This window comes from Moheibacter stercoris (assembly GCF_040545805.1).
Taxonomy (GTDB): domain Bacteria; phylum Bacteroidota; class Bacteroidia; order Flavobacteriales; family Weeksellaceae; genus Moheibacter; species Moheibacter stercoris.
Window position 1 is genome coordinate 1 of record NZ_JBEPMO010000001.1, and the last position, 57671, is coordinate 57671.

General features: G+C 34.7%; 55 protein-coding genes and 1 tRNA gene (1 of these 56 running past the window's edge). 33 read left to right on the forward strand and 23 right to left on the reverse strand.

Annotated features, from left to right (window positions below; translation table 11 throughout):
• Positions 1–150: 150 nt before the first annotated feature.
• Positions 151–223 (reverse strand) — tRNA-Gly (locus tag ABID46_RS00005).
• 292 nt (positions 224–515) lie between these two features.
• Here ABID46_RS00005 and ABID46_RS00010 point away from each other — a divergent pair.
• The 3 genes from ABID46_RS00010 to ABID46_RS00020 are packed head-to-tail and all read left to right on the forward strand — an operon-like array spanning position 516 to position 2833.
• The gene (locus ABID46_RS00010) at positions 516–1868 is read left to right on the forward strand and encodes a hydroxymethylglutaryl-CoA reductase, degradative (protein WP_354505321.1); all 1353 of its coding nucleotides are present in this window, start codon (positions 516–518) and stop codon (positions 1866–1868) included.
• A 57-nt stretch (positions 1869–1925) separates the two neighbouring features.
• Positions 1926–2354 (forward strand): pyrimidine dimer DNA glycosylase/endonuclease V, encoded by a 429-nt coding sequence (locus tag ABID46_RS00015; protein ID WP_354505324.1) that lies wholly within the window; start codon positions 1926–1928, stop codon positions 2352–2354.
• On the forward strand, positions 2339–2833 hold the full coding sequence (locus ABID46_RS00020) for a YkgJ family cysteine cluster protein (RefSeq protein ID WP_354505327.1): 495 nt from the start codon (positions 2339–2341) through the stop codon (positions 2831–2833). The genes ABID46_RS00015 and ABID46_RS00020 overlap by 16 nt, the downstream gene beginning before the upstream one ends.
• A gap of 67 nt (positions 2834–2900) precedes the next feature.
• Here ABID46_RS00020 and ABID46_RS00025 read toward each other — a convergent pair whose 3' ends face one another.
• The 4 genes from ABID46_RS00025 to ABID46_RS00040 all read right to left on the reverse strand — a co-directional run bounded on the left by ABID46_RS00025 (position 2901) and on the right by ABID46_RS00040 (position 5917).
• Positions 2901–3956 carry an outer membrane beta-barrel protein gene (locus ABID46_RS00025; RefSeq protein ID WP_354505330.1) on the reverse strand — a complete coding sequence of 352 codons (1056 nt, stop codon included), beginning with the start codon at positions 3954–3956 and terminating at the stop codon, positions 2901–2903.
• 27 nt (positions 3957–3983) lie between these two features.
• Positions 3984–4637, reverse strand: coding sequence for a hypothetical protein (locus tag ABID46_RS00030; protein ID WP_354505333.1), 654 nt, complete (start codon positions 4635–4637; stop codon positions 3984–3986).
• Positions 4627–5187 (reverse strand): RNA polymerase sigma factor, encoded by a 561-nt coding sequence (locus ABID46_RS00035; RefSeq protein WP_354505336.1) that lies wholly within the window; start codon positions 5185–5187, stop codon positions 4627–4629. The genes ABID46_RS00030 and ABID46_RS00035 overlap by 11 nt, the downstream gene beginning before the upstream one ends.
• Positions 5188–5320: 133 nt before the next feature.
• Positions 5321–5917, reverse strand: coding sequence for a hypothetical protein (locus tag ABID46_RS00040; RefSeq protein WP_354505339.1), 597 nt, complete (start codon positions 5915–5917; stop codon positions 5321–5323).
• Between the two features lie 136 nt (positions 5918–6053).
• Here ABID46_RS00040 and bshC point away from each other — a divergent pair, with 136 nt between their 5' ends.
• The 16 genes from bshC (at position 6054) to ABID46_RS00120 (ending at position 19548) form a co-directional block, all read left to right on the forward strand.
• Complete coding sequence (gene bshC, locus ABID46_RS00045) at positions 6054–7658, forward strand: bacillithiol biosynthesis cysteine-adding enzyme BshC (RefSeq protein WP_354505341.1); 1605 nt, start codon at positions 6054–6056, stop codon at positions 7656–7658.
• Positions 7659–7696: 38 nt separating this feature from the next.
• Positions 7697–9640, forward strand: a complete 1944-nt coding sequence (locus tag ABID46_RS00050) for an amino acid ABC transporter substrate-binding protein (RefSeq protein ID WP_354505344.1) — start codon at positions 7697–7699, stop codon at positions 9638–9640.
• A gap of 287 nt (positions 9641–9927) precedes the next feature.
• Positions 9928–10314 carry a type VI secretion system tube protein TssD gene (gene tssD / locus ABID46_RS00055; protein WP_354505347.1) on the forward strand — a complete coding sequence of 129 codons (387 nt, stop codon included), beginning with the start codon at positions 9928–9930 and terminating at the stop codon, positions 10312–10314.
• A gap of 57 nt (positions 10315–10371) precedes the next feature.
• Positions 10372–10758, forward strand: a complete 387-nt coding sequence (tssD, locus tag ABID46_RS00060; RefSeq protein ID WP_354505350.1) for a type VI secretion system tube protein TssD — start codon at positions 10372–10374, stop codon at positions 10756–10758.
• Between the two features lie 121 nt (positions 10759–10879).
• Entirely contained in the window at positions 10880–11275 is a 396-nt protein-coding gene (gene tssD / locus ABID46_RS00065) for a type VI secretion system tube protein TssD (protein ID WP_354505353.1), read from the forward strand.
• A gap of 15 nt (positions 11276–11290) precedes the next feature.
• Complete coding sequence (locus tag ABID46_RS00070; RefSeq protein WP_354505356.1) at positions 11291–12253, forward strand: polymorphic toxin type 23 domain-containing protein; 963 nt, start codon at positions 11291–11293, stop codon at positions 12251–12253.
• Between the two features lie 2 nt (positions 12254–12255).
• A complete protein-coding gene (locus tag ABID46_RS00075; protein ID WP_354505359.1) occupies positions 12256–12822 on the forward strand; it encodes a hypothetical protein in 567 nt (188 codons plus the stop codon).
• Positions 12823–12838: 16 nt separating this feature from the next.
• The gene (locus ABID46_RS00080; protein WP_354505362.1) at positions 12839–14662 is read left to right on the forward strand and encodes a type VI secretion system Vgr family protein; all 1824 of its coding nucleotides are present in this window, start codon (positions 12839–12841) and stop codon (positions 14660–14662) included.
• A gap of 11 nt (positions 14663–14673) precedes the next feature.
• Positions 14674–14967 (forward strand): hypothetical protein, encoded by a 294-nt coding sequence (locus tag ABID46_RS00085; RefSeq protein WP_354505365.1) that lies wholly within the window; start codon positions 14674–14676, stop codon positions 14965–14967.
• A gap of 434 nt (positions 14968–15401) precedes the next feature.
• Positions 15402–15857, forward strand: coding sequence for an N-acetylmuramoyl-L-alanine amidase (locus ABID46_RS00090; protein ID WP_354506382.1), 456 nt, complete (start codon positions 15402–15404; stop codon positions 15855–15857).
• Positions 15858–15860: 3 nt separating this feature from the next.
• Complete coding sequence (locus ABID46_RS00095; protein WP_354505368.1) at positions 15861–16697, forward strand: hypothetical protein; 837 nt, start codon at positions 15861–15863, stop codon at positions 16695–16697.
• A 178-nt stretch (positions 16698–16875) separates the two neighbouring features.
• Positions 16876–17175 carry a hypothetical protein gene (locus tag ABID46_RS00100; protein ID WP_354505371.1) on the forward strand — a complete coding sequence of 100 codons (300 nt, stop codon included), beginning with the start codon at positions 16876–16878 and terminating at the stop codon, positions 17173–17175.
• 14 nt (positions 17176–17189) lie between these two features.
• Positions 17190–18524, forward strand: coding sequence for a hypothetical protein (locus tag ABID46_RS00105; RefSeq protein WP_354505374.1), 1335 nt, complete (start codon positions 17190–17192; stop codon positions 18522–18524).
• The gene (locus ABID46_RS00110) at positions 18505–18681 is read left to right on the forward strand and encodes a hypothetical protein (protein ID WP_354505377.1); all 177 of its coding nucleotides are present in this window, start codon (positions 18505–18507) and stop codon (positions 18679–18681) included. The genes ABID46_RS00105 and ABID46_RS00110 overlap by 20 nt, the downstream gene beginning before the upstream one ends.
• A gap of 40 nt (positions 18682–18721) precedes the next feature.
• Positions 18722–19231: a hypothetical protein gene (locus ABID46_RS00115; protein WP_354505380.1), complete on the forward strand. Its 510-nt coding sequence runs from the start codon at positions 18722–18724 to the stop codon at positions 19229–19231.
• Between the two features lie 119 nt (positions 19232–19350).
• Positions 19351–19548, forward strand: a complete 198-nt coding sequence (locus ABID46_RS00120; protein WP_354505383.1) for a hypothetical protein — start codon at positions 19351–19353, stop codon at positions 19546–19548.
• A gap of 632 nt (positions 19549–20180) precedes the next feature.
• On the opposite strand, the gene ABID46_RS00125 is transcribed toward ABID46_RS00120, so the two are convergent.
• The 17 genes from ABID46_RS00125 to ABID46_RS00205 all read right to left on the reverse strand — a co-directional run bounded on the left by ABID46_RS00125 (position 20181) and on the right by ABID46_RS00205 (position 40417).
• Complete coding sequence (locus tag ABID46_RS00125) at positions 20181–20531, reverse strand: hypothetical protein (RefSeq protein WP_354505385.1); 351 nt, start codon at positions 20529–20531, stop codon at positions 20181–20183.
• 486 nt (positions 20532–21017) lie between these two features.
• Positions 21018–22112, reverse strand: a complete 1095-nt coding sequence (locus ABID46_RS00130) for an SH3 domain-containing protein (RefSeq protein ID WP_354505388.1) — start codon at positions 22110–22112, stop codon at positions 21018–21020.
• Between the two features lie 10 nt (positions 22113–22122).
• On the reverse strand, positions 22123–24132 hold the full coding sequence (locus tag ABID46_RS00135; protein WP_354505391.1) for a glycoside hydrolase family 19 protein: 2010 nt from the start codon (positions 24130–24132) through the stop codon (positions 22123–22125).
• Positions 24133–24283: 151 nt separating this feature from the next.
• On the reverse strand, positions 24284–25390 hold the full coding sequence (locus ABID46_RS00140; RefSeq protein ID WP_354505394.1) for a hypothetical protein: 1107 nt from the start codon (positions 25388–25390) through the stop codon (positions 24284–24286).
• A complete protein-coding gene (locus ABID46_RS00145) occupies positions 25384–29760 on the reverse strand; it encodes a PAAR-like protein (protein ID WP_354505397.1) in 4377 nt (1458 codons plus the stop codon). The genes ABID46_RS00140 and ABID46_RS00145 overlap by 7 nt, the downstream gene beginning before the upstream one ends.
• Before the next feature lie 114 nt (positions 29761–29874).
• The gene (locus ABID46_RS00150) at positions 29875–30726 is read right to left on the reverse strand and encodes a hypothetical protein (protein WP_354505400.1); all 852 of its coding nucleotides are present in this window, start codon (positions 30724–30726) and stop codon (positions 29875–29877) included.
• Positions 30726–32579, reverse strand: a complete 1854-nt coding sequence (locus tag ABID46_RS00155) for a type VI secretion system baseplate subunit TssF (RefSeq protein WP_354505403.1) — start codon at positions 32577–32579, stop codon at positions 30726–30728. The genes ABID46_RS00150 and ABID46_RS00155 overlap by 1 nt, the downstream gene beginning before the upstream one ends.
• 9 nt (positions 32580–32588) lie before the next feature.
• Positions 32589–33023 carry a GPW/gp25 family protein gene (locus tag ABID46_RS00160; RefSeq protein WP_354505405.1) on the reverse strand — a complete coding sequence of 145 codons (435 nt, stop codon included), beginning with the start codon at positions 33021–33023 and terminating at the stop codon, positions 32589–32591.
• Positions 33023–33745 (reverse strand): hypothetical protein, encoded by a 723-nt coding sequence (locus ABID46_RS00165; RefSeq protein ID WP_354505408.1) that lies wholly within the window; start codon positions 33743–33745, stop codon positions 33023–33025. The genes ABID46_RS00160 and ABID46_RS00165 overlap by 1 nt, the downstream gene beginning before the upstream one ends.
• 10 nt (positions 33746–33755) lie before the next feature.
• Entirely contained in the window at positions 33756–34310 is a 555-nt protein-coding gene (locus ABID46_RS00170) for a hypothetical protein (protein ID WP_354505411.1), read from the reverse strand.
• A gap of 10 nt (positions 34311–34320) precedes the next feature.
• Positions 34321–35682 carry a DUF5458 family protein gene (locus ABID46_RS00175; RefSeq protein ID WP_354505414.1) on the reverse strand — a complete coding sequence of 454 codons (1362 nt, stop codon included), beginning with the start codon at positions 35680–35682 and terminating at the stop codon, positions 34321–34323.
• 31 nt (positions 35683–35713) lie between these two features.
• A complete protein-coding gene (locus tag ABID46_RS00180) occupies positions 35714–36163 on the reverse strand; it encodes a hypothetical protein (protein ID WP_354505417.1) in 450 nt (149 codons plus the stop codon).
• A 15-nt stretch (positions 36164–36178) separates the two neighbouring features.
• Positions 36179–36694: a type VI secretion system TssO gene (gene tssO, locus ABID46_RS00185; protein ID WP_354505420.1), complete on the reverse strand. Its 516-nt coding sequence runs from the start codon at positions 36692–36694 to the stop codon at positions 36179–36181.
• A gap of 27 nt (positions 36695–36721) precedes the next feature.
• Positions 36722–37897 (reverse strand): hypothetical protein, encoded by a 1176-nt coding sequence (locus tag ABID46_RS00190; RefSeq protein WP_354505423.1) that lies wholly within the window; start codon positions 37895–37897, stop codon positions 36722–36724.
• A 21-nt stretch (positions 37898–37918) separates the two neighbouring features.
• Positions 37919–38851 carry a TssN family type VI secretion system protein gene (locus ABID46_RS00195; protein ID WP_354505426.1) on the reverse strand — a complete coding sequence of 311 codons (933 nt, stop codon included), beginning with the start codon at positions 38849–38851 and terminating at the stop codon, positions 37919–37921.
• Between the two features lie 2 nt (positions 38852–38853).
• Positions 38854–39792 (reverse strand): type VI secretion system baseplate subunit TssG, encoded by a 939-nt coding sequence (locus ABID46_RS00200; RefSeq protein WP_354505429.1) that lies wholly within the window; start codon positions 39790–39792, stop codon positions 38854–38856.
• Positions 39779–40417 (reverse strand): C40 family peptidase, encoded by a 639-nt coding sequence (locus ABID46_RS00205; RefSeq protein WP_354505432.1) that lies wholly within the window; start codon positions 40415–40417, stop codon positions 39779–39781. Before ABID46_RS00205 ends, ABID46_RS00200 begins: the two co-directional genes overlap by 14 nt.
• Before the next feature lie 160 nt (positions 40418–40577).
• Here ABID46_RS00205 and ABID46_RS00210 point away from each other — a divergent pair, with 160 nt between their 5' ends.
• The 14 genes from ABID46_RS00210 (at position 40578) to ABID46_RS00275 (ending at position 57298) form a co-directional block, all read left to right on the forward strand.
• Positions 40578–41657 (forward strand): PKD domain-containing protein, encoded by a 1080-nt coding sequence (locus tag ABID46_RS00210; protein WP_354505435.1) that lies wholly within the window; start codon positions 40578–40580, stop codon positions 41655–41657.
• A gap of 32 nt (positions 41658–41689) precedes the next feature.
• A complete protein-coding gene (locus ABID46_RS00215; RefSeq protein WP_354505438.1) occupies positions 41690–42754 on the forward strand; it encodes a PKD domain-containing protein in 1065 nt (354 codons plus the stop codon).
• A 27-nt stretch (positions 42755–42781) separates the two neighbouring features.
• Positions 42782–45220, forward strand: coding sequence for an ATP-dependent Clp protease ATP-binding subunit (locus ABID46_RS00220; protein WP_354505441.1), 2439 nt, complete (start codon positions 42782–42784; stop codon positions 45218–45220).
• A gap of 221 nt (positions 45221–45441) precedes the next feature.
• On the forward strand, positions 45442–45828 hold the full coding sequence (tssD, locus tag ABID46_RS00225) for a type VI secretion system tube protein TssD (RefSeq protein ID WP_354505444.1): 387 nt from the start codon (positions 45442–45444) through the stop codon (positions 45826–45828).
• Between the two features lie 57 nt (positions 45829–45885).
• Positions 45886–46272, forward strand: a complete 387-nt coding sequence (gene tssD, locus ABID46_RS00230; protein WP_354505350.1) for a type VI secretion system tube protein TssD — start codon at positions 45886–45888, stop codon at positions 46270–46272.
• 120 nt (positions 46273–46392) lie between these two features.
• A complete protein-coding gene (tssD, locus tag ABID46_RS00235) occupies positions 46393–46788 on the forward strand; it encodes a type VI secretion system tube protein TssD (protein ID WP_354505353.1) in 396 nt (131 codons plus the stop codon).
• A gap of 29 nt (positions 46789–46817) precedes the next feature.
• Positions 46818–48635, forward strand: a complete 1818-nt coding sequence (locus tag ABID46_RS00240; RefSeq protein WP_354505447.1) for a type VI secretion system Vgr family protein — start codon at positions 46818–46820, stop codon at positions 48633–48635.
• 11 nt (positions 48636–48646) lie between these two features.
• On the forward strand, positions 48647–49945 hold the full coding sequence (locus ABID46_RS00245) for a hypothetical protein (RefSeq protein ID WP_354505450.1): 1299 nt from the start codon (positions 48647–48649) through the stop codon (positions 49943–49945).
• 70 nt (positions 49946–50015) lie between these two features.
• Positions 50016–50375 carry a hypothetical protein gene (locus tag ABID46_RS00250; RefSeq protein ID WP_354505453.1) on the forward strand — a complete coding sequence of 120 codons (360 nt, stop codon included), beginning with the start codon at positions 50016–50018 and terminating at the stop codon, positions 50373–50375.
• Between the two features lies 1 nt (position 50376).
• On the forward strand, positions 50377–51396 hold the full coding sequence (locus tag ABID46_RS00255) for a LysM peptidoglycan-binding domain-containing protein (RefSeq protein WP_354505456.1): 1020 nt from the start codon (positions 50377–50379) through the stop codon (positions 51394–51396).
• Positions 51397–51425: 29 nt separating this feature from the next.
• The gene (locus tag ABID46_RS00260) at positions 51426–52226 is read left to right on the forward strand and encodes a PAAR-like protein (protein WP_354505459.1); all 801 of its coding nucleotides are present in this window, start codon (positions 51426–51428) and stop codon (positions 52224–52226) included.
• An 11-nt stretch (positions 52227–52237) separates the two neighbouring features.
• Positions 52238–55462: a peptidoglycan DD-metalloendopeptidase family protein gene (locus ABID46_RS00265; RefSeq protein ID WP_354505462.1), complete on the forward strand. Its 3225-nt coding sequence runs from the start codon at positions 52238–52240 to the stop codon at positions 55460–55462.
• A 6-nt stretch (positions 55463–55468) separates the two neighbouring features.
• The gene (locus ABID46_RS00270) at positions 55469–56593 is read left to right on the forward strand and encodes a hypothetical protein (RefSeq protein WP_354505465.1); all 1125 of its coding nucleotides are present in this window, start codon (positions 55469–55471) and stop codon (positions 56591–56593) included.
• Between the two features lie 24 nt (positions 56594–56617).
• Positions 56618–57298, forward strand: coding sequence for a hypothetical protein (locus tag ABID46_RS00275; RefSeq protein ID WP_354505468.1), 681 nt, complete (start codon positions 56618–56620; stop codon positions 57296–57298).
• 4 nt (positions 57299–57302) lie between these two features.
• Here ABID46_RS00275 and ABID46_RS00280 read toward each other — a convergent pair whose 3' ends face one another.
• A protein-coding gene (locus tag ABID46_RS00280; protein WP_354505471.1) for a DUF8818 domain-containing protein crosses the window boundary here: on the reverse strand, positions 57303–57671 show its end. It continues 3090 nt past the right edge of the window; only the last 369 of its 3459 coding nucleotides appear in the window; its start codon lies beyond the right edge, outside the window — the gene reads right to left on this strand; it ends in the stop codon at positions 57303–57305.

Genomic DNA, 57671 nt, shown 5'->3' on the forward strand with positions numbered 1-57671 from the left:
AAACCAGCCAAAATTCCAGTTTTTTTTACCGTTTAGAAAAAATGATCAGTTTTTAAGCTAGAAAAATGAAATTTTAATATCCAAGAAGCAAAAAAAAAAATATTAAGCATAAAAAAGAGACTGTCTTTTGAGACAGCCTCTTTTCTTTTGAGCGGGAGACGGGACTCGAACCCGCAACATTCAGCTTGGAAGGCTGAAGCTCTACCAATTGAGCTACTCCCGCGGTCGTATTGTTTGATAATTCAGCTTGGAATCCGCCGCGGCGGACTACGAATTGAACTACTTCCGCGATTTTATCAATTTTGTGGTTCAGCTTGGATCCGACGTGGCGGACTACCAATTGAGCTACTCCCGCAATTGATGGTGCAAATATAAAGGGGAAAATCGCTTTCTTCAAAATTCTTGACGCTTTTTTTTTCAAAAAATTTACAATTGTCTTTTTAACAGAATTTAACGTTCGCAATCCGACCTTCACAATAAGTTTATAAGTAACTTTGTATTTCAAATTCTAAACTATGAATCATACACCCGTTGAAGGTTTTTCTAAAATGTCAAAAGAAGGAAAAATCGAATGGTTGGTCAACGAATATTTAAATGGCTCTGAACAAGCTATTCAAACCCTAAAACAATATTGGAATGAGGATTTAGAACTTCAACGTTTGCACGATGAGTTCTCAGAAAACACCCTTTCCAATTTTTATATGCCTTTTGGATTCGCCCCAAATTTTTTAATCGATGGCGAATTGATGTGCATCCCGATGGCGATTGAAGAAAGTTCAGTCGTTGCGGCAGCTTCCAAAGCTGCAAAATTTTGGATTGATCGCGGCGGATTTAAAACTCAAGTTTTGTCCAAAGTCAAATTGGGTCATGTTCATTTTATGTTTGAAGGAGACAAAGAAAAATTGGATCGATTCTTTCTAGAAACCCTTTTAGCAAAATTATTCAAGGACACAGATCCGATCACCAAAAACATGCAAGCGCGTGGTGGAGGGATTTTAAATTTAAAATTGGTCGATAAAACATCGGAAATCGAGAATTATTACCAAATTCATGCAGAATTTGACACCGTTGATTCCATGGGTGCCAACTTTATCAACTCTTGTTTGGAGCAATTTGCTCAGACTTTGAAAAGAGAAGTGTATGAGTCAGATGTATTTACCAATGAAGAAAAAGAATCGCTTCAAATTGTGATGTGTATTCTGTCTAACTTCACTCCTGAATGCATTGTAAGAGCAGAAGTTTCTTGCAAGGTTGAGGATTTAGCAGAAGGAAATGTTTCCTCAGAAGAATTTATCGAAAAATTTACGCGTGCGGTTCGCATTGCCGAAGTGGAACCTTATCGTGCTACGACTCATAACAAAGGAATCATGAACGGTGTCGACGCCGTTGTAATTGCTACAGGAAATGATTTCCGTGCGGTTGAGGCTTGTGCACATGCCTATGCATCCAAAGATGGTCGTTATAGTTCTTTGACTCATTGCGAAGTAAAAGAGGGTGTGTTCCGTTTTTGGTTAGATTTACCAATTGCTTTGGGAACCGTTGGAGGTTTAACTTCTTTGCATCCACTTGTGAAATTGGCTTTGCAAGTTTTAGGAAGTCCCAATGCAGAAAAATTGATGGGAATTGTCGCAGTAGCTGGTTTGGCGCAAAATTTCGCAGCCTTGCGTTCTTTGGTGACCACTGGGATTCAACAAGGGCATATGAAAATGCATTTGATGAACATCTTGAACCAATTGGAAGCAACCGATGAAGAGCGAGCTTATTTTGTCAATTATTTCAAAGACAAGACTGTTTCACATCATGCCGTAATTGATGAATTCTGTCGATTGAGAGGTGTAAATTCTGTAGAAGAATTGAAAAAGAATTAATTCAAATCATACAATCCAAAGTCTTTCAGCTTTCTAGTTGAAAGACTTTTTTATTCCATGCGCATCTGGTCCTTACATCCGAAATATTTAGACACCAAAGGTTTGGTAGCACTTTGGCGTGAAACTCTTTTGGCAAAACATGTTTTGGAAGGTAAAACCAAAGGGTATACCAATCACCCGCAATTGATCCGATTCAAAAAGGTTGAAAATCCGCAAGCAGCCATCCATCAATATTTAGCTGAAATTTTGGAGGAAGCAAAAATTCGCGGATATACGTTCGATTCGAACAAAATCAATTTCGACTTCACTCCTATTCAAATTCCTGTCACAACTGGTCAATTGGAATATGAACGAGAACATTTGGCCAAAAAATTATCGATCCGCGATCCAGAAAAACTCCGAACTTTGCCAGAAACGAAATTGCTGGAAACAGTTTCTATATTTTATGTTGTTGAAGGGGAAATTGAATCATGGGAGATCATTTAATCGAAGAAAATTACCGTAAGGCCAAAGCCAAAGAAGCGGAACACAAGAAATTTTTAGGCAAAATTAAACAGAAACCGCCCAAGAATTTCGACCAAACCATGCAAGAAATTCACGATGAAGTTTTTGAGCGTGTGGATTGTCTATCATGTGCCAATTGTTGCAAAACTACAGGTCCACTTTTCACCCAAAAAGATATTGAGCGTTTGGCTGAGTTATTTCGAATAAAACCTTCTCAATTCATCGAGAAATATTTACGCATCGACGAAGACAATGATTATGTTTTGCAGTCTGTTCCATGTCCTTTTTTAGGAGCCGACAATTATTGCTCGGTGTACGAACATCGTCCGAAAGCTTGCCGTGAATATCCGCATACTGACCGCAAAAAATTCTATCAAATCAATCATTTGACGCTCAAAAATACGCTGATTTGTCCAGCTGCTTTTGAAGTTGTAGAGCAAATGCAAAAAACCTTCAAATAAAAATCTTCCTCGATTCCCAAGAGAACGGAGGAAGATTCGATTTGATAATGCATGAGGATCAAAAGGTCTAAAATCCTATGTTCAATCCGAATTGAAGCATTTTACGGTCGTCAAAAACATCGTCTTTAAAGAAAGAACTCAATTCTTGTCTCACATAAAAATTCCACCCCATGACGCTTAAGGTAAGTTGAGCACCATAAGCGAAATTGTTCAATTCGTAGTTGGATTTTTTGTCGCGGAAATCCAATTCGCCTCCATCGACAATGTTGTTGGTAGAAATTCTAAATCCACCATAGACATTTGCGCCAATGGCAAATCCGCCATCTGGATTGCGATAAGATTGTTCATTTTTGGTTTTCAATCCGTTAAAACTATATTTCAATCCAACGGGAACCATGATATAGGTAGAACGCAGTTTACTTTTGTCTAAATTTTGGGAATGTTGGACTAAATCAACCACACCATCATCATTTCGATTGATGTAATAATTGTCATCAAAACGAACGGTTCTCCACGAAAAATAAGCTCCGGTTTGAAACACCAAAGGACTTGTTTCAGAAAACTGTTTGTGGTATAGTAAACCTAAATCAATTCCGCTTGAATACCCCAAATGATCATTTAACTTTTCATTGTCTCCTTTCGGGAAATCAATCATTCCATAAGCCAAATATCCCGTTACTTCATTTTGGGCTTTGTATTTCCAATCGGAAGATTTTTTGATTTGTTCCTCTTTCAACGCCTCAATATCTGTATTGAGAATCGCATACTGAACTTGGTTTTTGGTAATTTCATCCAAATCAAAATTCAAATTTTCGATGTTGGTATTGATGGTTTCTGCAAAACGCAAGGAAATCGCTGCTTTTTGATTTTCTGCTTCCGTTTTGGTTATCGTTCCCTTGAACAATTGCTCATCTACAGCTGAAACTTCTTCTTGCATCGCCAATTTCCCATCGATGACAATTTGTCGAATTTGAACCGCATATTCTTCCACTTTTTCCTTTACAAAAGGACTTACTTGTTCTTCTACTTCTTCATTGGAATTGAAATCCCATGAAAATTTCTGTGCATTTGCGTGGTATCCTACAAGGCATAGCATTCCTAAGACGATGTATTTCTTCATCATATTCTATCGTTTTAATTGTTAGTTGAATTATTTATTGAAATCAATCAAAACCAGTCTAGAATTGGATTTTGATTGTTTGACTGCTTCGTTATTTTCGATGGAGTACAAAAGCATTTCAGGATCGACGAAATTGGCTTTTTTCTTCTCTTCTAGTTGTAGTTCTTCTTGATGTGCAAGTTCTGTTTGTGGCTCTGGTGAGATTTCTGTTATACTTGCTTTTTCCGAATCAAATTCTGGATTTTTTTCAGGATTTGAGACAATTTCCGTTTCAACAGATTCTAGATTTTTATGAGTACTTGATGGAACGTTCTCTGTATTTTTTGTTTCAATTTGTTTCTGTTGATGAACCGATGAATCAGCCAATAAATCTTCCTGAACTGGAATTGAACTTGTATTTTCCTGTTCTTGAACTGTTTGCAGAATCTCCTTGTTTTTGGTTTGTGTAGCAACAGATGGTGATTCTTTTGTTGAGAATGAATTCCAACCCCAATACAAACCTATAAAAAGTACAACTGAAGCAGCAATTGACATGGGGAACCAAACCTTCATTTTGCGAGTTTTGGAAGTCGAAACCTCTGGTTGAGCCATCATTTCTTGCAAACGTTCCCAAGCATTGTCCGAAACTGGGAGTTCACGATCTTCCAATTGATTTTTAACTATATGTTCGAATTTAGATTTCATTTGATCTGGTTTTTTGGTGAAGAACAATTTCTTTTAATTTGTTTTTGGCTCGTAACAATTGCGATTTTGAATTGGATTCAGAAATGGATAAAATTTCTGCTATTTCCTTGTGGGAATAGTCTTCCAAAACGAAAAGATTGAAAACCATCCGATACGAATCTGGCAATTGATCCAAAACTTCCTGAGCATCAAATCCGAAATCTATTTCCGTTTCATCATCGAGGGAATTGTTGGATTCAAATTCATCTACATAGACCATACTTTTGTTAAGTTTGATGAAATCCAAACATTCGTTGACCATAACTCTACGCATCCAACCTTCAAAACTTCCTTCTGATTTGAAACCATCGATATTTCGGAAAACTTTCACAAAACCTTTGAGCATACAGTCTTCGGCATGGTGAAAATCGGTCACATAGGATCTGCATACACTTAGCATTTTGCGGGAACATTGATCAAATAGTTCCTTTTGCGCTAAGGGATTTTGTTTGCGTAAATCTCTTACCAAATTTTCCAAGTTCTGCTTTTTATGAATCGATATAATTTTCAAAATTAAGCCTTCTACTTACTAAGACGATGGAAGTTGAAAAAAAGTTGCAGCCAACCAGATTTTTTTCTTAAAATAATTCGTAGCCATAAAAAAAACCCGCATAAATGCGGGCTTTTAAGCTGATTCAGATTGATTAATCGTTTAAATCTTCCTCGATATCTTTGTATTTATCTTCTGCCTTTTGGGTTACTTCATCAACCGTTTCATCCAATTTCGCGACATTTTCCGACACAACTTCTTTTACTTCTTCGACTTTTTCGTCCACTGCCTCTGCTAGATTTTCTGCTGCAACTTGGGTGTCTTCTACGATTTCGTCCGCTTTTTCCTCGATGGCATCAGATGTTTCTGCTGCAGTTTCTTTTGCCTCTTCAACCGTTTCCTCGATCGCAACCTCTGCTTCCTCGGCTTTTTCACTCACCACGTCTTTGGCTTCTTCCCATTTTTCCTTGGCTTTGTCCGAAATGTCTTCAGCTGTTTCCTTGGTTTCTTCCCAAGCATTTTCTGCCGAATCTTTTACATCTTCCCAAGCATCTTGTGCTTTTTCTTTGGCTTCAGCGGCCACTTCTTTGGCTTCATCCCAAACATTTGACGCTTTTTCCTTCAAGGTTGAAGCAGCTTCTCTGGCTTCATCTGCTAGTTTATTTCCTGTATCACGTAAGTCGTTTTTCACTTCAGATGCTTTTTCAGATGAGCCTCCGAATAGATTTTTCAAGAACGAACCTAATCCCATAGTTTTAATTTTTAATAGATTAATAAATAACTAATTTAATCGAAATGAAACAATTAACCAAACCTAAATTCTTTTAACGTCTTGGAATTTCGAAGAATTTTAGATTTTAATTACCTTCGTACAAATTCTTAGGAAATTGGATTCTCAAAAGACAACAAAGTTTGATGCAAAAGAATATGGTAAGTTTTCGCCTCTGATGCGGGATTACTTATCGCAGGATTCCAAAGTCAAAGAGTTTTACAATCTATTTCCCAATGAGGAGAATTTAGTTCAACAAGCAAAAGAAAAATTAAATGTTTATCAGAATAGAGAACTTCTTCACTCCTCTTTGACAAACCAATTATCGGGTTTAAAATTATCGGAAAAACAAAAGCAAAATTTGGATTTTCTTCAATTGTCCAATACGGTAACCATCACCACAGGACATCAATTGAATTTGCTTACAGGACCGCTGTATTTCTTTTACAAAATCCTTCAAACCATCAAATCTTGTGAGCATTTAAATCAACAACATCCAGAAATTCATTTTGTTCCCATTTTTTGGATGGCGACAGAAGATCATGATTTTGAAGAAATCAATCATTTTTTCTATCAAAACCAAAAATTTCAATGGAACCGACCATCTGAAGGAGCGGTTGGACGAATGAATTTGGATGGAATTCAGGAAGTTTTCGAAGTGTTTGGCCAATGTTTACCCGATTCAAAAAATGCAAAAGAATTACAAGAACTCATATCCGATTCCTATTTGAATTCATCCAGTTTAACCGAAGCTACGCGTAAATTGGTGCAAGCTCTTTTTGCAGATTATGGTTTGTTGATGATTGATGGAGACGATTCAGCCTTGAAAAAATGCATGATTTCAAGTTTTGAAGAGGATTTGACTCAACATACAGCCTTTCAAAAGATCAATGAAACCATTGAGAAATTTCAAGAATTGGGATATGATGCGCAAGTAAATCCAAGAGAAATTAATTTATTTTATGTTGAGAAATCTTCTCAACGTGAACGAATCGTTCTAGAAGAAAACAAGTACAAAGTTCTTAACGCTAATTTGGAATTTAGTCAAGAGGAAATTTTGAGCGAATTGAGAAATCATCCTGAAAACTTCAGTCCCAATGTGGTTTTAAGACCATTGTATCAAGAAACCATTTTACCCAATATTGCCTATATCGGTGGAACTGGCGAAATGGCATATTGGTTGGAATTGAAATCATTTTTTGATTCACAAAACATCCCTTTTCCAATATTATTAGTCCGAAATTCAGTATTGCTTTTATCTGAAAAACAAAAAAGGAAATTGGAAAATCTGAACATTTCTTATCAGGATTTATTTTTGCCTTTGTACCAATTGGTCAATCAAAATATTGAACAAAATTCAGAAGTTTCCATTGATTTCGAATCCTATCAAGAAACTTTGGAAAAGATGTTTTTGGAACTTGAAGAAAAAGCTACTCAAACCGATCTTAGTTTTTCCAAAATGGTAAAAGCCCAACAAAAAAAGCAATTGGCGGGATTGGAAAAAATGAAAAATCGCTTGACAAAAGCCGAAAAAAGAAAACAAGCGGAACGAGTAGAACGTATTGAAATCTTGTATGCTGAACTTTTCCCGAATGGAAATTTACAAGAACGAATTTCCAACTTTTCGGAATTTTATGTCGAGTATGGCGTTGAATTTGTAAATGAAATCTACCAAACGATTGAACCGATTGATTTTCGGTTTTCGATAAAAACATTACCTTAACAGAAAGAATTGTATTTTTGCCTTTAAATTTCGAACCGATGAATAAGACCATTTGGGTATTAATTTTCGCTATTTTAGGAGGACTTTCGTTCGCCCAAGAAAAAAAACACACCGTTCAAGCCAAAGAAACTGTGTATGGAATTTCCAAGGAATATGGAATTTCACAAGACGACTTAAAAAAAGCCAATCCCTTTTTAAATGATCGCGGATTGAATATTGGAGATGTATTGATCATTCCTTCAAAAAACGGATCGGATGGTCAAATTAAAACGACTGTCACGCCCGTAAATTCAACGGAAGTAGGAGAAGTAATCATCCCAAAAGAAGATGATAATTTCATTTACTACCAAGTGAAGCCCAAACAAACGATGTATTCATTGACCAAAGAATTTGGTTTAACTGAATCGGCTTTGAAAAGCTTAAATCCACAATTGGAACAAGGTTTAAAAGCTGGCGATATCATCAGAATCCCAAAGAAACAAACGGAAACCAAAACAGAAGTTATGGTACCTGACGGAATGCATTTGGTGCAACGTGGTGAAACCATTTTTTCGTTGGTAAAACAATTTGGGGTGACGGAAGATGAATTTTACATTGCCAATCCAGCCGTTCAAACCAATGGTTTGAAAGTGGGAGATTTCATTCATATTCCGAAAAAAGGTTCGAACAAAGCAACAATTCAAGATGGATTTATTGAGCACAAAGTTTCGGCTGGTGAAACCATTTATTCCATCACCAAATTATACAAAGTTTCTTTTGCAGATATTTTAAAATTAAATCCTCAATTAAGTGAAGGTTTAAAAGTAGGGATGACGTTGAGAATTCCCTTACAAGATGATGCAAACATTGTAAAGGCGCCTGGGAAAATCAAACGAATTGACGACAACAAAATCAATTTAGCAATTCTTTTCCCTTTTCATTTAGACAATCCATCGGGAAGTAAAACCGAAAAAGATATCTCAACCGATTTATTGATTGGTGCAAAAATGGCTTTGGATTCCTTGGCTCGTCAAGGCAAGAAAATTGAGTTGACTGTAATGGACACAGAGAACAAAGCGACTGTTTTGGAATCTTTGTTAACTACAACCGATTTTTCAAAATTTGATGCGGTAATAGGTCCTTTGTTTGCGTCTAATTTCAAATCATTTGCATCCATGATGACAGGATCTGGAATTCCAGTCGTTTCACCATTGAGTAATGCAGACGATTTAAAAGAATATGAAAATGTGATCATTTCGACTCCACCTGATTCTTCTTTGGCAGATGCCATTGTGGAGGAAATTAAATCGAATTACAAAGGAGAAAATATTCAGATTTTAACCGATGATCGCGATGAAAAATTGGCCAATTATTTTTCAGATGAATTGAAAAAGAAATTGAACAATCCTAGTATCACCATTACCAAAGATGTCAACAAATTGGTTCAAAAATCCGAAACTTTGGATGAAAAATTGAGCGATGGAACAACAGTTAAAAAAGAATATTTCACGCCCACTATTACTGTTTTAGTATCTGGAAATAACGCATTGGGTGAGAATTATGTGAAAAAATTAAAAACCTTCAATGCTGAAAACTTGTCGGCGTATGGCGTTAAATTCACCAATTCCTACGACATCTACAACGACAAAAACAAAAACAACATAGCGTCCTTGAAAAGGATTGGGTTTGTATTCAGCACCGTCCATTTGATCAATGTATATGGAGCTGGAGAACGCAATACCTTGGAAAAATTCATGGATATTTATTGTTTAACGCCCAACGAATACCAACAAACAGGATTCAACGTTGTCTATGATTTGGTCGATCGTATGAATTCAAAAGGTGATGTATTGAATGCTTTGGGAGCTGAGAAAACAAGACTTTCTTCTAAATTCCAATATGAAAAAGAAGGAAAAGCCTATGTGAACAAATCGGTACGAATTGTACGTTTATTTGTTCAACAAGACGAATCACCTGATGATGATGGTTCGATAAAAGATTAAGGTTTAAATCAAACAATATAGAATGCAGACTTTAGGGTCTGCATTTTTTTTACGAAATAGTAAAAAAATTAGGTAGTTAGAAATATCCGTTTCAAACATTTATCTAGTCTGATTGTCAAGTCTATTTTCGTTTAAAAACCCGCAAAACCACCCCCACAACTACTTGACTAATAATTTTTTAACATTCTTTTTCTGGGATTTCTCATTCAGTTTTTCTATCTTCACAAAAGATATTATTTATTATTTACTAGGTATTTTTATTTATTAACCTTAAAACTTTTACTAACATGTCATTTAAAGCAAAATTCAAAGTTGCTGGTAAGGAACGTAATATTCTTCACGTTCATTACGGACTCAAACAAGAGACTGACGCAACAGGTCGCCCATCGACCATTTCTAGAGGTGGGAAAATCGAAATTACAGTGGAAGGTACAGGTGAAACCGATCTTTTTGAATGGATGACCAATTCATTTGAAAGAAAAGATGGGTCTATCGTCTACCTTAAACGCGACTCCGAAGCTACTCTAAAAGAAGTGAAATTCGAAGAAGCTTACATTGTCAATTACAAAGAGAATTTCAACTCGGAAGGTGACAATCCTTTGACCGAAACCTTTGTAATTTCTGCCCGTGCCATTGAATTGGGTACTGGAAAACACGTAAACGAATGGGTATAATTTTTTTATCATTTCGTTTATCATTAATCTAATTTTAACTTTTTAAATCTAATTATTATGTCATTTAAAGCAAAACTGGTTGTTGCCGGTAAAGAATATAACGTCCTTAACATTAACTATGGTTTGTTCCAAGAAACAGACGCGACGGGACGTCCATCTACGGTTACACGTGGTGGAAAAATCGAAGTCATGATCGAAGGAACGGGTAATACCGAACTTTTCGAGTGGATGACCAATTCCTTCGAAAGAAAAGATGGTAGCGTGAAGTTCTTCAAACGCGATTCGGAAGCGACTTTGAAAGAATTGAAATTCACAGAAGGATATTTGGTTAAACACAAAGAAAACTTTGATGCTTCTGGTCGTAATCCCCTAACGGAAACTTTTACTATTTCTGCTCGTAAGATTGAAATGGGAACAGGTGTTTATGAAAACGAATGGGTGTAAAACCTATTCTTAATCAGAAAATACCTACATAATAAATCAAATGCCGTTAGAAGCTGTTTTTCGCATCCCTTTTAGCGGCATTTTTGCTTAAAAAAACACTTACTTAAAACCCTAAAAACATATGTCTTTCTTAGCCAAATTAGAAATAGACGGAGAATCTTACAATGTCCTAGAATGCAATCTTTCTTTGCATCAGTCCATTGACAACAGCGGAAAACCTTCTGCTGAACCCCAAGGAGGAATTGTCAATCTGGTCATTGAGTCTACCGCTAGCCCCGATTTCTTTCGTTGGATGATTTCCAATACCGAAACAAAAGATGGTGAAGTTATCTTTTTTAGACGCGACGCCATTTCAAAAATGCGTGACCTTAAGTTTGAAAAAGCTTATTGCATCGGATACAATGAAACGTTTTTAAATGCCAATAGTATCCCTATGCAGATTCAATTAGTGCTTTCTGCCAAAAATATTTCTATGAATGGTGTCTCTTTCAAACGAAATTGGCCCGTGGAAATTTAAATTATAATAAAAGATATGAACGAATTAGATTATAATATATTTATTGGATTGAGCTTGCATTTTGGTGGAGGAAAACCTGCACATTGGAGCGGAACTGCTGGAGTTGGCATGAGTTATAAAATCCAAAAAAATGATGGTTTTGGAGCCCAATTCAACGCAAATGCTGCAGTCAATTTTTACAACGGAGGTTTTGGTGCGCTTTCTTCTGGAAACAAACTGCATATTGATCAGGTTTACTCCGCTGGGGTAACCTTGGGTAGCGGTCGTGGTGAGCCTATGACGATTTATCCATTGCATTTGGATTCAGGTTCAGGAATGGTTGATCATTTTAAATATTCGGGAAGTATTGGAACCAATATCATTCGAAACAATAGTGGCCGTAACCAACAAGTTGGATTTACACAATTAAGAGCTTTCAGTGGAAGCTTCAGCTTTTACAATGATTTTGGCGGATTTCAGAAAATCGGAATTGCTGACGGATATGACCGTTGGTGGACAGGTGGCGGAAATTTAACCATCGGATCTCGAAATAGTGAATTTCAACTTGTCATTGGTAGTGATGTTTTCACAGCTGACACGAATAGTCAAATCCGATATGGAGATAATCAAAATGACGAAACAAAAGCCTATATTTTTGATCAATTGGAAGAAAATAATCCACGTCCTGGAGGAATTTTCAACAAGGAAACCTATTCATACTCTCCAAATTTTGCAGGTGAACTAAACCAGGACTATTTGACAAGGTATCGAAAAGGAACAATTTTTAATCAAAATGCCCATTCATTTGATTTGAATCAAGGTAGAACTTCTTTTCGTTTAAATACTCCTTATGGTCAATTTGGAGCCAATCGAATGGGACAATCCAGTATGATCAGTCAAGATTTAATTCATCGAATGATTAATTTTCATTTGATTCCTTCCACTCGACCGAACAGTTGGGAATTTCAATTTAAAAATCAACCAAATTTTGGAAATTAAGGATGAAATGGTCTCAAATCATATCACTTATTGGGCTTGGAGGATTGGCGTCTTGTCATGCTCCATTATTACTAACAGAACTTAGTCCTGAAACAAAACCTTTAGAAAAGTACAAATTATATAATCCTAATTTCGAATTGGCTGAAACATCTGCATTGCGTATTGATGGTTTCTATTTCAGTAAAGGAGAAGAAAGAAAAGTTCCTTTTAGTCTAAAACAATATCAAGAGGCAAAAAAAAACAACAATCCACCAGCTGGATTTGAATTATCAGAATTATCCATTACAAAAGATACCATTCTTATTGTTTACAACATCTATACGTTACAATTTTTTAAAAATGGAACTTATTCAAGCCGTGTGTATACAAATAAAACCATAGAAGAAATATACATTGACAAAAAGCAATTAAATGAAACAATCGGCAACAGTGTTTATAAACTAGATGAAAATCAAATTAATTATGAATTTTATTCTAAAATGTCAGGATTCAACTATGCCCAAGGAAAAGTAACTCAAGACAGTGTTACTTTCGGAAATAGTGATCCCTACCAATTTACACAATTCTAACCTAAAAACCTAAAATATGTCCATCTCAACCCTAACCAGTATCACGATTGACAACCAACCCCTATTAAAATTCAATCGCTTGGTGATTGAACAAAAAGTAAACGGTCACCATAAATTTTCGATTGTTCACCACGTCTCCTACGATTTACTTTCTTCAGCTTTGGAGAAAGCCAAATCTTATGTCGGAGCAAAAGTCTTGATCACCATCAAACCCGTTCAATTTGGAACTGGAAATGAACTTCAGTTTCGGGGAATTGTCTCCGAAGTCAAACTCATCCGTGCCAATGGTTCAGCCGGTGGAATTCTCATCAATGGCTTCTCTCCTACTTTCCAAATGGAAGGATTGCCCGACACGATGTCTTTTAACGATCAATCGGTCAAGGAAATTGCCGAACAAATCATTTCCCGATATCCGTCTGACCGACTGGAACCACAAATTGAAATCGAGAATGACGAGGTTAATCCTTTTGTAGTTCAATACAAGGAAAGTGATTTTCAGTTTCTTTCTCGAATTGCTCAGAAAAAAGGATTATGGTTTTACTACAACGGACGTGAATTGGTTTTAGGTAAACCCAAATCGAAAAACATTACACTCAAATACGGAGAAAATCTTTCCTCTTTCAATCTGGAAATGCGCACCAAACCCGTGAACTTTAGTTTTATGGGTTATGACCCATCGGCTGCTAGCAATGGTTCGGTGAGCTCTGGTTCCGTGAATTATTCGTCTAATTCTTTGGGCGAATTCTTGTACGAACATTCCAAAAAGTTTTATCCGGCCGAAGCTCAAATGCTGTACAACAACCCGATCAATAAAGGTTCGGTCGACGAGCATTTGAACAAACGTACCGAAACCCAACTCTTAAGTCAAAGTTCCGATTTGCTGACCTTGACTGGAAATTCCGATCATCCAGCCATTCGTGTCGGTGATGTCGTAGAAGTAGTCGATCCAGGATTTTCGGTAAACTCGTTGGATGTATTGAAAATTCAGGAACAGAATTATGGAAAATACCTGATTACCGATATCATTCATATCTGCGACGAAGCAGGAAACTATTCGAACGAATTTCAAGGAATTACTGCCGATAGTACACTTCCACCCTATGGAAATGTACACAACATTCCCATAGCAGAAACCCAACCCGCTGTAGTAGTCGATAACAATGACCCCGCAGGAATTGGGCGTGTTCAAGTCCAATTTCCTTGGCAACAGAGAAATAATTCCATTTCGCCTTGGATTCGCTTGATTCAACCACATTCGGGTGGTGGAAAAGGATTTTATTTCGTTCCAGAAATCGGTGAAGAAGTATTGGTCGGATTCGAAAGTGGAAATGCCGAAAAACCCTATGTGATGGGAACGCAGTATAATGGAGCGGAATCAAGTGGGTATCATACATCGGGCAATGATAAAAAAGTCATTCATACGCGTTCAGGAACCAAAGTGATTTTGAATGATGCCGAAGGATCTGTCTTTATCGAAGACCCGAGCGGAAATACATGGCTCATGGACGGACAGGGAAATATCAATGTCAATGCGCCGAATGATATTTCCATCAATGCAGGAAAGAACATCAGTATTTCTGCCGGTCAAAATATCATGACTACGGCAGGAGAAAATTTAACCGAAACTGCGGGTATAAATATAGTACAATCGGCAACGGCAGATTACTCTTTAATGGCAACGAATATTTTGGAGATTGCAAGTGAAGGAAGAACGTCCAATGCGCAAAACATTAAAGAACAGGCTCTGGGAATAGAAATGCAATCGACGAAGGAAGATGTCAATGTTTTGGCAAAAAATGTCGCCAATACAAAAAGTGGTGAATACGGAACCGGACATTAATTATAGTAAGTATGGCATCAGAAGGAGGAAATATAATTAGAATAATTGGCGGGAAATCTGAATGGATTTCAGAAAAAGATTTCAATATCATTGCAACTGAGGGAGATGTGAGTCTTTCGTCACCAACCAAAGTAAACATTGAAGGTTTACAAGGTGGACAGAAGTTTGGGGTATATGATTATATAAAAGACCCCTTTATAGGAAATGCTTTTATACCTATTGTCCTAATTGACGATTCAACAAATAATGATTATGAAGTTATAAAGCAAAAAGAACAATGGGATGAAAATTTAGATGAAGAATAAAAAAGCCGAAAATAAATAATATAAAGTTTAAGGTTTCTGATAAAAAGAAAATAAAAATTAAATTTCAATTATAAAAAGGAAATAGAAAAGCGAATGATAGTGACGGTGGAAATATAAGTGTAAGTTTATTTGACAAAAACAAAAAACTTATAACAAAAAACTTACTCATTAAAGATATCAAACACAGAGAAAGTTTTGAATTTGAATGGGATACGACAAAAGGAATATCTCAAATTCAATTTTATGCGGATGATAATGATAAATACTTCGATGGTGGAGTTTCCAATGTTCGTTGTGGTGTTTATAAATTATATATTGAGGAAGATAAAGAATGTGAATGCTTAAAATTTAAATTAAATGATGGATTTATTTCTGACCCAGAAATAGAGATTTTAAAAAAAGGAAGCACTCCACTCATAGATAAAGATGTTAAAATAATTGTATTGCATAGAACGCATTACAATTTAAAAAATGATGTTAAAAATTTAATAATAAATAATAAATACCCGGTACATTTTTGGGTTAATGGTGATGGGAAAATTTATCAACAAACTAGTTTAAATAATCAATCATATCATATAGGAGTTGCGCAAAAATCACATACAAAAAGTAATAAATGGGGAAATAACAATTCAATTTCTATAGAAGTCAATGGAGAATATTTTGATAAAAATGGAAAAAGAGCTAATCAAGAAGTGGTTGGTGGATATTGGGAAAAGCCTACTGAACATCAGTCAAAATCTGTAGCTTGTTTGGTGTGTTTCTTAATGAAACACTACAATCTTCCAATTGAAAAAGTTCAAGTACATGAAGATTTATGTGTAAAAACAAAAGGGGAAGGTAGAACAGTGTATGATGCTATGTTGCCCTATTTAAAATTAAAAAAATGATTTATGAAATTATTTTCAAAATACTTTTTATTTATATTTCTATTATTTATTAATTGGATAACTCTTTCTTGTAAAGAGAACCAGTTAAATTCTAGTAATAATTTTATATCTCAAAGATCCGAATTAACAATTTACGACACCATTGAATTCCCAAATATCTATCACATACCATCCTTACAAGAGTTAACATTAAAATCGTCAATTTTAAGTAAGGAAGCATTTGGAATTCATGAGGATGAAATCAGATTTATCACAGGAGATATTATAATTTTATCAATAGAAAAAAAATTAATTTACATTGAGTTACTTGCGAAAACAACCGAAGATAATTCTAATTATATTCAATTGATATCACAAAATTTAAATGATAATAAATTTGAAATTATAAAGAAGTGGGAAATAAACAATTCAAATGGCGAAATAGTAAATTTAAAGGATTTCTTTCATGAAAATTTCGAGAAAATTTCACTTATTTTAAAGAATGAAAATTCAATATTTCTCTCAAAGAATTTAGAATTTAAGGATTATAGTCAGATTCAAAATATTATTTTAACTGAGAAGTTTGAAGAACATAAAGACGAAATGAATGATTTGAAAATCATAAGTCAACTAATTATTAAGTCAAATCAACCACAACCCCTTAATTTAAGTGAATTATCTCAAAATCAAATCTGTCCAAATTGTGATAGCCTACTTATATATAAATCTGATTTCTTAGGAGAGTTAATTTCTACGGAAAAAGAATTAAGAATATTAATAATCGGCATTCTTGAACATATTAACCACTCTCCAAGCGCATTACAAATTAGATTAATTAATTTAAATTCAATTAAAAAATAATTCCTCAACAAATTTATTATATCGAATCTCCAAAAACAACATCAAAGCGATTCATACCCGAAGCGGTCATATTCTGAAGTTCACAGAAGATGAAAGCATTATCATCACCGATAAATCAGGTAATGAAATCCACCTCGATACAACGGGAAGTAATATCAACATTACAGCACCAGAGACGATGACTTTAAACGCTAAAAATATGTTTTTAAATGTGGGTGAGAATCTCACAACTACTGTCGGCATGAATAATACTGAAAGTGTAGGAATGGTCAAAACTACTTCTGTTGCTGGAGATGCCAATTTGATGGTTACAGGAAAACTCATGGAAATTATTGATGGGGATGTTCACAGCGAGTCAAAACAAAACAGACAAGAAATAGCGCAGGAAGATATGCAATTCCAATCATCTAAAAATATTGATAATCATTCTCAAACTATTGTTACGAATAATAGTGGTGAGTATGGTATAGGTCATTAACTTAAAAAATCATTATGAGTAAGATAAGAATAGTAGGCGGAAAGTATACGAAGATAACCGGAGGAACTCATGAGATTTATGGAAAAAGAATTGACTATATAGCTCAACAAAAGGTAAGGAATGATGGTGTACAAGGAGGGGTTCACAATACGAATAATCCAAAGTCTCCTCCTGTAAAAGAAAATACATTTCTGATAGAAGGGAAATGGACTGATACACAAGACAAAGAAATTACACGCACACGAGTAGGTAATACTGTTCGATTTCATATACAAACCAAAGGAATTCCCGAAGGTGGAAAAGTAGCTATACAAATGAAAGATTATGACGGAACCGTATATCTCATGTATGGTTTTCTTCCAGTAAAACTGTATGATGAAATAGGCATCGTAACCACAAACAAAGAAACTGGAGCGAGTACCCCATTTACACATTTGACGGTGGATAAAGAAGGAAAAGCTGTCCTAACTTTAAACCTGGATGAAAATTTGCATCCGATGATTGCAGATGACACAGGGGCATTTATAGAATTATATGTAACTTGTAGATATCTGAATGAAAAAATAGATTTACCTACGAGTAAAAATAAATATCTAGAAGTAGGATTTTCTGAGAAAACTCTTTTTATAAAACCAGCCGTAAAAGAGGGAAATTACCCATTACCGGAAATATATTCACATAAGGGGGAAATCATTTCTTATATAATTAACCAGAAAGAAAAAAACATAGGATCACAATTTGGCATTCTCAAAATAAAAACTACAGAACATTTTAGTAAAATGAGTGATGTCGATGCTGTTAAAAAAACAATTTACACAGAAGGAATCGACATTAGTACCGGAAAAACAGAATTTAAACATTTTCATATTGAAGAAATTCAAAATCTTTACTATTCCAAAATAGAAATACAAGAAGGAAATATATTTGTAGATGAAGAACTCAGAAAAGTAAACAAAATTGACAAAGACACTTACTTAGCCTATGAGACTAAAAATAAAATTATACGCATAGGACAAGATGCATCTAAACTTATTGACAACTATATGTTGTTATCTGATATGAAAGAAATGATTCCTGCTTTGAGTTCAAATGATCAGTTCAACAAACCCTCATTATCAAGTTTTATGTTTTTTCTGCCCCCAGCGATAAGTGTAGGTTTTACTGTTTTAGAATATATAGCCACAGATATGCTCAGAGATTTTGATGAATGGTATGAGGAAGCAAAACAACTCATGTTAGAAAATGCTAAAATGAGCGGACTCACACAAGTTAGAAATTTATTGCATATGCGAAAAAATACTGATTTTAAAGATTATAGATTATTACAAGATGTGCCACATTACCATTGAAAAACTTTTAAAGGGAGAAATAAAAACATATTTTGAATTAGATAAAATTAATTTGGAAGATGATTTAAAATTACAAGAAGATTTTTATTCAGAAAAGGAAATTAATCAAACTAGATATTCTATTCTTATAAAAGAACAATATGACAATCAAAGATAGGATTATATATTTTTAGTCGAAAGCTAATAATTCAATAATTATGAAATATTCATTCTATATTTTACTTTTTTATTTAGTAAGTTGTAAAGGACAAGACATAGTTAATTTTATTGAAGTTAAAAGTGATAACTATAGTCAAATTGAAATACAAAAACAAAAAAACAACTCGGATAGTTTAGCTGTTATTTTCAGTATTCCTAAATCTTATTTAATTTCCACAAATAAGAATATTAAACCAATTCATTTGACTTACTATAAAGATTTAAATAATAATGAAAAAAGTGGACATATTGAGAAAAATGATAGTATCAATATAAAAGATACTATAGATGTAAACATTAAATATTTATATCTAATAAATTTTAAAGATTTCAATGAATTAACAAATCAAAAGTTTAGTAATGAAAATTCATTTTATAAAATAATAAATAACAAAAAACTATATGATTTATTAAAAGAGTATAAAAATGACGAAATAGTTTTTAAATACTATTATTTAGATAATCCCCAAGAAATTCAGGTGCTTTCCGCCTCTGTAAATTTAGAATAATAATAATAATAATAATAGATAATGACATTTTTCTTCTACAATATATAGCCACAAATATGCTCAGGGAGTTTGATGAGTTGTTTTAAGAATCTTTACAACATCTGCTAGAAAACAATTAAATGAGTGGACTCACACAAGTTAGAAATTTATTGCATATGCGAAAAAATACTGATTTTAAAGATTATAGGTTTATCGAGGATATAGCAATGTCAGTTATAAATGATTTATTGAGAGGTAAAATTATCACTTTAAGAAAACTAGAAGAAGAAAAATTCAAGATATTAGAATATAACTATGTAAATATAATTGTTTTTTAATTTATAAATGGATAAAAGACGAAAATAAAGATGATGAAATAGCTTTAGTAGAAACAATAATAATTCAAGATTAATGAGAGCTTTTATGAAAATTCTAATATGCCTTCTATTTTTTTCTTGTTCCAAACAAGTGAAAATACAAAGGATTTACGATAATAATTACGACACATCTAAAGTTGTTTTTCCTTATTCAATTGACAATAATAAATTAGATAGTATATATATATATTCCCCAATATCATTTAACCTGATAAATAGTTTAAATTCAAATATGAAATTCGAGTCCTTTACTCAAAATAAAAATCAGACTCATAATGATTTTATTGTAAATAATAAATTTTATAGGACATCTGATATTAAAATCCATGAAATTAATTTTTCTCCAAAATCAGAGAATAAGATTATTATTTATCTAAAATATAAAATAGCTTTTTCAAATTTAGATCTCAGCAATCAAAATAAAATTAAAGCTATTTTTCAATCTCGGCAAAAGGATTCAATTGTTATTAAGAACAATAGCTATGTAGATAAAGAATTAGTTAAATTAAAAAATGATGATTTTTTGATATTAAATTTAAAAACAAACAGTAGTTCACAATTTTACATTTATTGCTTTATTAATAATTCTTTTATTAAACTAAATGAAACGCAGATAATAAATACACCAAACTTACATTCAATTTGTAATAATTAACACGGATAAAAATAGAAATGATGATGTTGCTGTCTATTTCACCATTTTTTAAGCGTGCATTTTCTTTTGGGTATTTGACTTTATCTCCATCTGCTTCTTCTATTTCGACTTGCCAAAAGGATACTTTTGTCCAATCTGCTTTTTTGATTTCGTTCTTTAAAGTTGTGGTGTTGATTGTCCATTCAGCTGTTTCATCTTTTACCGTGACTTGTGTGTTTTGTGGAAATTTGTCCAGTCCGTTCCCGAATTTATTTCGTATCAAAATCAGCTTTAGTTTCGTCCCATTCAAATTCCTTGTTTGTACCTTGACTTTTATGGGATCTCCGTACTTTATCACTTCATACGCATCTTTGCCGTTGGGTTTGAGGAAGCGGACGCTTGTGATGTCCTTTTTACTGTCTATGTAGGTAAACTTTCCTTTTTCCAGCTCACTATGGCTTACCGTGGTTGCCGGATAAACTGTATCCTTACCGCCCCGATTCTTTCTGGAAACATCTGCATACTGTATGCTTCCTTCTTTGAACTCTGCTGCGAAGAATAGTGAATATTTACCCCGCTCAAAGTATAGTTTATCTAATTCCCCTTTGATTCCGTCTGTAGTAAATTTTGCCTTGGCAATTCCACTTTCATTAAATTCTACCTCCCCCAGATTCTTGATATAGTTACCTCCCGTTTTGTCTTTTTTCCAGAAGTTGCAAATGAAGTTTTTATTTTTTTATTTCAAAGAGCCTCGGCTTAAATTGTTTGCGTTTTTATCAACAAGTATGAAACTCTATTATTCTAAAGATTTTAATCTACTTTTATGCACGTACCCCGTGTTACCTTCTTTTGTTTTTACAAGCCACCATTCACCATTTTTTTGTTGTACTTCTATTTTTTCTCCAGACTTAATTTTTTGAATGATATTTGAGCTTGAAGATGTTGAGCTTCTAAGATTTGTAAACCCGTCAGGATCTTCTATAAAATAAGATTCGCTTTCTAAGAAATTCTCTATATAATACTTTAATAATGGGTAATTAAATGCATTATTATTTCTTAAATCAGTTAAGAATTCAGGGAATTTACTTAAAACATAGTCAACTCCTCCATAAACTGAAGAGCCCAATTGCTTCTCGGAATATTCTAATTGATATTCTAAAAGAAATGCTGCGTTTTCACTCCTATTTCCCTCATAAATATAGCCACTATCTTCTTTTTCATTTAAAATTTTTTCTGCAAGGCTAAAATACATAAATTCAGAAGAAGAAAATTTTTCATAATATTTTTTAATCAAGTCCTTTCTCAATTCATATTTACCAAATACGCCTGTAGCCCCAATAAAAACAGTTTCAGCAAAGAACATCTTTTCATCCCTTGTAAAGTCTGTTCCAATTTCATTTAATACAAAATCTACAAGCTTTTCATCTTTCGTATACCCAAAATCAATCAATAAATAATATAGATATCCTGATTTTTTATTTTTTAGATTTATAAAAGCATTATTATCATCATAGAAAATATATTTATTTAAATTTTTTAGAGAAATGGAATCCTCTTCAGGGTCTAACCAGCTAATATATCTTTGAGTCAAATTAACCTCAGGATGTCCTTCCGATTCACTTATATACCCAAATTTAGGTATTAAAATTTTGATGTCTTTGTTTCTCTGTGGTGCTTGACCAGAATATTTTTGTTGACTCACACTATAAGAATTGATATCAACTCCAAAAACATTTAATATTTTTTTTTCAAATGTGATTTTATCCGGCTTAATCCAATCTGTTGAAATTGAATCTGTCATAATGTTTTTATTAAAAATTTTATTTTCATCATTAACTTTTTTACAATGTGTCAATGAAATAAAGACAGCAATTAATATTAATTTATACATTCTGTAAATTTTATTCAATTACACCCAACCAGTTTCCACTTACCTTTGAAATATTTCGTTCTTCAACAATTAATCGAACCGGTTTTTCATCGGAGTTGTTGTCAAAATCAGGCATGTTATTTATCAAAGTTTGTACAATCGTATTGATAGGTTGATTTTTTTTTCTGTTACCATAATTTGAAGTATGTGATGTAATGCACCCTTCCGCACCTGAAGGCCATCCCCCATGTATAGCTATACCACCTCTCCATCCATCAATTCCATTAATGCTAGACTCCCCAACGCCTTCTTTATCGGCAATATAAATGTGGTACTTTTGAGCTCTTGACCCTTTGTTTAGATAATACTCACCTGGAGGGCACTCATTACTTGACCCATATCTTTTTTGAGATCTTGTACTACTATTTGCAGCATCTCTTGCAAAGAATTCTTCATAATCAGGAGAAGGGAGTTTATTATTATTTTTATCCTTTTTATAAGTATTAAGGGTTAAGTTTTTATAAACTTTGAGTTTATAAACAACCCACTGTTTATTTTTCCCATCTTTTACATCACCATATTTAAAAGCTGTTCCTGAAATAACCACAACAGTTCCCTTTTCATCATAGGTTGACGATTTCCCTGGAGAACAAGAATTTACTTGCAAAACTTCTACAGCCTTTTTAAAGTATCTCATTCGTTCTTCTAGACCTTCCAGTTTATCATTTATTTTCTTTGTAACTTGTTTTACTGCTTCATCACTTACTTTTGTTGCTAGAGAACTTAAATTATTCTTTCCCCAATATGCAAGCGCAGAGATGATAGCATCTTTAGGATTAGTTTTTAACTTATATGGATTATTGTCACCTAACCAGTTTACATCAATTCCAAAATTATTTTTTACATAAGTTTGTAATTTATCATAATTGTCTTTCCAAGTTATTTGTTTAAAGCCTTTTCCACTATATCTCCAACCATCTGTGCTGCTATGACCTGAGGTTTTCCCTATTGGATGTGAAGGTCCGTAAATTGCATTTGCAACTTCAGGCCAGTTGTCTTTATTGAGAGATAAATCGGATAACCTTTTTGCTTCCTTTTGCTGGTTCTCTATACTTCCAAATTCTTTGAAGTAAGATTTAAATAAACCACGCATGCGTTCTGAGTTAGTATATTTAAATCTTTCCTGAAGTTCAAAAAATTTAGATTCTTGACTAATTTGAGCTAAAAAATGAGCCTTTGTAACACAAGTATTGATTCCTACTTTTTTTCTAAATTCATTTAGAATAGGTAAAGCAGCTTTAATCATTGTGTCATCTTTAATCAAACAATTTCCTTTAGCATCTACACATATTTTTTTGATTTGATCTAGTGTAATATTCTCCTCACATCTTGGACACTTTCCGTCTGTATGTGTATGTTGCTTCACCTCCAACGGCACCCCAACCACCAATGGCGCATTGGTTTTTGCAAGTTCACTTATAACAGCATTGTCACTTAATTTTAAGGATTGATAAGTCATTAATTTAGTCCAATCAATTTCACCATTTTTTAAGCGTGCATTTTCTTTTGGGTATTTGACTTTGTCTCCATCTGATTCTTCCAGTTCCACTTGCCAAAACGCTACTTTTGTCCAGTCTTCCTTTTTGATTTGGTTCTTTAAAGTTGTGGTGTTGATTGTCCATTCAGCTTTTTCATCTTTTACCGTGACTTGTGTGTTTTGTGGAAATTTGTCCAGTCCGTTCCCGAATTTATTTCGAAGGATTGTCAATTTCAATTTTGTCCCTTCCAAATTCCTTGTTTGTACCTTGACTTTTATGGGATCTCCGTACTTTATCACTTCATACGCATCTTTGCCATTGGACTTCAGGAAACGTACGCTGGTGATGTCTTTTTTATTGTCTATATAGGTGAATTTCGCTTTCTCTAGTTGTTTATAATGAACTGTTTGGGAAGGATAGATGGTATCTTTACCTCCTCTTTTCTTACGGGAAATATCTGCAAATTGAATCGCTCCATCTTTGAATTCAGCAGCAAAATACATTTCGTAATTCCCTCTTTCTAGATTTAACTTATTAAGTTCGGTTTGGATTTCATTGGTCGAAAATTTCGCTTTGGCAATACCTTTTCCATCAAAACTGATTTCGCCCTAATCTTTGATATCCTATATTATATAACTCACCAAATAAAACTAATTAGTTTTCAATTAAATCAGGCGGACCGAATTTATCAAATTGTTCTGCATAATGAACCATTTCTTTTAAGTGAGGTAAATTATAATAATTTTCCTGTTCGAATTGATTTACCATTTTGTTCCATAATTGTTCATTATACGCTAGGTAACAAAATCCTAAAATATTGCCCCACATTCCATCATTCCAATTTTCAGGTGATTTAGTCCATAATTTTTTAAATAATGGATCGGTAGTATTTGATGCATAAGCTATAATTTTGATCAATTCTTCTTCTGTCCAAGTACTCTCGTTATTGAAATATTTTATTATTTCATGGGTTACATATTTTTCTAATGCCAAAACGTATTGATTTTGTTTTGCAGAAGTATTTTGTTGAATGTATTTTAAATATTCTTTATTGATTTGTAAAATGCCATTAGCATCTTTTGTAAATATGATGTATTTAGCAACATACTCAGGATCCCCAATACTACCAGCACTGTTAGGTATTTTATTTTCATCTTTTTCTATAAGATAGTTATAATAATCTTTGTAACTTTTTTTTACGTTTAATTTTTCTGAGTTTATAAATTCATGACTTTCAAATAGATTTCCTGTTTTGTTAATTTCAGAGATAAAAAGATTATTATTATTAATCTCAACTTCAAATTTCAAATTTGTATTTTCTGTAACTTTTTGTTCAATGAACGAATAACTGAATTCACCAAGGTTATATAAAATATTATTATAATATAAAATAACTTTATAATCTCTTTGTGTGAAATTATCTAATTCTATTAAATATAATACGGTAGAATTTTTTCTAAATTTTAATAAATTTAATTCTCCTAAATCCAAATCAAAATCTATTATTTCATATAAATTTAGTTCTTCGTTATTTTTAAGACCTAAAATTGTATGTCTATCATAATCTATAGTAATTAAAGAATTTTCGTAATAAAAGATATTTATACCATTTTCACTTTTTCTTTCATTATAATTTACAAATTCAAGTATTTCATTTACTTGAGAGTTTTCACTTTTGTTATTTATTTTTTTTGCAACTGTATCTTTACAAGAAAGTAGAGTAACAATAAATAATATATTTATACAAAATCTTATTACCATATATTTCCTTTATTTTTTATTTCTAATTGTATTTTTTTATCATTTTCTGTCATTTCATTTTCTGTTTTGAAGTTAAAATAAACCATTGGGTTACATTTACCATTTATTCCTGATTGACTACCAACATTGTTGATCTCGAAATGTAAATGTGGATTATAAGTAGAAAAATTAACTCCATTTTTTCCTGAAACTCCAGTATATCCAATAACATCATTATACTTCACAATATCACCATCTTTATATTCTCCAATTTTACTTAGATGCATAAAAACTAAAAACACATCTTTATTAGAATCAAATCCTTTGCTAATAATTTCACCTTTATTTTTATAAATGGGATCATAATCTCTTTTTAAGCTATTGAATGTTTCCTTATCTGTAACTTTTACAACAATGGTCCTTCCCGCTAAAGATGTAGAAGTATAAACCCTTTGAATAACTCCATTAAAGCAAGCATATATAGGTGTACCTGGTTCAGCAAGTAAATCAACTCCTGCATGATTACTAACATTATCTCTTATATTTTCACCAAATGAACCATGCCAAGGTTTTTCATATCCTCCTTCAGAATATAAACATAGCATTGGATTATCTATAGGAAATCTCCATTTACCATTATCTTCTTTTGAAGATTTTAATTTATTACATTCATCAACTCTAAAAATATGTTTTGTCTTTTGAAAATGTTTATGTCTTTCTTCTCTTGACGTTGTATATTTATTTAATTTATCAATAATTTTATTCAGTACATCATTATCAGATTCTATTCCTGTCTGATCAGCTATAATATGCATACCTTTATGTACCCATTCTACCATACCTGTAAGTACAGCTTCTTCTGCTAACATTTTACCATCTGCCCTACTTATGGCTCTATTAGGGCTGTCAAACCTTTTGTAGACTTCTACTCCAGAATTTGGAACTAATCTGTCAATTTTTTCTTGAATATCTTTATAATTACTTCTACCTGTAATTTGCAATAATCCACGTCCTCTAAAATTCCATCCGTCATTTCCTGAATTTTTAAAATTTTTACCTGTTGTGTGTTGAGAACCATAGGCAAAATTGGCTAATATTATTTGGTTAGCTTCAGAAACTGCAGGCGTAGAAGCTACATTTTGTCTACCATAAGTTTCGGCGATTCTTTTACCTTCTTCTGTTTCAAAGGCTTTTAAGGGAACTTTAACTAAATTGTATTTATAGTAATTAAATGACTCTCCTATAACTCCAGGTTCTAAAGTTGACCCCGCTTCTTCTCTCGATTGAGCGAAGAAATGTGCTTTTCGAGCACAGGTATCTAATCCTAATTTATTTCTATGTTTGTTTAGTGCTTTTGTTATTTCTTTAATCAAATTTTCATCGGTTGCTCCACCATAAACTTTTTTTATTTGTTCTTCCGTTATTTCCTCCTCACACCTAGGACATTTTCCATCTTCGTGTGTATGTTGTGTCGGCTCCAACGGCACCCCAACCACCAATGGTGCATTGGTTTTTGCAAGTTCACTTATAACAGCATTGTCACTTAATTTTAAGGATTGATAAGTCATTAATTTAGTCCAATCAATTTCACCATTTTTTAAGCGTGCATTTTCTTTTGGATAGTTGACTTTATCTCCATATGCTTCTTCTATTTCGACTTGCCAAAACGCTACTTTTGTCCAGTCTTCTTTTTTGATTTCGTTCTTTAAAGTTGTGGTGTTGATTGTCCATTCAGCTTTTTCATCTTTTACCGTGACTTGTGTGTTTTGTGGAAATTTGTCCAGTCCGTTCCCGAATTTATTTCGAAGGATTGTCAATTTCAATTTTGTCCCTTCCAAATTCCTTGTTTGGACTTTCAGTGTAATGGATTCTCCGTACTTTATCACTTCATACGCATCTTTGCCGTTGGGTTTCAGGAAGCGGACGCTTGTGATGTCCTTTTTACTGTCTATGTAGGTAAACTTTCCTTTTTCCAGCTCACTATGGCTTACCGTGGTTGCCGGATAAACTGTATCCTTACCGCCCCGATTCTTTCTGGAAACATCTGCATACTGTATGCTTCCTTCTTTGAACTCTGCTGCGAAGAATAGTGAATATTTACCCCGCTCAAAGTATAGTTTATCTAATTCCCCTTTGATTCCGTCTGTAGTAAATTTTGCCTTGGCAATTCCTTTCTCATCAAACTCTACCTCTCCCAAATCTTTGATATAGTCAGATCCCATTTTGTCATTTTCCAGCAGGTGCAAATGTATTTTTTCTCCTGCTAAAATTGGGCTCGTTTCTACTATTGCATAAAGTTCTTCTCCCCAACCTGCATCACTTTTGAAATCCAAATCTCTATCTGTAATACACCACCTTTTGATCTCGGCAAGATTGGCGCCGACCATTAACATGGCAACACTGTCTCCCATATTTGCCGTAATACCCGGAAGCGGAGCCAAAATGGTTTTTATTGCCCGTATCTGTACTTTGTTTCCGATGGCTTCTTTGATTTCGAAATGACCTGGTAATTCTGATTTCCATGTCAGTTTGTCTCCTTTATCGGGATCAAAAGGCATCAGGGTTTCCACTTCCACCGTGTACCATTTGCCCACAATCCAGTTTACGGTATTTCCGCCTTTTATGGTTTTGACTTTGTTTCGGGATATCGTCACTTTGTAACTGTCATCTCCCTTTCCGTCTGCAGCATTCATAAAGGCTTCCACTACTTTGGTTCCTTCTTCGTTGAATGTATGTGTCAGGGTTTTACCCGTAGTGGGAGAAGTGACATTGCCTACTTTCCATTTGATTTTACTGTAGTCCGGGTCATCGTCCAACGGTGAGAACCGCATTTTACTGACGGTAAAGGTGATGGTGCTTCCCGGGCGGTAAACCGCCTGTGCAGGGCTTGCCTGTATGGCATCTACCACATTGGGTTTGGCTTCAAAGGTTTTAGAGTCGCTTTTTATTTCTCCTAAATCATTGGTGTAACGAATCCAGACGTTGTATTTGATGGCGTTTTCCGGCGTGAATACCAATCCTGTTTCGGAGGAGAACTGGCTATCTACTATGTTTCCGGCATTGTCTTTCACGCCCATTTCCACTCGTTGCAGTTCCTCCTGTGAAGGGGTAAATTTAAAATCGGGCTGGAAATTGACCGGAAATCCTTTGCGTATCAACCCACCGGAAACATTGTCCCCTGCCGCTTTTATACCTTTCAATTCGTTGATCACTACATTTACGTCTATGGCGCAACGGTTGTCTCTTTTTGTTTCTTCATTTCCGTAAGCATACACCCTGAAATTTCCAAGCGAGTCAAAATCCCTTTGAAGTGTTGAACCAAATTCTTCGTATTTCATCAGTACGGTATCATTCCAGTCGGGGCTTTCGTTTCCGCTGTGCAGCACTTCCCACGAAGTAAGACTTTTGTTTGCCTTGGTGGGATTGTACCAGTCCTTTACTTCAAATTGTACTTGTTCGCCTAATTTTACGGTAAGTTCGGCAACTCCGTCCGCCCGATTGTCTAATTTCTCATTTTTGCCGATGGGTTTGGACTTTGTACTGCTGCTGTTTTCAGCTTTTGATTCTGCTGTCTTAGCCTTTATACTTTTTACTTTAGGGGTTTCAAGTTCAGGTTTTGCGGCAATCGGGGAAATTGCCCAAAGCTCTTCTTCCTCCACATTTCCAAAGTGTGCATTGGTTACTTTTTGGGTTTGCCCGTGTTGAAATACAGTAATCTTACCAAGAAAAGAACATTGCAATTCGGACAATTCTGTTAAAACTGCCTTCTCCTCTACCTGAATTTTAGAATAGGTCTTCTGCCATTTCCCTGCTGGAGTATAGCTACAAGGCAAATAATTCGGCCCATTGGGTTGTTTTAAACATTGCGATCCAAATGGCTGAGCCTGTTTCTGAAAAAAAACATCTTCTTCGGTCACAATTAAATGTTCAGCTGTATCTCCATTGGCGTGTTGAAGTTTGTGACTATCCACTTTAAACTGCACCGGAACCATATTGGGCGGAACACTTTGATCACAAACGCAATATCCTTTTTGAATGACCACATATTTCTGATCGTGCTCAGAGGCTTGTCCTTTGCTTGGCTCATCCTGTTGTTCCTCTGTTTGCTCTTCAGAGCTTTGATTTTCTTGTGTTGATTCTTTTGCCGTTTCATCTGCTTGTGTAGCTTCATACGAATCCACGTCCGATGTTTCTTCTTTAGGGGGAATGAGGATATAGGTTAACTGACCATTATTGGTGAAATTATCAGTCGTTCCGATTAAATCTTTTAAAGGCGCATTTTGATTGTGGAAATTGCGAATTTCCGATTCTGAAAATCCGTATTTCTGGGAAATGGAGCTTAGGGTTTCTCCATTTTGTATGACGTGACGAGTTGGGACATTCACATCCATAGTAAGTTTAGTTTAAGTAAGTATATAGCTAATAATTAGCAAAAAATAGGTTCAATACTCTCAAATTTAAACTATTTTATTAGAAAAAGGAATATTTTTTCAAATTTTAACAGCCTAATTTTCAATATGTAAAAACTGATAAGAAATAGATTCTTGATAAATCCTTGATCCATTATTTTCTAAAAAGATTTCTATGTTTTGTGAGGTAAACGGATAAAGATTTGTCTTTCTTTTATAAACCAATTTGCCTTGAATATTTGGTTCAGAAGAAATTCCAAAATATTCTTGTAACTGCTTCAATGAATTTTGGTTCCAAATTAGTTTTCCCTCAAAAAGTGAATCCATTGTATTATCCTTTTTAGTATAAATCAAATCTCCTTTGAAATCAAGAAATCCTTTCGTTAGAATTGGAAATGAAAATTCGTCTTTCTCGATTTTATCCATAATTCCATAAAAACGATGAACCGGCAAAAAAAGTCCAAACAAAGTTGAGTCTTGCATCATTTGATGAAGAAATTTTTCTTCTGTCTCCAAATAATTTTCCATAGACTCCATCAGATTTTCCAATCCAGGACCTTCGTGTACTTTTTGAATTTCAAGTTTTCCTTTCGTATAATTCGATTTAATTTCGTCAAAATTGCTAACCCCAACCCATCGACCAAATGGATCAATTTTCATTGTTATAGGATAAAGGCTACGCTGAAGTTTTTCGGTCAATTTTGCAATCAATAAATCGGGCGGATTTCCATTGATGCGAAAATTTTTTCTGGTAACTTCCACCAAATGATGCATTTCGTGAAATCCATTGTGTTTCAAATGATAATCAAAATCAAATTGAAATTCTTTCTTCGTTTCTGGAGTTTGAATGGACAATTTTCGAGAAACCAAAAATACTTTGACCATTTGCCATTTTTGCATCGCAAACGTCAATTTGCCTAATTTGATATGATTCCAATCAAAACTCATCAAATTTCCATTCCCTCAAAATACAATCGATACGGATAAACATTAGAAGAAGCATGCATTAATTTCTGCTTGTAGCTTTCACACAAATATTCCCATTCGGACTCCAATAATTCTTGGTCATTTTGGACATTTTTGCTGATGTAAACATCTATTGTTCGCGTGAAACCCGATTTTTGAGCGACTTCTTTTTTTGTTCCTCTTTTCACTTCCACTTGCGAAATTAAATTTCGGAAATGGTCCAAAGTAAAAGCTTTGATATCGGCTATTGTAACAATTCTACCGTGTGACAAAAGGGAAGATCGATAGGAATTAATTTTTTCCTGAATCGACAATCTCGTTCGTCCACCCACCGAAGAGGTAACCAAATAGGCCGAATTGGGAATGAAATCAGTTCCCGAAGGTGGCAAAACTTTGGTTCCAGGTTTCAATCCATTGGCATCTTCTCCACAAGTGGACCAGAAGTGGACATACAAAGTATCATTACCCGTTCCAGTTTTATCCTTGGGTTTCACAATCACATAAGGTGAACTCGATTTGATGAATAATTTCTCTTTGGTTTGTTGCTCCAAAATCGCAATCAATTGGTTGACTTCTTCAATTGTTTTCTTGATGAAATCTCCACCGATAACCGAAAAAGAAGCACTTTCATCCTTTAATAATTCCAAGAGATATTGAATCAATTCCGAAGCATTTCGTTCATCAAAACGCATCACACCATTGCTTCGCAAAGTTGCATTTCCAGACTCCAAACTTTCTCTTGAGAAATCTTTGATATGATAGGAATAACCTTCTGAATCTCTGATTTTATCAACATCCAGAAAATGATCTGAAGAAATCATAGGAATGTAATTGATAAAAGGATCTGCAGCTTGATTGGCCGTTAATAGCTTTTTGTTGATAACCGGATAACAATTCAAAGAAAAGTTAGCCGTTTCCAAGACTTCGTTTCGCATGGCTTCAGGAAATTCCACACGCAACCAAACAACATCTTTTAAATTATTGAGTTTATCGGATCCAAAGACTCGAATTAATTCCTCTGGAACCTGAAAATCTTCTGGATGAACAACGATATCTTGGGTGAAATGCAAAAAACGATCGTGGTAATTTCGATTGACTTCACGGTAAATTTGTTCAATTCGATTGTAATTTTTGGTGATAATCGAATCAATGTCCAATTGGGAAGTTGGCACATTGAATCCGATTTCAAAAGGAATTTGCTTTTCGCCTAAATAAAATTTGGCTTGCTTCAAATAATGATAGAAGAATTCCTTTTGGTGATTTTCTTTGATGTCTGTATAAAACATCAACTTCTTCAAGGTTGTTCCTGGATTAATTTGACTCAAACCCAACCACAAATGCGCATTTTGAACTCTATTTTCTGATTTGTGGTAAATCTCTTTATAGGATGAACGAGGGATGGAATACATAAGATTGTCCAATGCCAAATGACTAATTTCGGCTGAGGACAAAATGAATTCTGCCGTTGGTCCAAAAAAGATTTCTTTGGTTATAGAATTCTGCGGATTGTAAACGTTGGGAATATTTTTCTTGCAATACAATTGGTTTTTCAACCTCAACTTGAAATTATTTTCAGATGGAGTCGAATGAATAATCGCCATCGAAGGAATAGAACCTGCATTGGAAGCAGGACTCATCACTTCGAGCATACGTTCGATGATTCTGGATTCCGAACCGTGAATTTCTGCAGAAAGCTTTTCCAATTCAGACGAAATCGCGTCCAATAACAAACCCACTAAGGGATCAAAGGACGTTTCAAATTCACTATCCGTATAACCCCATAATCTCGCTGCTCTTTTTAAAACTCTATCTTTAATTCTTTCCTTTGACTGCATATGTTTTGCTTAGGCATAAGACAAGGGTCCTATGAAAAAATGACTATAAAATTTGAATGGTCGATTGGTCAATCGGACCGAACCATTGATGATTACATTGACTTTTCGTTTGATCCGTTTCCCACGATTGTAGGAAATAGAATGTGTATCATCAATGTTTATGGTGACTTCCTGAACTTCCAATCGAGTTTCATATTTCATCACCGCTTCTTTGATTTCTTTTTTAATATTTTCTTTTAAAATCTTGGGTTGAACCAATAAATCAAATTCTGAATCCCAGATTTTACACCCAAAAATTTCGTTGAATTTCACTTCTCCAAATGAAGTTGTAATGATCAAATTGATGTGTTGCGCAATGGAATTTTCAATATTGGTTTTTTGCAATTCCTTCTTCGAAATCAACTCTTCAAACAAAATGGGTGATGAATAATAAGCGCCTTTCATTAGATATAAATTAGAGAGGTTACACCTTTTTCAGATAGTTCTACTTCTTTGATTTTCTTTTCACGTTTGAGTACGTTTACAATAACTTTTGGCGTGATTTTGATGAATTTTTCTCGGTACAAAATATCTCCAATAAAGGTTTTGCCATCTTGCGAATCGAGTACACAAAAAAATTGATTGGGTTCTTCCGTTTCAAATAAAGATTGAGGAACTTTTCCCGCTACCAAATAGCCAGTTTCACCATCAACTTTTTTAAGCGGATAAGACAAATAATCCTCTTTCAGCGTCCGATAACGACTCACTTCGTAGGTTTCCATTTTTTCGAACTTCGGTTCAAATGTTACCGCCGGTAACACATATTGTTTCTTTTTGAAAAATTGGATTCCAAACAAGGAAAAACCACCTACTGATTCTTTTTCACGGAGTTCTTTTAACAACAATCGATCTCGTGTGACGGTGTACAAACTTTCCTCATTGGTTTTATCATCGGTCAATTTCATTTTGTAAGTAGGCAGATCAATGGAAAATTTCTTTCCCACATCGTTGAATAGATCAATGGTCGTTGAGCCAACAACTTCATCTGAAATCGTGATGGTAATTGTATAGGATTCATTGAACATTTTGGTTTCACCCATATGTTCACGTTGTCCTTTTCCTGCGTACATAGGCGAACCTTCACTATCGGTTATGGATAATGAAAGGCCCAATTCTGGCAAGGGCATATTGTTCTTTTTAGAATTTATACGACTCTAAACACATCAAATCTTCTGCAAACTTTTGGGAAGATTCCGCATCGAAATGAAATTCGTAGTCCTTTTGAAAACTCATCAACATAAAACTTGAAATTTTATGATTGGCTAAATTTTCAATATCCTTTTTACTTAATTCAACGACCATTTCACCATTGCAATTGACTTTGAACTTATTTTTAAAGAAAAAAGAAATTCCATTTTCTGTCAAAATCTCCAAGGTTTCGGTGTTTTTGATGCAGGCATTGAATCGAAATAATTTGATGTATAAAAAGACCTTTGAACCTTTTCTTTTTCCTAATTGCAAGGCAACGAAATCATCTTTGGCGTTAAAAGCTCGCGCATAATAAGGTTGAGCAACGGCAAAACTTTTCTTGGATAATGCGTTATAAGCTTTGTCCTCCACGTGCACTCGTTGACAAGAATTCACCTCTACAGGTTTGGCTTCAGCTGAAGAATAAGTAATTTCTTCTTGCCCCAAAGCCAAACCCGAAAGGAAGAACAATACAAAATAGAAACATATAGCTGTCCTGTCCATCGTTTCAGTTTTATTTTTGTTCGTATTCTGTATCCCAATCTGTTCCTTCGTCTCCTTTTTGACCTTCCATTTTGATCATAAAATTTTTCGCTGGGAAATATGGTTTCATATGGATGTCTAAATAAATTCGGTCTTTTTGAATCGGATCTTGTTCAAATTTTCTGATTTCGAAGTTTTCAATCAATTTGTCTGGACCTGTAATGCTATCCAAAAATTGAACGATTTGGGTCATAATTTCTTTTCTTGTTTTGGCTGTGAAATTTTCAAATGCACGACGATTCAAGAAATCCATCAATACTTTGGTTACATAGTCAAAAACACGTACAACCGAGTAAGTTTGCAATCCTAAATTGTCTCCGTTGAACAAAGTTTTGGCAGAAAACGCCATCACCTTTTCGTATTCTTTCACCATTGGGATCAATCCCATATTCTCCAAATTGGCAATTTCACTTTTCTTCAAATCAAATTTTACTCCTCCCACTTCGTTGATGCCACCAAACTTCTTACCGGCAGTTACTTGCGACATTAAGGTGTTGTAAATTTTACCCGCCAAAGCAGCTGATGGTGGAACATATAAATCTTCCTCTTCTCCTACTTCATCAAATTTCCCACGTCCCACTAACCAGTTGCAGGTCATCAAAACATTGGAACGGTAAATATCTCCACCGGTTAATCCAGAGCTATCAAACATTTCCATCACATCATCTGGCTCATCTAAATGCGCAAAATCGGTTACCAACATTACTTTGTTGTTGTGTGCAATTTTTGCCCATTTTTCAATGACTACATTGTTTCCTAAATAACCTGGAATCACCAATAATCCATAGTTGTTCTTCAAGTCTAAACGGTCATAATTGTTGACCAATTCTTGGTGGATGGCATCAATGAAACGTGTATTGTCCAAATCTTGTAATTGTTCCAATTCGGCATTGATGATGGTGACGTTTTTGACTTTGTCTTGTTCGGTATTTTTATAGAATAAAGCGACTGTACGATAGGCTTCCTCCAACAAACGAGTTTCTTCGATTGCAGTAGCCAAATTTTTGGTCAAAGTTTCTTCTGCTACTTTGCGTTTGTCTTCACTTTGCGCAACCATATCCGTCAAATTATCGGATTGCAAAACAGAAGCCCACATTTCCAAGGTTTTCAAAAGTGTTTCTCTTTCTCCTTGTTTTGCGGCTTCATTCAAGAATATTTTTCTTCGTGCTTTACGCTCAGGATTCATATTCTGAACCCCTTCAATAGATGTTTCCAATAAATCAAAACCACCATATTTGGCAAGTTTCTCTGCACTTTCCTTCTGTTTACTTGCTTCTCTTACTCCTTGACTAGAGGCTGCAACATTTTGTGCTTGTAATTGCTCTTTTGACATAATTTAGGAATTTTTAATTAGGGGGTTTCTATTATTTACTTGTGTTAAGTTCTGCAATTAGATCTTGAATGGTTTCCAATAAAGCTGTCTTCGCATCTGGATCGTCCAAAGCTGCTTTTAAAATCTTGTTGGATTTCAATTGCTTGATGATCTTTTGGTATTGGTCCTTTTCGGTTTCCAAATTGGATAAGAATTTACTTTGATTGGTAATTCCTTTGACACCAAAATCGCCTAAGTTGGAAAATTTTAAATCTTCTGTTTTCATCGCTCCTTCTGCATTTTCAAAATTTACCTTTACAGAAGGTTTGAAGTGCTCAAATACTTGCTCAATGGTGTTCAATCCTTGAACCAATTCTGGTCTGATTGGGGTATCACCTGTTAATTTTTGAGCGATTAATGTTCTGTTTTGAGGGATTTCTAGGATCGCTTCATTAGCATCCAATTTTACTTCGTTACCTCCAATGCCATAATTTGACGCCATAATTTAATAAGTTTTTTAGTTTGCTTTGTTGATTTGTCGACAGACCTCTAGGTCTCTTTTTATTGTTTCAATCTCCTTTTTGTAAATATCAATTTGCGCAAGGAGTTTATCCAATTCTTCACGGCTTCCGCCCATCATTTGTATGGTTTTTTTGGCATCAATCAATTGACGATTGGTCACCAAAATATTGTCGTACATATTGTCTCTTACTAGACTATCTTTCAAAGGAATCGATTGTTGCATTCCCAATAAAATGGAAATAGCCTTTTGCTGATTGTAGTAGAAATCTTGCCCCGGTGCATTCAAAGAATCTATGGTTGATTTTAAGGTTTCCATTTCACCGGCAAATTTTTCTTGAAAATTGAATTCGTTTCGCATGACAATATTGTCTTTGCGCAACTCTTCATTTTCCTTCCAAGGCAAATAATAGTTAAAATAAACAGCAAATAAAATGATGAGTACTGTGGTGATGAATACACCTAGAAATACCAAGAAAGAAACGGTTCTTTCTCGTTTGTTTAATACTTCCATAATGTCTAGTAAGTTTTGTTAGTTTGTTTAGTCTTCTAAAAATGATTTGCGGCTTTTCGGTTTGGAATCCATGATACCGATTTCGGTTTCTTGTCTTTCCTTGACAAATATGCCTGTTTCTTTTTTTCTTCCAATATAATCCAATCTGCTTAAAGCAGCAAATATTTCATCGATAGTTCGTATAAAATTGATGTTTTTTTCAATCAAATTATACATATCTATATGATCGTAGTCGGTGTTGATCAAATGACTGAACAACAAATCAAAATCTCCTTGTTGTATACTGCACCATTCCGAAAAATAATTCAATAATTCTTCTTTCCCAGTTCCTGATTTTGCTTCGATATAATTTTTCATGATCCTTCCCAAACCGATCACTTTGTCCAACATCATAGCAGGCGGTTCATAAGGCGAAATTTGCCTCGCACTATTGATGGTTTGCGCTAAATAATCAGTCATTTTATTGCACAAATCCAGAATCATCAAAGACAATAAATTGTTCTGATTTTTGGTGTGAATTTTCTGAATAATCTGAACCGTATGAATTTCCAATTGGCCCAAAAATTTCATAATGAATTGGTGCAATTCCAATAATTTCGGATGACTTTCCACCGTCGTACAAGCGGGAATATAAGTTTCATCCATATAGGTTTCTACCGAATTACAGACAATTTTGCCAATCGTTAATTGGGTTTTACCATAACCCGATTTGTTTCTGGTTTCTGGAACGATACTCAAATGATATTCTGGAACCAAATAGGGATATCTTGGTGGATTTTCTTCTGGATCTGGATCGCCAAATGGAATTTGATGATGAGGATTGACCGTTAGGTTGACCAAAAGTATTTTCTCTTGTCCATTTCTCAATTCATCTTCATCTAACTTCAAATTGTATTCCGCTTCCAGATGGAGTGCGTGCGCAATCAAAGGACTAACATTGATGCGTTCTCCTCCCAACGTAATGGCCTGACATTCCTCTAACTGAACTTTGATCATCTTGTGGTTGTCCACAAAGAAATTCAGCTTTAGCGGATTGCCTTGTTGCCGATTGGAAATCAATCCAAAATTTATTTCCGTCAAATGTACTTGCCCAATGGAAGTAGCCATTTGTTGAGAATAATTCTGGATCGCAAGGAAATGGTTTTTATTAATTTTCATACCGTCGATCCAATTCACCGGTAGAAATTGTTGTTTATCTGTCATTGTTCGTTTTTAAGGTTTTGATCATCCTACATATTCTACTTCTGGTTGTATTTCAAGATTTTCTTGTTGGGCTGTACTTCTTTGGCAAATCACTACACTATCTTCCTCAATCCCATTCATATACATAGGCAAATCGGGATTGATGTATTTAGACACACCATACCATCTTGGTTTTAAATAAAATACCCAATGTTGTAAATTTCCTTCTTCGTCGGTCAATTGAATCGGACTATCTGGATTTCTATCGTTGTAATCATGCACAAAATGATAAAACAATCGTCCGAAATCCATTCGCATAGGCGATTTCGCTCTAAATTCCGTTCGGATTGGAGAATCAGGTTGCTTCAAAAACACAAAGGTGATCACGACCATATCTCTGAATTCATCATCCTTTGGCTCTGGAAAGAAATCTGCTGGTGGAAAAGCCCAAGTTTTGTACACTTTGGCTGGAATGGAAACGGACGTTCTAAAGGTCGCATAAATCAAAGTCGGAATCAAAAAAGCCAACATACTTCCCATCATAATGTACATATAGGTCACACTGTTGAAATAGGAATAAACCAATAGAAACGGTATTAATCCAAAGACTGCAATCATCAAACAGAAAACAGGTTCCAACCATATCTTATCGTTGACTTTGAACATATCTAAATAGGCACGATATATAAAGGCGTGTCCAATGCCTAGTAGAAACATCAGAATTTGGAAGAATAATAATTTGCCTGATAAACTTTTGATCGTTTCTGATTGTCCAACAAAGGCCACTAAGGCAAATACTAGAATAGATGAAAATAAATACACATAGTATTTCTTTCTGAATTGGGTTTTAAAATCTTTGACCTTGTCGGTAAATAACATCGAAAGGATAACTCCCAAAATAAGTAATATTCCAATCGTAATCAATAGTTGTGGGTCGATAAGTTCTCTAAAGTTGGGTCTGTAAGTCGGTCTCATAGCTAAATCCTTGTTGTGATTCCTAAAATGGGATGATTGTTTTCTTCTAGTTTAAATTCCTTTTGTTCTTGTTCTAATTCTAAGAAAGTGGTCACTTCTACTTCCATTGGAAAAATGTATTCATAGAATATTTCCAAAAATTGCTGCATAGGTCCTTGATGCAAATAATCTTTAAAATTGGATTGGTGAATGGGCCCAATTTTGACTTCCATCGGAATAGTTGGGTCTAAATAGGTGCCTCCACATACCAAATCAATTCCTAGTTGATTGTCGCCTAGTAAAACAGCTTCTGTCGGTTGATTAATTTCTTTAAAATCATGAATCTGAATTTCTACTTTCTCATGAAGCAAATAACTTAGACAGATTTCAGTTAGGGGTAAATTCCCGACAATTTCATACATATAAGGTATCAATCGAATGAATTTCGCTGTTAGACTTTGAGGCAGTTTTTGACTAATTCCCCAAAAATTATACAAGAAATCCATCGGTTTTTCTCCATTCAATTGAAGCAAATACCTTTTTTCTCGTTTTTCACGATCGAGCGCATGCTCAAAAAACTCATTTTCAAATGGCAAGAAAAATAACCTTGCATTTTCTTCTTCCTTTTTTCTTTCTTGGTAATGTTTTGCCATTTCGTCGGCAGAAACATTGGTGTGCTGAAATTGACGATAATGCAAAATTCCTTCTGGAAGCGTATCATAAATTCCATCTCTGGAAAGATTTACTTTTAAAAATTGTCTTGCATCAAATTCAAAATCGATGACATCTGCCCCAACAATATCTTTCCGATAGGATCTCTTGAATTGACTCAACGGATTGACATAATAATTCAAATCTTGTGAGGCATCCAATTCATCCAATATAGAAGCTACTACAACTTCCGCTCGTAAGTCATAGGGCAATTGGTTGATTTTTGCTTGTATGTAATTAATTACTTCCACCTTTCTCTTCTTGTTGAACTCTACCTGCGGCGATATATCTGGTTTGAAAATACGAATCATTGAAATCGAAAATGGCCAATCCCGAACTACGGGTGCTCATTAAAATCTTATCGTTTCTCAAATAAATGGCAACGTCTGAAACGGGCAAATCTTTGTTATAACGGAAGAAAATTAAATCTCCTTCCTCCAAAAATGCACGTCCGGTAAATTTCTCAACAAGTGGAGAAGTGAATATTTCCGCTGCAGAAGCAGCAGGAAGTTTTATTTTATAAACTTGATTGTATAATGCTTGAGTAAAAGGAACCATATTAAGTCCTTGTTTACTCATGTTCTTTTCATGGGTATAAGGTGTATTGATCCATTCATCTATAAAGCCATAAAAAGAATAATTTTGAATCTCTTTTGGCGTTACATTCAAGATGATGGCATATTTTTCTTTTAGTTGAATTTCGCGATCCGTTAGGTTTGCATCATATTCATTTGCCTTAACAACTACTGCATCATTTAAACCTAAATCTTTTTTGATGGCAGCTTCGTCAAATTGAAATTTATACGGAACTTCGTTTATATATTTAGGCGATCCACATGCCAAAAATAAGGCACAGCACGCCAAGATAGGGGGCATTTTTTTATTCAAAGTAATTAGGTTTTTAAGTTTATATGCCAAATATAATTAAAATTTTTATTTGGTTTTAGTATATTTTTGTATGTTTATAAAGTCTTTTATAAAACCTAAAGTATAAAAGACACCTAATGTACTAACAGAACTTACTAACTTATTAACTATGTCTAACCAACATCGTGAGACTAACTTTTGGTCTAAAATTGATTATCGTATTGTTTTATTTTTTGCAGCATTTCTATTAATTGCGCTTGCCATTCTTCTTTATAGAATGTGGACCCAAGTGGATTGTGAAAATGTAAAATTGGAAGCCCAATCCAAAAATTTCTTAGAAAATGAAAATGTTCAGTTTTCTACCAATATCCAAGATGCCAAAGAATATTTATGGGACTTCGGAGATGGTTCTCCCCTTTCCAAAACAGCCAATCCTATCCATAATTATATATTGCCAGGAAAATATTTCGTGCGCTTAACGATCAATGGGAATTGCTATGCCGAAAAAGAAATTTTGATCAAAGACATCGATGATATTGTTCTGCACGAAACGGTTCCAGAAATCATCGCGCCAGATGTCGTAAGAGTAGGCGACCCTATTCCTTTTGATTATTATTTTGCCGATGAAACCAAAGATGTATTTTCTTGGGAATGGAGTTTTGGAGAATCTGGGGAAATGGATAAAATTGAAAAAAATCCGACTTATGTTTTTCAGACTCCGGGCCAAAAAAGAATTTCCTTAATTATCAATGGTGATGTTCGATACATTTCCTCCAAAAGTATTTTTGTCAAACCAAGAGAACCCATTGTCAATAATTTCCAATACCGACAAAGAATTCGTCAATCAGTTGAATTGGATCCAGGTCCAGCGCAAATTGACCCTTTGGATGAATACGTCATGAATTTACCAGTAGCTCCAACACCTATACCTTTTGTGGAGCCACCTGTAATTGAAAAGAAAATGGCTCCCGATATTTCAAGCGAACAATTTGAAATCTTATTGCTAAAAGTCGCAGAACAATCCAAAACCAAAGAGGATTTCAGCGAATATATCTGCAATCAATATGAAATTCCTGTTATTAAAAACGATGATGAACTTTTAACATTTGCAGACTTTTGTTTAAAAATCAAAGGTGAAAAAATCAAAGTTGAAACCTTACTGCTTAATAGGGACAAAGAGAACAATTGTATTGTGAGTATAAACATTCAATACAAAGTGAAGAAGAATCTAATTTGGATGAAAGACTAAAAAATTTACTGAAAACTTATTGAATTTAGATTATGAAAAAGAAAAAAACACCCTACAATAGCCTCTTTTCCAACTTTGATTACCGTATTTTACTCTTATTCTTGACCTTAATTATCATTGGATTGATTGTTTTTTGGTTTCGATCAAAAAATGCAATGGATTGTGGTGAAGCCAAAATGCTTATCAAATCTGAAAATTTTGCCGCCGGTGAAGTGGTGGAATTTTTCAATGATACCGAAAATGCAACCGAATGGGAATGGGATTTTGGCGATGGTTCACCCAAAGATTATCGCAAAAGTACTTTGCACAAATATGAATCACCGGGAGTGTATCGCGTACGCTTAACCATCAATAAAAATTGTCACAAAGAACAATTAATCGAAATCACCGATCAAGGTAGAATCATTGACCGCACCAAACTTCCTTACATTGTTGGACCAGATCGTATTGAAGTGGGCGAACCCGTAACCTTTCGATACAATTATTATACAGATCAAACCATGTCTTGGCAATGGAGTTTCGGAGAATCTGGGCAAATAGACGCAACAGACGAATATCCAACCTATATATTCCAATATCCAGGAAAAAAAGTCGTAACGCTTATTATCAATGGCGAAATTGATTATAAAGCCTATAAGACTTTGTATGTAGTTCCCAAAAAAGCTTATGACGGAGAAAAAGATACGCTTCAAGCTTATGTGTATCAAAGATCTGTAGAGAGCTTTGACAAACCTGAAGGAAATCCACCAAAGAGTAGAATTCCAGCTGCTGTGCAAAACATTCCGTTGACTCGCCAGAGCAATGATGGAACGATGGCTCCAGATATTTCTACCGAACGATTTAAATTGGCGCTGGAACATGTAATCAAACAAACCAAAGACAAAAAAGAATTAGAAGAATATTTCTGTCAAAACAAAGACATTCCAGTAATGAAAAATGGAAAAGACATCATTCCTTATTCTGAATTCTTAAATGATGTAACGGGCAAAGATGTCAAAATTGAATCCATTCGTTTACACAAAAATAATTTCAACTGTATTGAGAGTTTTACCATTCATTACAAAGTGAAAAAATTCATGATTTGGACAGAAGATTAAATCCATAAACCTAATTACGAACAGAACATGCAAACCGACAAAATAATCTTCAGCGAAGAATTACAATCTGCCTTAGATATAGCTGCCAAAATTGCCCATGATCACAAACATGCAGAATATACACCTGCACACCTTTTGAAAGCCATTTTACATAGAGATTTATCTCTCTTAAAGGAACTAGAAGCAATGGGAAAAGATGTGTATTATTTGGAAGAATGGGCCGAAGTTCGTATCGATGAATTCCCAAAAACTCCCGTTCCCAAAGATGTGGAACCTCACATCAACATTGACGATGTAATTTCGGAAGCCGATGCTATTCGCGATATTTTAGACAGAGAGGAAATCGATTTATTATCGGTTATGATTGCCATTTCAACGCCTGGCGTCGGATTTAATTTTGACCAAATGAAAAGTTTCCCCATTTCGAGAGCGGAACTTTTAGATGAACGCGTCAACCCAACTTCCGTAAATTCGGAACTATTGAATCTTCCAACCGAACGAAACAATGCCAAGTTAATCTATAAATACTGCACCAATTTAACGGCTCTTGCCAAAAACAATAAAATTCCTAGGGAAGTTGTTGCGCGCGAAAAAGAACTCAAAGAAATTGTAGAAATCCTTTGCCGATTTGCCAAACCCAATGTCCTTATACAAGGTTATCCGGGAACTGGTAAAACAGCTTTGATCCATGGATTCGTTGATTTAATTGTCAATCGCTCTGTTCCAGAAAGGCTGTTGGATACCGAAGTTTTTGAGTTGAACATGGGTTCATTATTGGCCGGAGCATCTTATAGAGGTGAGATTGAGGAACGTTTGAAAAAAATAATCACCGAATTAAAATTCTATCCCAAAGTCATTTTGGTCATAGATGGTATTCATGTTCTACTCGATAAAAATTCGGACAATGCCGGAATTTCCAGTATTTTAAAAGCAGAATTATCCAAAGGATTGACCTTAATTGCTACCACGACAGTTGATGAATTCACGAAAAAAATAGAAAAAGACGAAGGCTTATCCAATCTTTTTGAAGTCATCAAAGTCGATGAACCCAATGATGACAATACCTTCCGTATTTTAAAATCTTCCCTAACAAAATTTAAAGAACATCACGGAATTGAAGCAGAAGATGAAACATTACGCGAAGCAATTAGACTTTCCAAACGCTATTTAAAAGAAAAGAGTTTGCCCGAATCGGCATTGAATTTACTCGATAGAACCATGTCGGTTATCAAAACTTCGGGGGACACTTTTCTTAAAGAAAAGAATAAGATTTCAGAAAAATTAGAATCCATTAAATTAATGGAGCAAGATAGACAACAGCAAGAATCCATGTGGTTGTTGGAAGATCTTAAAAAGAAAGCTCATTTTTTGTTGACGCAAGAAAAATTACTGGAAGACACAAACGAAATGAATGTTTCGGAAATTGAAACCTTGGTTTCTCGCTTAACTGAAATTGCAAATGTCAAAAAAGAACATATTGAGCCAATTGATTTGGGCGCTATTGTAGCTCAAAAAACGGGAATTCCTTTAGGTAAATTGAAATCGGGTGAAAAAGAACGACTTCAAAACATGGAAGAAGTTTTGCAAAAACGGGTTGTTGGACAAGATTTAGCCATCAACATTGTCACAGAAGCTGTATTGGAATCTCGTTCTGGACTAAGCAAAGCGGGACAACCAATAGGGTCTTTTTTCTTTTTAGGCCCTACGGGAACTGGAAAAACCGAATTAGCAAAATCATTGGCAGACTTTCTCTTTCAAGACGAAAATGCTATCATACGATTTGATATGTCCGAATTCAAAGAAGAACATTCCGCTGCTTTATTATATGGTGCTCCTCCCGGATATGTTGGCTACGAAGAAGGAGGTTTACTTGTCAATAAAATTCGACAAAAACCCTATTCAATTGTATTATTTGATGAAATTGAAAAAGCGCATCCTTCGGTTTTTGATGTCTTCTTACAAATATTAGATGAAGGAAAACTTCATGACCGATTAGGCAAAGAAGGTGATTTCTCAAACGCAATGATTTTATTTACATCCAACATCGGATCGAAATTCATTGTAGATTCTATTACCAACGGTGACGGCCATCCAAGTTCCAATCAATTAATGGAAATTATGGCGGGTCATTTCCGACCTGAATTTTTGGGTCGTTTAACCGAAATCATTCCATTTGGGCCTATTACCAAAGAAAATGCAACGGGAATTTTTGAGATTCATTTGAAAAAAGAATTGTTCGATTTGTTGAAACAATTGGATATGAACATTGAAATTTCGCAAGAAGCTAAATCTTTTTTAGTCGACAATGGATTCAATGCCACCTATGGTGCAAGACCTTTAAAAGGAATCATCCGTTCCGAATTAAGACGACCTCTTTCCAGAAAGATTATTTCTGGGGAAGCAAAAGAAGGTTCAAAAATCAAAGTTGACGTAAAAGATGGGGAATTAATTTGGGAAATAAGTTAAATAATCTTATTTGATAAAATAACCGATTAGTCGAATAATAAATTGATACTAAATTTTTTTGTCGTTTAATTTATTAGAAAAAACAACGCCCAACCACTTGATTAATAATTTTTTAACATTCATTTACTGGGATTTCTCATTCAGTTTTTCTATCTTCACAAAAGATATTATTTATTATTTACTAGGTATTTTTATTTATTAACCTTAAAACTTTTACTAACATGTCATTTAAAGCAAAATTCAAAGTTGCTGGTAAGGAACGTAATATTCTTCACGTTCATTACGGACTCAAACAAGAGACTGACGCAACAGGTCGCCCATCGACCATTTCAAGAGGTGGGAAAATCGAAATTACAGTGGAAGGTACAGGTGAAACCGATCTTTTTGAATGGATGACCAATTCATTTGAAAGAAAAGATGGATCTATCGTCTACCTTAAACGCGACTCCGAAGCTACTCTAAAAGAAGTGAAATTCGAAGAAGCTTACATTGTCAATTACAAAGAGAATTTCGACTCGGAAGGTGATAATCCTTTGACCGAAACCTTTGTAATTTCTGCCCGTGCCATTGAATTGGGTACTGGAAAACACGTTAACGAATGGGTATAATTCTCATTTTCGTTTATTTAATTATAATCTAATTTTAACTTTTTAAATCTAATTATTATGTCATTTAAAGCAAAACTGGTTGTGGCCGGTAAAGAATATAACGTCCTTAACATTAACTATGGTTTGTTTCAAGAAACAGACGCGACGGGACGTCCATCTACGGTTACACGTGGTGGAAAAATCGAAGTCATGATCGAAGGAACGGGTAATACCGAGCTTTTCGAATGGATGACCAATTCCTTCGAAAGAAAAGACGGTAGCGTGAAATTCTTCAAACGCGATTCTGAAGCGACTTTGAAAGAATTGAAATTCACAGAAGGATATTTGGTTAAACACAAAGAAAACTTTGATGCTTCTGGTCGTAATCCCCTAACGGAAACTTTTACTATTTCTGCTCGTAAGATTGAAATGGGAACAGGTGTTTATGAAAACGAATGGGTGTAAAACCTATTTTTAATCAGAAAATACCTACATAATAAATCAAATGCCGTTAGAAGCTGCTTTTCGCATCCCTTTTAGCGGCATTTTGCTTAAAAAAACACTTACTTAAAATCCTAAAAACATATGTCTTTCTTAGCCAAATTAGAAATAGACGGAGAATCTTACAATGTCCTAGAATGCAATCTTTCTTTGCATCAGTCCATTGACAACAGCGGAAAACCTTCTGCTGAACCCCAAGGAGGAATTGTCAATCTGGTCATTGAGTCTACCGCTAGCCCCGATTTCTTTCGTTGGATGATTTCCAATACCGAAACAAAAGATGGTGAAGTTATCTTTTTTAGACGCGACGCCATTTCCAAAATGCGTGACCTTAAGTTTGAAAAAGCTTATTGCATCGGATACAATGAAACGTTTTTAAATGCCAATAGTATCCCTATGCAGATTCAATTAGTGCTTTCTGCCAAAAATATTTCTATGAATGGTGTCTCTTTCAAACGAAATTGGCCAGTTGAGATTTAAACATACATACACCTAAAAACAACAAACCCATGTCAATCAGCACTGTTACCAACATAACGATCGACAACCAACCCCTATTAAAATTCAATCGTTTGGTGATTGAACAAAAAGTAAACGGTCACCATAAATTTTCGATTATTCACCATGTCTCCTACGATTTACTTTCTTCAGCTTTGGAGAAAGCCAAATCTTATGTCGGAGCAAAAGTTTTGATCACCACCAAACCCGTTCAGTTTGGAACTGGGAATGAACTTCAGTTTCGGGGAATTGTCTCCGAAGTCAAACTCATCCGTGCCAATGGTTCTGCTGGTGGAATTCTCATCAACGGCTTCTCGCCTACTTTCCAAATGGAAGGATTGCCCGATACCATGTCCTTCAATGATCAATCGGTGAAGGAAATTGCCGAACAAATCATTTCGCGTTATCCGTCTGACCGACTGGAACCGCAAATTGAAATCGAAAACGACGAGGTTAATCCTTTTGTAGTTCAATACAAGGAAAGTGATTTTCAGTTTCTTTCTCGAATTGCTCAGAAAAAAGGATTATGGTTTTACTACAATGGACGCGAATTGATCTTAGGTAAACCCAAATCAAAAAACATTACACTCAAATACGGAGAAAATATTTCCTCTTTCAATCTGGAAATGCGCACCAAACCCGTGAACTTTAGTTTTATGGGCTATGACCCTTCTGCGGCAAGTAATGGATCGGTGAGTTCGGGTTCTGTTAATTATTCGTCTAATTCTTTGGGCGAATTCTTATACGAACATTCCAAAAAGTTTTATCCGGCCGAAGCCCAAATGCTGTATAACAATCCGATCAATGAAGGTTCGGTTGACGATCATTTGAACAAACGTACCGAAACCCAACTATTAAGTCAAAGTTCCGATTTGCTGACCTTGACGGGAAATTCCGATCATCCGGCCATTCGTGTCGGTGATGTCGTAGAAGTAGTCGATCCAGGATTTTCGGTAAACTCGTTGGATGTATTGAAAATTCAGGAACAGAATTATGGAAAATACCTGATTACCGATATCATTCATATCTGCGACGAAGCAGGAAACTATTCGAACGAATTTCAAGGAATTACTGCCGATAGTACACTTCCACCCTATGGAAATGTACACAACATTCCCATAGCAGAAACCCAACCCGCTGTAGTAGTCGATAACAATGACCCCGCAGGAATTGGGCGTGTTCAAGTCCAATTTCCTTGGCAACAGAGAAATAATTCCATTTCGCCTTGGATTCGCTTGATTCAACCACATTCGGGTGGTGGAAAAGGATTTTATTTCGTTCCAGAAATCGGTGAAGAAGTATTGGTCGGATTTGAAAGTGGAAATGCGGAAAAGCCTTATGTGATGGGAACCCAGTACAATGGAGCAGAATCCAGTGGGTATCATACTTCAGGCAATGATAAAAAAGTCATTCATACGCGATCGGGAACCAAAGTGATTTTGAACGATGCCGAAGGTTCGGTTTTCATCGAAGATCCAAGTGGAAATACCTGGTTGATGGATGGAAAAGGGAATATCAATGTCAATGCGCCGAATACCATTTCAATGAATGCGACAGATATTATTATGAATGCATCCAAAAGTATTTCTTCTACAGCAGGTACCAATATAACGGAGGCCGCAGGGGGAATGATTACTCAAACAGCTGTTATGGATTATACTTTATTGGCTGCAAATATTTTAGAGATTGCCAAAGGTGAACGCAAATCGAAGGCAAGTGAGATGAAAGAAACGTCCAAAAATCGACAAGTCGTTTCCATGGAAAATAATAATATCCATGCGCAAAAAACTTTTCAAAACAACAATGGTGAAAAAGGAACTTATCATTAAATCTCTTAAATATGGCATCAGGAGGTGGTAGTATAACTAGAATTACAGGTGGAGATTTTCTGAGCGAAATCAATGGCAATTGGAACGTATATACGGACTCTTTCATAGCCCAAGCGGGAAATGTTAGTGCTTTTACAGCCACAGAAGGAACGAATCACGGAAATCCATCAAAAGATGAAGATCCCTATAGTTCCTACTTTGAGGAAGGTTGGTGGAGTTCAGACAAGGAGGGTAATGAACGCATTATTCAAGCGACAATAGGTCAAACTGTCTATTTTCATATAAAAACTAAAAACATTAAAGATCCAAATGCTGAAGTCTTATTACAACTATATGATTACGATGGAATTTTCAATAAAGATGACAAAATTGACATATATTTAAATGATGCAAATTCTCCGTTAGTTTCACAAAAAGTTACTAACAACAAGGTTGTAATTCCCCTTATATTAACAGAGGATTTAGTTCGTTACATAGAAGATGATGCTGGTTCTGAAATTGAATTATATTTTGATTGTGCGTATCAAGAGGATCAAGTAGAACTGCCTCTTTCTAAAAGTCAATATCTAAAAGTTTCTGAGAAAACTTCTACACTAACCGTATTAATAGAACTTCCCCATTCGGAAATTGATGGAAAACTAAATCAAAAAGGACTTGGAGGTCATACAGGTATTTTCATTGATGATGAATACTATGATTTTGGGCCTCAACCTGGAAAACCTTTTCTATCTGAGGGTAGACCTTGGTGGGATACGATGAACGAAAAAGGAAATTTCACTAAAGATGAAATGATGAATTTACTGAACAATGATTTTCCTACAATTGTCGAACAAAACAAAATATTAGACGATTTTATCGTCACAAACGAAATTAATTATCCTCCAACAAGTAGGCTCGCCATGAATATTACAGGAGAAGTTTATTTGTTAGACATCCATGTTCATGAATCAGAAAAGGAACGTGTGAAAAAATGGTGGAACGATCGATACAATGATTTGGGAAAATATAGTATTATTCCTATTTTAGGGGAACAATGCACAACGACAGTTAGAATATCTCTTAGTAAAAACACAAACATTTTTGATTTATTTCCCAATAGTGATTTACTGGATGTCAACACAATAACGATTACCACTCAAACACCAAAGGGATTTTTGAAGTTTTTGCAAAAATCTGGAAGGCATACTAGTGGTGAACAAAAGACAAAGAAAATTGAGGTGACAAAAAAATATAACGAAATTTCAGATCAAGATAGAAACCAATTTTTAGAAGATTTACAAGAACTTTTAGAATCGAGAAATCCTAACTAAAATAAATATGAATTCATACACTAAATATATTCTCCTTTTTATGGGTTTGTTTAATTTAATTTCATGCAAAGTGAATAGTCAAGAGATAATAACAATTTACAGAACGCAAGAGTTCAGCGAGTTAGAAAAAGATTTTAAATATTCTGTCCCAGATGCAGCCGAATTGGTGGCAAATTTCATTCACAATGAACAACCAAACTTAAGTTCGTTTTGGTTGAAATTGGATCTAGTTTATGGCGAATATTATGTTTTTAAAGATGAACCTTACTCCTACAATTTAAAAATAGCAAAATATAATCTTACAGGTGTATGGTTCAATGCGAAAACGGGGGAGATCAAACGAGTTAAAAACGGAAAATCAGTAGATGTTATCATGGAACCTTTAAAGAGTTTTCCATTCGCCAAAGAGTATACATTTAAAGAAAATTGAAATGCCTCAACGTTCGATTTATACCATCAAAAAGGGAGATTCTTTGGAAACCATTGCAAAATCAATTGGTATTTCAAAGGAGGAGTTAAAGCGTTTTCATAATACGTATTGCTCCCTAGAGAATTTAATTGGCCAGAATTTATCGAACCATACCCAAGTAATTATTCCAAACCTAGAGTATATAAAAAACGCTGTCGATTCAAGAAAAGAAATCTCCAAAATTCCTATTGGAATTCGATTGCACAAGGATTTTTTTGCAACAACTTATCAAGTGAAAGAAAAAATTTGGAAAAAAGATCAACCCGAAATATCACTTGATTATCAAATAAATTTAGACTACACAAGTCCACAACCAAAAGAGCATATCGTTCATTTTAAAAAATCGAATATTAAAAAGAATCGTAGGCCATGCAATGACAAAATAAGCAATCTATCTATACAAACCTTTGAAAGTCTTTTACCTCTACCAATTCTTCTAGAATCAACTGGCAATTTTATAGAAATCATGGATTATCAACTGAATGTAATTGATAAATTCAAAGCAAAACGCAAAGATTTAGCAGAAGTATTCACAGGTCCAATCGAAAAATTCTATTTGGCCAAAATGGAAGAAAATCTGAGAAATCAAACTTTTGTGGAGCATCAACTGAAATCATCTCTATTGTTTCAAACCCTATTTTTTAATTTCGGAAAGTTAAAATCAACCAATACTTGGCAAAGCCTATTTTATGCAAAACAAGGAATGTTTGATATTCCATTTGAATTTCAACCATCGACATTTAAAGATGAAAATAATTTTATTACATATACACTTACTGCCAAAAGTCTAGAAAAAATAAGTGAACGAGAATTGGCCAAAAAAAAGAAATTGGAGTCAGAATTTGCTAGTATTTCAGCCCATTTAAACTTTCAATTTAAATTTCAACCTAAAACGCTAAAACTTCTGTTTGCAGAAGGAAAAATAAACTTTTATAATCAAAATTCAAACATTGAAAAACAACATATAACCTTTACCGCCTAACCCCCGAATGAAACCTAAAAAACTTACAAATGAAGCGTTATATTGTCAAAAAAGGAGATACGCTTGATTCTATTGCTCAACTTAATGGAATCAAAGACGGTAAAACTTTGCAAATTTTTCATAATACGAATTGCACTCTAGAGGAATTAATTGGAACCCAAATTCCTGAAGGCTCCACTTTATACATTCCAGAAGAATCAGATCAAATGTCGGAATCTCAGCAAACTTCTGAAGATTCGACTTCGAAGAATTCAATTTCGAAACAATCAAACTCCAATAGCATTTCAACCTCCAAAACTGGGGAATCAACTTCCTATACACAAGTAAACCGCGCAACAGAATCAGAACATGATGGTAAATACTTTGTGGTTCAAAAAGGACAATGCCAATGTGACCAAGGATTCAAATTCCCTAAATTCAAAGTGACAAGTCACCAAAAAAATTACTGGAACGATGCCGATGGTCAATCGGATTATTTAGCTGTGACCGAAATTGATCTTCAATTTGATCCATTGGTCGAACCTTTTGGCAAATGTAAGCTGAAACCTTCCAGTGGTGGATATTTACCTTGTACGTATGCTCCCGCTGGAAAATGGACAAAAACTTACGAAAAGGTAAAAATTATGGGCAATAGTTGTGTCACAGAAATTTCGGAATTGATGTGTACAACAGGCGGTAAAATTACCATTTTCAAACATGGACAACAGAGTGAAGCTAGTGCTAGCCAAGTCGCAAAAGCAAATCCTGACGAACAGCAATCCCATAATCCTATCATGGATTTTGAGGAATTTCAACAAGAGACAGACACTGAAAACAATTATGCATATTAAATCTCTGAACCATGGCAAAAAAAGGTGTAGCACGTATTTCAGGACCTAGTAGACCCAAAATTGGAGAAACTGCTGTTTATAGTATAACGGAATGGCATCCAGGAACTCCTGTTGAACAACGTTCTGGTGCAAATATCAAATGGGAACTCTTTCGCAAAAGAAGCAATGGGAATTTCACCTCAACCAATATCATCAAAACAGGTCCAATAGGTAGTTTCACGTTTGAAGAAAAAGCATACGGTGAAGAATTTTTGGTAGAAGGATATTTACATTCTCCCGAATTAACGGGTGCAACAACAATTAAAATTACGCCCTTAGCAGGAAACCCCAAAATTCTAACTCTGACACTTTTTGACGGAAATAAAAAAAGAATTACTGAAAACCCAAAATATGGACAAACTATTTATGCGGAAGTAAAATCACAAAACATGTTTGGAGAAAGATTGAAACTTCAAGTGTGGGAACGTGACACCATGAGTGATTCAGGGCATGACGAACACAGTAATACACTGCTTTGGGAAAAGGAAATATCGGTACCCCAATCAGGGATCAACCAAGAACCCATCAATTTAACGCAATTGATGATGGAAAAAGCACAAGGATCAGGCATGTCTGCGTGGCTAGAAGGTGGTGTTCACGAATATTATTTAGTAGTCAAAAGAAATAATCAAACGACCTATAGCAATCAAACCATTGAAGTGGATAACGAAATGGTTGATTCAGAAACGCCTCAATCACCTCCTGTGTCCAATAATCCTCCAACTCCTTCCCAACCAAACGAAAGCTCTCCTACTCCGTCGGAACCAGAGCCTGCAATTCAGGAGCCAATACGAGTTGAAGGAATTGGAACTGACACACCTGAGGATAGTGGAAGAACTCCAAACAGTGTTGAACCATCCTTAACTGAAGGTCTGACAACCGCCTATTTTGCCAAAAAAGTATATACAGTTCAAACTACGTCAAATCCGAAAACAATTCCATATAGGTTTCAACACGACAACAATAGAACGGGAAATGATGAGCAAAAACAAAGAATTGCACAAGCCATCATGGATAAGCAAGTCATCAAAGATTTGGAAAAAGAAAAAAGATATACAACAATTGACCTGATTAAAGAAGCCCTTGTCAATGAGGTTTATAATTCAGACGAAGTCATCAACATCCAAACCTATGATTTGGGACCCGATTTTGTAAAAATCGACAATGCACCTTTGGAAGAAAAAGTGTATTTAGTCGCCAATGGAGTGATGCTTGATGGAAAAGAAGCAACCATTGTTGTGAAAGAAAAAGATGGTTTACTGAAAGGTTCTGAAGGCGCAACATTACAATTAGTTGAACTCACAGAGGAACAAATGGATTCTACAGAAGCAATAGCAGAAGATGATTTAAATGAGAAAACCGAATTCAAAGCTACTTTCGCTAACGGCATGGCCAAAGTTCCTGTTCAATTACGACCAAAGGCTGGTGTGGAATTACAAGAATGGCATGATAAAATTGCCAAAGGAAAAGAGGATGGTACCTATACCTATACCTTTAATAATGCCAACGGAACAACCATCACAGAAGAAAATAAGAAAGAATTAGCTGAAATTATTCTCAATAATGCAAAGGGAGGCAAACTCGGAAACACAAAAATCGAAGCCGGAAAAACAGCGTATAAAGAGGATGTAGAAGCAAAATTAGAAATCAAAACCTATGCACGAGGTGAAACCATAACTTTTCCACTTTTTAAAGCTATTCCTGAATTTCTATTTCTTCAAGTCAAAGCAGAAGGTGAAGAAGATAATTATGATAAAGAATTTTTGAAGGAAGAGAATAAATATTTCCGTATTGGAAAAGGAAATTGTTCTTGCCACAGAGATCTTACAGAATCTGAATTTAAAGCGATTCTAAAGCATCTTAGAGAATCTGAGAACTTAGAAATTGAAACCATTTGGAGTCCTCGAAATACAGGTGGAGCATCTCCAAGTGACACCTCAATCACTGCAACTTTGAACAAATTAAATGAAGTGATGAAAGAGGCAGATATCAATACTTGTATAAGAAAAGTATTTTTCATTGCAGAATGTTATCACGAAACTGACCGATTCTATTCAACCCAAGAATATAATAGCAGACACACAGCAAATTATGACCCGTATAGAGGGCGTGGAATTATTCAGTTAACCCACAGGGAAGCCTATCAAAGATTTGCTCATTACAAAGGTGATACAACAATAGAAACCGATTATACAAAAGTTGCAACCAATTTAGATTTAGCTTTTGAAAGTGCGGGATGGTATTGGAAGCAAGGCAAACAATTATCAGTTGGCACAAATTGGACACCAACAGAAGCTGCTAGAACACGTTATAACTTAAGTGATCGTTCTTATCCCAAAACTACAGTGTCTACAAATTATGTAAATAGTTCTGGACAAAGAGTCACGAGATATGGAAGTATCGATTTAAATTTAGTGGCCGATAATGATGACATTAAAGTTATTAGTTACCTCATAAACGGTGGTGATAATGGTTTAGCTGAAAGAGAAGAGTATTTAGCAGAATTAAAAAAATTATCTTTCTTTATATGCGAAGAAAAAGATGCTGGAGACTGGCATGATCCCGTTGACAACCCTATGAGCACCAATTTCATGCAAAGTGGTGGAAAAAGTAATATTTGGGGATTATTCGGTAATACCATAAGAAATGGAAGAGTACATTCAGGACTTGATCTATTTGCCAGAACTGGATCCAACATTTATGCTTGCGTGAATGGTACAGTTTACAATAGAAGATGGCATAGCGGTTATGGAAATACCATTACGATTAAAGTTTCAGATCCAGTGGCATTTTTAAAAAGAAAACGAACTGATTATACACTCAAAAACACGTTGGAAATTGAAGAAGGTAGTAATTGGTCTGAAGATGGTGATATATTTTTATTCTACGCTCATTTAGATTCGGTTGAAGAATTTGAATTTGGGGCTGAAGTAAACGCGGGTAGAATTTTAGGAACTACAGGTCGCTCTGGGGTTGCTGGAGGAACTTGTGCCCCTCACCTTCATTTTGAAATATTCTGTAGCTATTCATTTGGTGTAGGAACATCTTATCGCATCAATCCAGCTTTATTCGTAAATTACAAACATTACGATGAACAATCAGAGTCTGAACGTACCCAACAAACTACAGAAAGTGATAGAGGTAAAATTAATGAGCACGATGGTGCCCAAAAACTTTCAACAACTAATATTTTTTAAAATCTTATGAAAAATTTCTTTTTATATACCCTGATTTTAGCAACGTTCTTTACCTCCTGCAGAGGAAATTCAAATACTTACACAGATAATTTTCAACATGAATTAACCTCAGTTACTTCAGAAAATGAAATGAAGGACGTTTACAGAGAAATTAAATTTGATCGTAAAAAATCGGATTATTCAGAAAACTCTGAGGTCAAAAGTTTGGATTTGCTGTATGGAAAAACACTTTTAAAATTTCGTTTTTTAGAAGATAAAACATTTCTAGCCATTGATCATGAAAATAAGGAAATGATAAATTGGTCTATTATCCAGTTCAATTCCACTTACGACATTGATTTACCTACCGCAGAAAAATCCATTCATTTTCTTTCCAATGGAGATTCCGATTTCAATGGATATTTCCTTTTCCCCGCGCCTACCGAAGAGTTCCCTTCTTTTTACCTCTATCATTTTGATGGTAAAAAGATGACTTTTAAAGGATTTTATGCCTCTACGAAAATGAACTCATCGGAATTTTCCTATCATGAATCGACTCAAAAATTGATGCAAAATGATTCGGGAAAAGACATTCCATTGGAATTTATTTCCAATGAGCTCGATTTGCCAGAATTCTCAGAGGATGATTTGAAAAAAATTCAAGCCTCTACTACAAAAAAACCTTCATTTCAACTAAAAGATTTAATCGCTACCAATCAGTTTTTGGTGAAAGAATTTGATGTGAACAAGGATGGAGTTTCCGACAAAATCTTAAGCCATTTACCCTATCAAGGTGATGAACTTTACGTTTTTTTTGGAGCTAAAAATTCAAACGAATTTGACTTAGCACTACAGGCAAAGAATTTTTCAGAGGATGGTGGCAATCAAGTTTCTTCTATTAACCCAACAACTAATGGTTTTGAAATCATCACCAATTTTCCAGATCGAGGGCAGTATCAAGTTATCTATTCAATCGAATATCAAAAATCGAGATTTATTTTAACCAAAATCACTTCGGAAAGCTATTCGCAACAGAAAAAAGAAACGGAAAGGTGTACACAGAATTTAAAAGTAGATTTGGCTGGATCAGAAAAATCCATTGCAAATGAAATCCAAAAGTCTTCTCCAAATTGTGTAACAACCAAAAATTAAACGCAATACGCGTCCTACAACAAAATGAAACCCAAGTTAAAAAAAGGATTAATCCTTTTTCTAGCCTTTCTGTTTTTAATCATTCGATTATTTGGCGGAATTTACAAAGACGATGAATTCCAAGGGAAGATCTTCTTCATTAAGCACAAGCCTTCATGGAAATGGTCTTTTTATTCTCCGCGCGCCATGAGCGACATGACATTAGAAGAAATGTCCGAAAAAAAGAAAAAGGAACAAATTCAATTCGACGAATTTATCCCCAAACGAATTTGGGAATTCCCAGCAAATGCTTCATTCCAAAAGATTATAATTTCAAAACCATCCAATGAAAAGATTCCAATTATGGATGAAGTAGGAAATTCAACCGACTCATCCATTGAAACCTCAGAAGAAAATTTTTGTTCGGAATTGCATGGCGAAATGATGACAGGGGAAGAATGTTTTTATCCCAACAAAACAATCGATGAAGTCTACGATAAACTTCTTCATAAAAAAGACCTGAATGATGTAGAATTTTTACGCCAAAAGGTTCCTGCTAAAAATCAACGAGATGAAATAAATGAGAATGGATTAATCTCCATCGACTATCAACGAAAAGAAAATAACTATTTCATTGAAATGTTCTACCATGGCGGAGTTACTACGATTGAATTGAACCAATTGGAAAAGGGTGTTAGAACAAGAATCATTTTAAGCGCAGATTAACTTATCAAAACCTCGCTTGAATCTGAACACTTCCCGTATGAATTGCTTTTTGTTCCTCCGTTTTACGTCCGTCGTAACTGATGTTCACACTTAAGTAAGAATTCAATTGTCGCTGCATTAAAACTTGCCAAACGAAATTATTTCCGGGTTTCAATCCTTCCATCATTTGGTTTCCAACAACCGATTGTGCATTTCCTTCGAATGTATTGTCAATGTAATTGAAGCTTCCTAAAAACGAAGATTTCGCCCCATCATTCCATTGAATTTCCGTTCCCAAATTGGATTGATTCAAGTTTTCAATTCCCGTTTTATTGGTTTTGGTTTGATAAGTATAATTCAAGGAAGCGTTGAATTTACTTTCGATCTGATAGGA

Bases quoted from the DNA above. Each gene is read 5' to 3' on its own strand.
- ABID46_RS00170 (WP_354505411.1), bottom strand. From the start codon at position 34,310: ATGGACAGGACAGCTATATGTTTCTATTTTGTATTGTTCTTCCTTTCG.
- ABID46_RS00240 (WP_354505447.1), top strand. From the start codon at position 46,818: ATGTCAATCAGCACTGTTACCAACATAACGATCGACAACCAACCCCTA.
- ABID46_RS00095 (WP_354505368.1), top strand. From the start codon at position 15,861: ATGAAATTATTTTCAAAATACTTTTTATTTATATTTCTATTATTTATT.
- ABID46_RS00110 (WP_354505377.1), top strand. From the start codon at position 18,505: ATGTGCCACATTACCATTGAAAAACTTTTAAAGGGAGAAATAAAAACA.
- tssD (WP_354505353.1), top strand. From the start codon at position 10,880: ATGTCTTTCTTAGCCAAATTAGAAATAGACGGAGAATCTTACAATGTC.
- ABID46_RS00150 (WP_354505400.1), bottom strand. From the start codon at position 30,726: ATGAGTTTTGATTGGAATCATATCAAATTAGGCAAATTGACGTTTGCG.
- tssD (WP_354505444.1), top strand. From the start codon at position 45,442: ATGTCATTTAAAGCAAAATTCAAAGTTGCTGGTAAGGAACGTAATATT.
- ABID46_RS00145 (WP_354505397.1), bottom strand. From the start codon at position 29,760: ATGGATGTGAATGTCCCAACTCGTCACGTCATACAAAATGGAGAAACC.
- tssD (WP_354505350.1), top strand. From the start codon at position 10,372: ATGTCATTTAAAGCAAAACTGGTTGTTGCCGGTAAAGAATATAACGTC.
- ABID46_RS00130 (WP_354505388.1), bottom strand. From the start codon at position 22,112: ATGTATAAATTAATATTAATTGCTGTCTTTATTTCATTGACACATTGT.
- ABID46_RS00275 (WP_354505468.1), top strand. From the start codon at position 56,618: ATGAAACCCAAGTTAAAAAAAGGATTAATCCTTTTTCTAGCCTTTCTG.
- ABID46_RS00270 (WP_354505465.1), top strand. From the start codon at position 55,469: ATGAAAAATTTCTTTTTATATACCCTGATTTTAGCAACGTTCTTTACC.
- tssO (WP_354505420.1), bottom strand. From the start codon at position 36,694: ATGGAAGTATTAAACAAACGAGAAAGAACCGTTTCTTTCTTGGTATTT.
- ABID46_RS00105 (WP_354505374.1), top strand. From the start codon at position 17,190: ATGAGTAAGATAAGAATAGTAGGCGGAAAGTATACGAAGATAACCGGA.
- ABID46_RS00025 (WP_354505330.1), bottom strand. From the start codon at position 3,956: ATGATGAAGAAATACATCGTCTTAGGAATGCTATGCCTTGTAGGATAC.
- ABID46_RS00030 (WP_354505333.1), bottom strand. From the start codon at position 4,637: ATGAAATCTAAATTCGAACATATAGTTAAAAATCAATTGGAAGATCGT.
- ABID46_RS00260 (WP_354505459.1), top strand. From the start codon at position 51,426: ATGAAGCGTTATATTGTCAAAAAAGGAGATACGCTTGATTCTATTGCT.
- ABID46_RS00100 (WP_354505371.1), top strand. From the start codon at position 16,876: ATGACTTTAAACGCTAAAAATATGTTTTTAAATGTGGGTGAGAATCTC.
- tssD (WP_354505347.1), top strand. From the start codon at position 9,928: ATGTCATTTAAAGCAAAATTCAAAGTTGCTGGTAAGGAACGTAATATT.
- ABID46_RS00180 (WP_354505417.1), bottom strand. From the start codon at position 36,163: ATGGCGTCAAATTATGGCATTGGAGGTAACGAAGTAAAATTGGATGCT.
- ABID46_RS00220 (WP_354505441.1), top strand. From the start codon at position 42,782: ATGCAAACCGACAAAATAATCTTCAGCGAAGAATTACAATCTGCCTTA.
- ABID46_RS00020 (WP_354505327.1), top strand. From the start codon at position 2,339: ATGGGAGATCATTTAATCGAAGAAAATTACCGTAAGGCCAAAGCCAAA.
- ABID46_RS00040 (WP_354505339.1), bottom strand. From the start codon at position 5,917: ATGGGATTAGGTTCGTTCTTGAAAAATCTATTCGGAGGCTCATCTGAA.
- ABID46_RS00160 (WP_354505405.1), bottom strand. From the start codon at position 33,023: ATGAAAGGCGCTTATTATTCATCACCCATTTTGTTTGAAGAGTTGATT.
- ABID46_RS00155 (WP_354505403.1), bottom strand. From the start codon at position 32,579: ATGCAGTCAAAGGAAAGAATTAAAGATAGAGTTTTAAAAAGAGCAGCG.
- ABID46_RS00140 (WP_354505394.1), bottom strand. From the start codon at position 25,390: ATGGTAATAAGATTTTGTATAAATATATTATTTATTGTTACTCTACTT.
- ABID46_RS00010 (WP_354505321.1), top strand. From the start codon at position 516: ATGAATCATACACCCGTTGAAGGTTTTTCTAAAATGTCAAAAGAAGGA.
- ABID46_RS00255 (WP_354505456.1), top strand. From the start codon at position 50,377: ATGCCTCAACGTTCGATTTATACCATCAAAAAGGGAGATTCTTTGGAA.
- ABID46_RS00085 (WP_354505365.1), top strand. From the start codon at position 14,674: ATGGCATCAGAAGGAGGAAATATAATTAGAATAATTGGCGGGAAATCT.
- ABID46_RS00210 (WP_354505435.1), top strand. From the start codon at position 40,578: ATGTCTAACCAACATCGTGAGACTAACTTTTGGTCTAAAATTGATTAT.
- ABID46_RS00205 (WP_354505432.1), bottom strand. From the start codon at position 40,417: ATGCCCCCTATCTTGGCGTGCTGTGCCTTATTTTTGGCATGTGGATCG.
- ABID46_RS00050 (WP_354505344.1), top strand. From the start codon at position 7,697: ATGAATAAGACCATTTGGGTATTAATTTTCGCTATTTTAGGAGGACTT.
- ABID46_RS00245 (WP_354505450.1), top strand. From the start codon at position 48,647: ATGGCATCAGGAGGTGGTAGTATAACTAGAATTACAGGTGGAGATTTT.
- ABID46_RS00115 (WP_354505380.1), top strand. From the start codon at position 18,722: ATGAAATATTCATTCTATATTTTACTTTTTTATTTAGTAAGTTGTAAA.
- ABID46_RS00195 (WP_354505426.1), bottom strand. From the start codon at position 38,851: ATGAGACCGACTTACAGACCCAACTTTAGAGAACTTATCGACCCACAA.
- ABID46_RS00080 (WP_354505362.1), top strand. From the start codon at position 12,839: ATGTCCATCTCAACCCTAACCAGTATCACGATTGACAACCAACCCCTA.
- ABID46_RS00165 (WP_354505408.1), bottom strand. From the start codon at position 33,745: ATGCCCTTGCCAGAATTGGGCCTTTCATTATCCATAACCGATAGTGAA.
- ABID46_RS00190 (WP_354505423.1), bottom strand. From the start codon at position 37,897: ATGACAGATAAACAACAATTTCTACCGGTGAATTGGATCGACGGTATG.
- ABID46_RS00015 (WP_354505324.1), top strand. From the start codon at position 1,926: ATGCGCATCTGGTCCTTACATCCGAAATATTTAGACACCAAAGGTTTG.
- ABID46_RS00175 (WP_354505414.1), bottom strand. From the start codon at position 35,682: ATGTCAAAAGAGCAATTACAAGCACAAAATGTTGCAGCCTCTAGTCAA.
- ABID46_RS00265 (WP_354505462.1), top strand. From the start codon at position 52,238: ATGGCAAAAAAAGGTGTAGCACGTATTTCAGGACCTAGTAGACCCAAA.
- ABID46_RS00075 (WP_354505359.1), top strand. From the start codon at position 12,256: ATGAAATGGTCTCAAATCATATCACTTATTGGGCTTGGAGGATTGGCG.
- tssD (WP_354505353.1), top strand. From the start codon at position 46,393: ATGTCTTTCTTAGCCAAATTAGAAATAGACGGAGAATCTTACAATGTC.
- ABID46_RS00215 (WP_354505438.1), top strand. From the start codon at position 41,690: ATGAAAAAGAAAAAAACACCCTACAATAGCCTCTTTTCCAACTTTGAT.
- ABID46_RS00070 (WP_354505356.1), top strand. From the start codon at position 11,291: ATGAACGAATTAGATTATAATATATTTATTGGATTGAGCTTGCATTTT.
- ABID46_RS00135 (WP_354505391.1), bottom strand. From the start codon at position 24,132: ATGTATTTTGCTGCTGAATTCAAAGATGGAGCGATTCAATTTGCAGAT.
- tssD (WP_354505350.1), top strand. From the start codon at position 45,886: ATGTCATTTAAAGCAAAACTGGTTGTGGCCGGTAAAGAATATAACGTC.
- ABID46_RS00120 (WP_354505383.1), top strand. From the start codon at position 19,351: ATGAGTGGACTCACACAAGTTAGAAATTTATTGCATATGCGAAAAAAT.